Raw genomic sequence first — 54,661 nt, forward strand, 5'->3', positions numbered from 1 at the left:
ACGAGCTGGGCCCAGACGAACTCGGTCGCCCAGATCGCCATGCCGCCGAAGATGACCAGCCAGCCCGGACCGGGCAGCGGCAGCATGACGACACCGGCCGCGACGACCGCGAGGCCGATCACGAAGACGCCGACCTGCCAGCTCACGTGCAGCACTCTGCGTGACTTGACGAACTGCGGCGCCCTGGAGCCGAGTCCCCGCTCGGCCCGTTCCTCGTCTGCCTTCATCTCGTCCGCCTCGTCGATGGCCACCGCAACGTCGCCCGGCTCGTCACTCCCCGTATTCATACAGACAAACCCTACCGTAGTGAATCAGTCACTGGAATGGTCGCAGGTCTCACAGGAGTTCTCGGCCGGAAGAGTTACGTAAACACACGCAAAACCCTCAGAGGGGTTTACAACGGCACCGTAGGTGGCATGTCGATTTCGCCGACGTGCGAATCCCCGAGCGCACACTGAGCGAAAGGCCCTGGCGCTTATGAACACCACGGTCAGCTGCGAGCTGCACCTGCGCCTCGTTGTGTCGAGCGAGTCCTCCCTGCCTGTCCCCGCAGGCCTGCGGTACGACACGGCCGACCCCTACGCCGTGCACGCCACCTTCCACACCGGAGCCGAGGAGACCGTCGAGTGGGTGTTCGCCCGCGACCTCCTCGCCGAGGGTCTCCACCGTCCCACCGGCACCGGAGACGTCCGAGTCTGGCCGTCCCGCAGTCATGGTCAGGGCGTGGTCTGCATCGCCCTCAGCTCCCCTGAGGGAGAGGCTCTGCTCGAGGCCCCGGCGCGGGCCCTGGAGTCCTTCCTGAAGCGAACCGACGCCGCCGTGCCGCCCGGCACGGAACACCGGCACTTCGACCTGGATCAGGAGCTGTCGCACATCCTGGCGGAGAGCTAGGTCGCGCCCCTCGAAGCCGCCCGGCGCCGTCCACTCGGGGAGACGGCTCGGGCTCAGGACAACCGCATACGGCAGGCCCGCGCCGTCACCGTGAGCGCGCACGGTGATGGCGTCCGCCTGCGTGTGTACCCGGGCCGTCCGGGCGTGGGAGACTCGGGAACCCCCAGGGGTACGGGGGCGCCGTGCCGGCGGTTCGCCGGCGGGGCGGTACCCGGTGCGGTGGGCGCGGTTGTCGCTACTATCGGCCGGCATCGGCGGGCGCCCGCCCGACCTCCAGGCCAGGGAGCGAAACGTGCTGATCACCCACGACACCCGCTGCGCCCTAGACACCGTGGTGGATCTGGTGAACTCCGCGCCGGACGACGAGTCGGCGGTGGACGGACTGCCGGATGTCGCGGCACTCGCCGATTTCGTGCGAGGCCACAACGTCAGTGATGTCGGGATGCTGTCGGAGTTCGATCTGTCGGCGGTGCGCAAGGTCCGGAGCCGGTTCGCGGGGATCTTCGCCGCGCCGGACGCCCGGGCGGCGGCGGGGCAGATCAACGAGCTGGTCGCCGCGGCCGGCACCACCCCGCGCCTCACGGACCACGACGGTTACGACTGGCATGTGCACTACTTCGCTCCCGGCGCGTCCGTGGCGGACCACCTGGCCGCCGACTGCGGCATGGCGCTCGCCTTCTTCGTGGTGGCCGGGGAGCAGGAGCGGCTGCGGCGCTGCGAGGCCCCGGACTGCCGGCGTGCCTTCGTGGATCTGTCCCGCAACCGCTCGCGGCGCTACTGCGACAGCCGGACCTGCGGCAACCGGTTGCACGTGGCCGCCTACCGGGCACGGCGCAAGGAAGCGGCGGGCTGACGGCCGGGCGGGACGCGCGTGCTCACCAAACCGACGCCGGTCCCGGTGGGCGACGCCAGTCCCGGCGGGTGACGCCGGGACGGACGTGTACGGCTCACAGCAACAGCAGGTCGTGCAGCGCAGCCATGAGGATGAGAGACCCGATCACCGCAAGGAAGATCATCAGCGGTGGCTGGGAAAGGGCGAAGAGGCACCCGCGCGGCTCGTCCTTCGGCGGCGCGGCCTCGCTCTCTGACGTGTCCAGCATCTCGCGGGTGATGATGGCCCAGGCGGCACCCCGTTGGCGATCAGCACACTCGCCGAGTCCGGGTCTTCACCGTATTGCCCACCGACCGGTTCACCTTGGTTCCGGTTGTGAACGGTTTCAGGTCATATGCCGTGCTTCTTGAGGATGGCCTCGATGTCGCTGAAGTCGTCGGCGGAGCTCGTGCCGGCGGGCGGGGCGGCGGGCCGGGTCGCGGGGCTCTTCCCGGCGCCGAGCGAGGGGGCCGAGGCCGCAGGCGCCACCGCCTCGGGCCGGGCGCCGCGGGCCGCGGCGCGCTCGGCCCTGCGCTCGGCACGGGTGCCGCCGCGCCGGCGCTCGACGGCGCGGGTCCCGGCGAACAGCAGCCAGGCCGCGCCCAGCACACCGAAGCCGGCCCAGGCCGTGGGGCTGAAGGCGGTGTCGGAGAGCCAGCCGACGATCCCGATCATCACCAGGCCGATCGGCACGAGGGAGTAGGCCGCGATCCGCACGGCGGAGAGGTAGCGCTTGCGGTAGGCGGTGACCACCGCTATGCCCAGGCCCGCCGCGGAGACGGCGGAGCAGACGGTCTCGGCAATCATCCGGTCCTCCTGGCGGGTTCGGTCGGCTGGCGGGACGAGAGCGGCACGGAGTGTGCGCTTCGTCCGTTCCATCCTGCACCGTCCCGGTCCCGTGAGGCCATGCTCCGGCCCGACATCAGGGAGATCTCCGGGTCGCCTCCTCCGCAGGTCCGGTCCGCGTCCACCCCGGAGCCGGTCCGGGCGAGAGGCCTTGAGCCCACGCGCCGGGTCCCGGCGAGAGGCCCCCGAGCCGACGCGCCGGGTCCGGGCGCGAGAGACCCAGAGCCCACGGGTCGGGGCTCGACGAGAGGCCCAGAGCCCAGGCGCCGGGTCCGGACGGGAGACCCCGAGCCCACGGGGCAGGCCCGGACGGGAGACCCCGAGCCCACGGGGCAGGCCCGGACGGGAGACCCCGGAGGGCCGCGACGGCCGCCGGGGCGGCGTCCGATTCGGCCCCCGAGGGCTCGCCTGGAAGACTGGTGACCATGAGCGACTCCTCACCCCACCGCACCGAACCCCTCGTCCTCGACGTCTGGTGCGAACTCCAGTGCCCCGACTGCCTGAGCGCCCTGGACGACGTCCGCGCCCTGCGCGCCCGCTACGGGGACCGGCTGGAGCTGCGGCTGCGGCACTTCCCGCTGGAGAAGCACAAGCACGCCTTCGCCGCCGCCCAGGCCGCCGAGGAGGCCCTGGCGCAGGGGCAGGGCTGGCCGTATGTGGAAGCGGTGCTGGCGCGGGTGTCGGAGCTGGACCGTGCGGGAGAACCCCTCCTGGTGGAGGTGGCCCGCGAACTGGGTCTGGACGCCGAGGAGTTCGACACCGCACTGATCGACGGCCGGCACATCCTGATCGTCGACGCCGACCAGGCCGAGGGCAAGGCCATCGGCGTGACCGGCACCCCTACGTACGTCATCGGCGGCGAACGCCTCGACGGCGGCAAGAGCCAGGAGGGTCTGCGCGAGCGGATCACGGAGATCGCCGACCGGCTGCTGGCCGGGCAGGCGTGACCCGGCCCGGTCAGAGGAGCGGCTTGGTGAAGGCGGAGTCCGTCGTCTCGTAGCCCAGTGACTCGTACAGCCGCTCGGCCGGGGCGTTGCCGGCGAAGACGTTGAGCCCGAGGACCGGCCGGCCGGCGGCGATCGCCTGGCGTTCCGCCAGCAGCATGAGCGTGCGGCCGTGTCCCCGGCCCCGGTGTGCCGGGTCGGTCTCGACGTCGAAGACGAACGCCTTGCCCTCCTGCAGGGCCAGCCACAGCACGCCCACCCGCGTCCCCGCGTGCTCCAGGACGCTGAGACGCATGTTCTCCGTGGCCTGTCCCCGCGGCAGCAGCATCTCGTGGTCCCTGCGGGCCTTGTCGTACGCGGCCGCCTCGGGAACGCCCCGCTCGATCCACATCCGGGCGTAGTCGGCGGCCTCGTGCTCCTGCCAGGCGGCGAACTCGGCGGGGGTCATCGGCCGCGCCCGGCTGTCCGCGGGCAGTTCGGGCGGTGTATCGCCGAGGCGCTTCTCCATGCCGCGGTTGCGCAGGGTGTAGCCGAGGGCGCCGGCCAGCCGCAGCGCGGACTCCGCCGCCGCCGGGACCACGGCCTCCATCTGGGCGCAGCCCCAGCCGCGGGCGACCTCCTCCGCGGCCAGCGCGGCCACCGTCCCCCTGCCGCGCCGCCGGTCCGGCTCGGCTATCCGCAGCTCGATGACGCGCGCCACCGAGTCGCCGAGGTTCGCCGAGGTGCCGAGGCGGAGCACGCCCACGGGGCGGCCGTTCACACACACCTGGTACCGGCGTGAGCGTGTTCCGTCGGTGTTGCGCTGAAGCGGCTCGGCCGGCCGCAGGGTCGTCGTCATCACGGGTGTTCTACCCGCTCGGCGCCCCCGGGTCAGCCGAATTTCACGCCGGTCACGGATCCAGGTCGTGCCCGGACCGCTCGTCGAAGATCCGCATCGCCTTGAGGGTCGCCGGACCGGGGGCGCCGGGCAGTTCCCGGTCGTCGACCCGGTGCACGGCCTGGACGTCGCGCAGGCTGGAGGTGAGGAAGACCTCCTCGGCGCGGTCCAGCACGTCCAGCGGCAGATCGGTCTCCCTGGCGCCGGTCCACTCCACCACGAGGGCGCGGGTGATGCCGGGGAGGCAGCCGGAGGCGACCGGCGGGGTGTGGATCTCACCGTCCAGGACGACGAAGACGTTCGACCCGGTGCCCTCGCAGAGCTGTCCGACCGTGTTGGCGAACAGCGCCTCGGAGGCGCCGTGTTGGTGGGCGCGGGCGAGGGCGACGACGTTCTCGGCGTACGAGGTGGTCTTCAGGCCGGTGAGCGCGCCCCGCTCGTTGCGGGTCCAGGGCACCGTGATCACGGCGGTGGTCTCCGGGCGGCGGGCGGTGTCGCCGAGGGCGACCACCAGGGTCGGGCCGTGCTCGCCGCGGTCCGATCCGAGCGGTCCGTGGCCGCCGGTATAGGTGATGCGCAGCCGGCCGAGCGGCATCGGGGTGGCCTCGAGGACGGCCGCGCAGGCACGTCGGACCTCGTCGAGGTCGGGGTCGGGCAGGCCCAGGCCGCGGGCCGAGCGGGTCAGCCGGTCCAGGTGGCGGGTGAGCGCGAAGAGCCTGCCGTCGACGGCCTTCACCGTCTCGAAGACGCCGTCGCCGACGGTCAGCCCGTGGTCGAAGACGGACACCCGGGCGGAGTCGATGTCCCGCAGTGCGCCGTCGAGCCAGATCCTCATGTGAGAGCCCTTCCACTTTCCTGGTACAGCCCCGACGCTACCGCGAGCAGCCGGGACGCCTTCAGCTCGGTCTCCCGCCACTCCCCTTCGGGGTCGGATCCCCAGGTGATGCCGGCGCCGGTGCCGAAGCGCAGCACCGGCGTGCCGGGGGCGGAGCGGTCGATCCAGAAGGTGCGGATGCCGACGGCCAGCTCGCCGACGCCCCGGTCGGCGTCGACCCAGCCGATGCCGCCGCAGTACGGGCCGCGCGGGGCGGGCTCCAGCGCCTCGATGATGCCGAGCGCGCTGGACTTGGGGGCGCCGGTGACGGAGCCGGGCGGGAAGGCCGCGGCGAGCAGTTCCGGCCAGCCGGAGTCCGGGCGCAGTTCGCCGCGGACCGTGGAGACCAGGTGGACCAGGCCGGGGTGCTTCTCCACGGCGCACAGGTCGGGAACGCTCACGCTGCCGGTGGCGCAGACCCGTCCGATGTCGTTGCGGACCAGGTCCACGATCATCACGTTCTCGGCGTAGTCCTTCTCCAGCAGGTCCGCCTCGGTGCGGCCGGTGCCCTTGATGGGGCCGGACTCGACGGTCCGGCCGGCGCGGCGCAGGAACAGCTCCGGCGAGGCGGTGGCGATCTCGACGCCGTGCCCGGGCAGCCGGATCGTGCCCGCGTACGGCGCCGGGTTGCCGCGGGCCAGCAGGGCGGTCAGGGCGTCCACGTCGGCGCCGGGGTCGACGGGCGCGCTCAGCACCCGGCAGAGGTTGGCCTGGTAGACCTCGCCGGCGGCGATGTGCTCGCGGATACGGTGCACGGCCGCGGTGTACCCGGCGCGGTCCAGCGAGGAGGTCCACTCGGTCACCGCCGGGCCACGCCAGCCGCCCGGCACCGGGGCGGGCACCGGCTCCTGCCGGACCTCGGCGAAGCGGGCGCAGGTCAGACGGCCCTCGAAGTCCGCGCAGACCGCCCAGAAACCGGCCGAGTCCAGGGCGGCGGGATCATCGGTGACGTCGAGCAGACCGGTGGCGAGGCGGGTGCCGAAACGGGCCAGGGGAAGTGGGCCGGAAGGGTGGTGGAGCACGAGGTCGAGTCTAGGGCTGGTGTCCGAATCGCGGCCGGGAGATGTCCCCCTGGAGCCACCGTCCGCCGCATGCGCCGGACGCAGCGCAGCACGCTGCGCAAACGCGTTTTTGTACTGGCCCGGGAATCCGCTAGAGTTCAACACGTCGCCGGGCCGCGAGAGCGGACCGAAACGACAGGCGGACGTAGCTCAGTTGGTAGAGCGCAACCTTGCCAAGGTTGAGGTCGCGAGTTCGAGCCTCGTCGTCCGCTCGAAGGAAGAAGGGGTCATCCCGATCCCCTACACTCCTGGTGGAGTGGCCGAGAGGCGAGGCAACGGCCTGCAAAGCCGTCTACACGGGTTCAAATCCCGTCTCCACCTCCAAGGACGATTAGCTCAGCGGGAGAGCGCTTCCCTGACACGGAAGAGGTCACTGGTTCAATCCCAGTATCGTCCACTGGATCCGCCGGCTCGTACGGCAGGACCCGAACCCGCGCGATTAGCTCAGCGGGAGAGCGCTTCCCTGACACGGAAGAGGTCACTGGTTCAATCCCAGTATCGCGCACCGTCTGTGACTTCCGGGTCACAGCACGCGGACGATTAGCTCAGCGGGAGAGCGCTTCCCTGACACGGAAGAGGTCACTGGTTCAATCCCAGTATCGTCCACACAGCAAAAAGCCCCCGGCCGTCTCGTACGGCCGGGGGCTTCTTCGTGGTACCGGCCCGGATCAGCTGGAGAACAGCATGTGGCCGAAGCTCTTGTGGCGGTGGTGACCGCCGTAGTGGCCGCCGTGGTGGCCACCGCCGTGCGGGGCGCCCCAGGCGGGGGCGGACGGAGCCGGGTACGCCTGCGGGGCGGCCGGGGGCGGGGGCGCCGGCTGGGACCACTGGGACTCCAGGCGGGTCAGCGCCTCCAGCTCGCCGTAGTCGAGGTAGATGCCGCGGCAGCCGCTGCACTGCTCGATCTGGACGCCGTTGCGGTTGTAGGTGTGCATCGGCGCATGGCACTTCGGACACTGCATGGTCGGCTCAACTCCTCGCCTGTCGGTCCTGCTTCGTGTTTCCCCAGGACAGACTCCGTGCGGCCCCGGTCGGTTGCACCCTACGCCGGGAATCCGCGCGTCAACTGGCGGGGTACGGGACTCATTCGGGCACAGGCGTCGACCAGGGCCTGCTCCACCTCGTCCAGCGGGCGGCCGGCGTCGATCGCCTTGGCGAGGGCGCGGGCCGCGGTCTGCGCGGTGAGCGCGCGGGCGGGGATGTCCAGGGCGGGCCAGGGGTCGCCGTCCGCCGGTACGGCGGGGCCGCCGGCCTCGCGGTAGGCGGCCAGGAACCGGGTCCACTCGTCGGGCGGGAGCAGGCCGCAGGCGAACCACGCGGCGGGGCGGGCGAGGTCCCAGGCCGGGACGCCGAGGCCGAGGTCGTCCACGTCGATCAGCCGCCAGGGTCCGTCGGGTGCCGGGTGCCGTACGAGCTGGCCCAGGTGCAGGTCGCCGTGGCAGAGAGCCGGAGTGCCGGGCATGGGCTCCTCCGCGCGGGCCCAGGCGGGGAGGGCGGCCCAGGCGCGGAGGACGGGCGGCCCGGCCGGGTGGGGGGCGGTGCTCAGGGCCGTGCGCAGGCGGGCGAGGGCGTGGGCGGCCTTGGCGGGGCCGCGCATGGGCGGCGGGGGGATCCGGTCGCCGGGGGCCGTTCGGTGCAGGCGGGCGAGGAGGGTGGCGGCCGCTTCCCAGGGGGCGGCGTCGGGGTCGTCCGGGTCGACTGGGGTGCCGTACGGCCAGAGAGTGACGAGGCGGTCGTGCAGGGCGGTGGGGGTGGGGGTGAGCGGGGGCAGGAGGACGTCCGGGACGCGGGCGGCCGTGGCCAGGCGGAGGGTGAGGCCGGCGGGGTCGGTGCCCGGGGCGTGGGCCTTGGCGACGGTGCCGGCGTGCCGGACGACGGTGGCGTCGGGGCGGTCGGCGAGGGTTGTTCCCGGGCAGGCGCAGAGGGCTCCGCCGGGGAGCGGGTGGGGGTGAGCGGTGGCTATGGCCTTTGTGGTGAGGGCGGTCAGGAGGTTCACGGGGTCACTTCGGCCTCGGGGGTGGGGCGATGTCGAGTGAGCGTACGCCTGCGGCGGGCGGTGCTGTGACGGTGGACGGTGTCCTGGGCTCTGGCTCGGCGGGTTGGGTGCCGGTGCCGGTGCCCTGATGGTGGGCCGCGCCGGTGTCGGCCCGAGGGTGTTTCGCTCGCCCCGCGCTTGCGGGGTGCCGCTGCGCCCACCCGTGCCGCCCCAGGCGGCACGCATGCCCGCAGCTGGGTGGGGCGGGTGCCCACAGCTGGGCGGGCCAGGGCTCGCAGCTGGGCGGGCCAGGGCTCGCAGCTGGGCGGCACGCATGCCGCAGCGGGCGGGCCGAGTGCCCGCAGCTGGGCGGATCGGGTGCCCGCAGCATGGGCGGATCCAGTGCCCATAGCTGGGCGGGCCAGGGCTCGCAGCTGGGCGGCACGCATGCCGCAGCTGGGCGGGCCGGGGCTCGCAGCTGGGCGGCACGCATGCCGCAGCGGGGTGGGGCGAGTGCCCGCAGCTGGGCGGGCCGGGGCTCGCGACTGGGCGGGTCGGGTGCCCGTGGCCGGGTCGTGGAACGGCGTAATGCCGGCGCAGCTCCCCAGCTGCGCCGGCATTTGTGCCGTCCGCCGCACCCCCGTCCCCACGGGGTTTCATGGATTGATGTCCCCGCCCGGACCGCTCTTCCGGGCCTGGGGTCGCCGCTCAGCGCCCCAGCATCACACCCACGGACGACGCCTGTGTGGCCACCGTCTCCCAGCCGTCGAAGACGAGCAGGAGCAGGGCCGCCAGAGGGAGGGCCATGAGCGTCGCCACCAAGGGGTGGCGGCGGCCCGTGCGGCGAGGGGCGAACGTGGTGCGCCGTGGTGCCGTGTGGGCCATGGTCCCTCTCCTGACCGTGCCTGTCGTACTGACTCTTGTTCCAGCAGCGGCGGGTGTCTGACCTCGGGGGACGAGTGCTGCACCCGCCGCTTGACCTCAAATCTAGGCGCGCGCTGCCGGGCGGGCGTCATGCCCTCGTACCGATTGGCGGGCCTCCCGGAGGATGAGCGGCATCCGGCGGAGTACTCCCCTGGGTGGAGACATGGACCTGACTCTCGGGGTCTTCCCGGAGGGGGCGCCCGCTGTGTCCCCTGATGTCCGGACCTGCGGGCGCGGCACTTCGAGTGAGTTCGATCACTTCCTCCGTTTCCGGGCGGTCGGCGGCGGGTGTCCGGATCGTCCGGTGGCCGGCCCCGCCGGGCGCGGTCCGGTTCGGTCGCGAGTGCCGCGCAGCGGCCGCCGTGGCCTGCGCACGGTCGCGGTGCGTCTGGTCAACGTCCGCGTGCCGAGGCGCGGTTGGAGTTGGCACGGCCTCAATGGCACTGCGCGGGATGGCTTCCTGACCTTGTCTCACCTCGTCCGTGCGCGGTGGACAATCCCTCGGGCCGAGAGGGCGCGGCCTATGCGCGCGGGCGGCCGTGGAAACGTAAGCTGTGCCACGTCACAGGGACCGGGCAGCGGGGATGAACATGGCGATGATGCGCCTGAGGCGCGAGGACCCGCGCGTCGTCGGCTCGTTCAGGCTTCACCGACGGCTCGGCGCGGGCGGGATGGGCGTGGTCTACCTCGGCTCCGACAAGAAGGGCCAGCGGGTCGCGCTCAAGGTGATCCGGCCCGATCTCGCGGAGGACCAGGAGTTCCGGTCGCGCTTCGCCCGTGAGGTCTCGGCGGCCCGGCGGATCAGGGGCGGGTGCACGGCCCGGCTGGTGGCCGCGGACCTGGAGGCCGAGCGGCCCTGGTTCGCCACGCAGTACGTGCCCGGGCCCTCCCTGCACGACAAGGTCGCCGACGACGGCCCGCTCGGCGCGGCCGACACGGCGGCGATCGGCGCGGCCCTGTCCGAGGGACTGGTCGCCGTGCACGAGGCCGGCGTCGTGCACCGGGACCTGAAACCGTCCAACATCCTGCTGTCCCCGAAGGGACCGCGGATCATCGACTTCGGCATCGCCTGGGCCACCGGCGCCTCCACGCTCACCCACGTCGGCACGGCGGTCGGCTCGCCGGGCTTCCTCGCCCCGGAGCAGGTGCGCGGCGCCGCCGTGACCCCGGCGACCGACGTGTTCTCGCTGGGCGCGACGCTGGCCTACGCGTCGACCGGCGACTCACCGTTCGGGCAGGGCAGTTCCGAGGTGATGCTGTACCGCGTGGTGCACGAGGAGCCGCAGCTGAACGGTGTGCCGGACGCTCTCGCCCCGCTGGTCCGGGCCTGTCTCGCCAAGGACCCCGACCACCGGCCGAGCACGCTGCAACTGTCGCTCCGGCTCAAGGAGATCGCCGCCCGCGAGGCACAGGGCCTGGCCGACGTACGGCCGCCCGCGCCGCGCGTCGCGGAGGCGGACCTGCCGACCGGGCGGCTCGCCGACACCTACCCCGAGCAGCAGCGCGACCGGCGGCGCGCGGCTCCCGGCACTCCGGTGCCGCGTGGGAACACACCCGCCAGGGGCGGTGCGCCCGCCCGCGGCGGCAGCGTTTCGCGGGGCGGCGGGGTGGCTTCCCGCCCCGGCGCGGCCCGGTCCACCCCGGTCCCTCGCGGCGGCCCGCGCTCCGGCAGCGGCAGCCGGCCCGGCCCGCGCAGCGGCACCGGGCGGCCGGCCCCGCGCCCGACGGGAAGCCGGCTGCGGCCGGCCAATCCGCGGCTGCTGCGTCAGCGGCTGTTCGTGTTCGTCGTGGTGACGTTGCTGGTCGCGCTCGGCATCGCCGTCGCCCAGGGCTGCCAGGGTCCGGCGCGCGGTCTGGGCGACGACGGGCGGCGGCAGCACGTGGGGCTGCGGCTGGGTTCGCACCCGTCGGCCGAGGGGCGTCCGGTGTCCCCGGTTCAGGCCCCGGGGCGTCCCGAGGCCACCGCGTAGAACGCCACCGCGGCGGCCGCGCCGACGTTCAGGGAGTCGACGCCGTGGGACATCGGGATGCGGACCCATTCGTCGGCGGCGGCCAGGGCCTTCGTGGACAGGCCGTCGCCCTCGGCTCCGAGCATCAGGGCCACCCGGTCCATCCGGTGCGGGGCGGCCTCGTCGAGGGTGCGGGCCCTGTCGTCCGGGGTGAGCGCGAGGAGGGTGAAGCCGGCCTCACGGACCCCGTCCAGGCCCTTGGGCCAGGTCTCCAGGCGGGCGTAGGGCACGGAGAAGACCGCGCCCATCGAGACCTTGACGCTGCGCCGGTACAACGGGTCGGCGCAGTCGGGCGAGAGCAGCACCGCGTCCATGCCGAGGGCGGCCGCGGAGCGGAAGATCGCGCCGATGTTGGTGTGGTCGTTGACCGCCTCCATGACCACGACCCGCCGGGCGTCGCGCAGCAACTCCCCCGTCGTCGGCAGCGGCTTGCGCCGCATGGAGGCGAGGGCGCCGCGGTGCACGTGGTAGCCGGTGACCCGCTCGGCCAGGTCCGGGGTGACCGCGTACACCGGCGCCGGCATCGCGTCGATGACGTCCCGCATGACGTCGACCCACTTGGCCGAGAGCAGCATGGACCGCATCTCGTACCCGGCGTCCGCGGCCCTTCTGATGACCTTCTCGCCCTCGGCGATGAACAGGCCCTCGGCGGGCTCACGCCTGCGGCGCAGCTCGACGTCGGTCAGGCCCGTGTAGTCGCGCAGGCGGGGGTCGTCGGGGTCCTCGATGGTGATGAGCTCGGCCACGGGGTGATACTGCCTTGTCCTGGGGTGGGTCGGTTGCCGGCGGCTGGGAAGAGGGTGTGGTGCCCGGGTGCTGCTCCGGGTCGTGCGTGATCAGGCCGCCGGTTCGGGGCCCACGTTCACGACCTCGCCCACGACGATGACCGCCGGGGGCCTGACGTCCTCGGTGCGCACGGTCTCGGCGACCGTGGCGAGGGTGGCGTCGACGCGGCGCTGCGCGGCCGTCGTGCCCTCCTGGACGAGGGCCACGGGGGTCTTCGGCGACCTGCCGTGCGCGACGAGCGTGTCGGCGATCTTCCCGATCTTGTCGACGCCCATCAGGATCACCAGCGTGCCGGTCAGCCGGGCCAGCGAAGGCCAGTCGACCAGGGAACGCTCGTCGTCGGGGGCGACATGACCGCTGACCACGGTGAACTCATGGGCCACGCCCCGGTGGGTGACCGGGATGCCGGCCGCGCCGGGCACGGAGATGGAGCTGGAGATGCCGGGGACGACCGTGCACGGGATGCCGGCCTCCGCGAGCGCCTGGACCTCCTCCATGCCCCGGCCGAAGACGAACGGGTCGCCGCCCTTGAGGCGGACCACCGACCTGCCCTGCTTGGCGTGCTCGATCAGGGCGTTGTTGATGGCCTCCTGGGCCATGTAACGGCCGTACGGGATCTTCGCCGCGTCGATGACCTCGACGTGCGGCGGGAGTTCGGCGAGCAGGTCGCGCGGGCCGAGGCGGTCGGCGATGACCACGTCGGCCTCGGCGAGCAGACGGCGGCCGCGGACGGTTATCAGGTCCGGGTCGCCGGGGCCGCCGCCGACCAGGGCGACTCCGGGGGTGCGGGTGCGGTGGTGGGGGGCGACGAGGGTGCCGTCGCGCAGGCCCTCGACCACCGCGTCGCGGACGGCCGCCGTGTGCCGGGGGTCACGGCCGCGGGCGTCGGTGGTGAGGACGGCCACCGTGACGCCCTCGCTGTGTCCGGTCGCCGGGGTCCAGGCGGTCGCCCGGTCGGCGTCGTCGGAGCGGACGCACCAGACGCGGTGGCGCTCCGCCTCGGCGGACGCGGCGGCGTTGGTCTCGGGGTCGCTGGTGGCGATGAGGACGTACCAGGCCTGCGCGAGGTCGCCCTCGGCGTACGGCCGGCGCTGCCAGGTGATCTCGCCGCCGTCCGCCATGGCCTCGACGGAGGGCGTGGCCTCAGGGGAGACGAGGACGATGTCGGCGCCGGCCGCGATCAGCGCCGGGAGGCGGCGCTGGGCGACCTGGCCGCCGCCGAGGACGACCACGCGGCGGCCGGAGAGGCGGAGGCCTACGGGGTAGGCGGGGTGTTCGGCCATGAGGGACGGCTCCTCGTGCAGCTCTGCGATGGGCGCGCCGCGGCATTGGAGCGGCCCTGACGTGCGGATTTTAAGGCGTCGGAGCGAGCGGGGCACGGGCGGTCCGGCAGCTGAACACCGGACCGCCCGCCGCGGGGCCGCTACTTCTCCGTGACCCCCGCCGAGTCGAACGTGGCCACCTCGTGCATCGCCCGTGCGGTGCTCTGGACCAGGGGAAGGGCCAGCAGGGCGCCGGTGCCCTCGCCGAGACGGAGGTCGAGGTCGACCAGGGGACGCAGGCCCAGCTTGTTGAGCGCCGCCACATGGCCGGGCTCGGCGCTGCGGTGGCCGGCGATGCAGGCCGCGAGGACCTCGGGGGCGATCGCGCGGGCGACCAGGGCCGCGGCGCCGGCGCTGACGCCGTCCAGGATCACCGGCGTGCGCAGGGAGGCGCCGCCGAGGAGCAGGCCGACCATGGCCGCGTGCTCGAAACCGCCGAGGGCCGCGAGGACGCCGATCGGGTCGGCCGGGTCCGGCTGGTGCAGGTCGAGGGCGCGGCGGACGACCTCGGTCTTGCGGGCCAGCGTCTCGTCGTTGATGCCGGTGCCCCGGCCGGTGACCTCGGCCGGGTCGGCGCCGGTGTACACCGAGATCAGCGCGGCGGACGCGGTGGTGTTGGCGATGCCCATCTCACCGGTGAGCAGCGCCTTGTTGCCGGCCGCCACCAGGTCGCGGGCGGTCTCGATGCCGACCTCGATGGCGGCCTTGGCCTCCTCGCGGGTCATCGCCGGGCCGGTGGTCATGTCGGAGGTGCCGCCGCGGATCTTGCGGGGCAGCAGCCCGGGCGTGGCCGGCAGATCGGCGGCGACACCGACGTCCACGACGCACACCTCGGCGCCGACCTGGCCGGCGAAGGCGTTGCACACCGCTCCCCCGCCGAGGAAGTTGGCCACCATCTGCGCGGTGACCTCCTGCGGCCAGGGGGTCACGCCCTGGGCGTGCACTCCGTGGTCGCCGGCGAAGATCGCGACGGCCGCGGGCTCCGGGATCGGCGGCGGGCACTGCCGGGACAGCCCGGACAGCTGGGCGGAGATGATCTCCAGCATGCCGAGCGCGCCGGCCGGCTTGGTCATGCGCTTCTGGCGCTCCCAGGCCTCGCCGAGTGCCTTGGCGTCGAGCGGGCGGATCTGTGCGACGGTCTCGGCAAGCAGGTCGTGGGGTTCCTCTCCGGGCAGGGCGCGGCGGCCGTACGTCTCCTCGTGCACCACCCAGGACAGCGGGCGCCGCTTGGACCAGCCGGCCTGCATCAGCTCGGGTTCGTCCGGGAACTCGTCGACGTATCCGACGCACAGGTAGGCGATGACCTCGAGGTGCTCGGGCAGGCCGAGGGCACGGACCATCTCGCGCTCGTCGAAGAAGCTGACCCAGCCGACGCCGAGGCCTTCGGCGCGTGCGGCGAGCCACAGGTTCTCCACCGCGAGCGCGGCGGAGTACGGGGCCATCTGCGGCTGGGTGTGCCGGCCGAGGGTGTGGCGGCCGCCGCGGGTCGGGTCGGCGGTGACGACGATGTTCACCGGGGTGTCGAGGATGGCCTCGATCTTCAGTTCCTTGAACTGCTTGGCCCGGCCCTTGGGCAGCGACTTGGCGTAGGCGTCCCGCTGGCGCATGGCGAGTTCGTGCATGGCCCGCCGGGTGTCGGCGGAGCGGATCACGACGAAGTCCCAGGGCTGCGAGTGGCCCACGGAGGGCGCCGTGTGGGCCGCTTCCAGGACGCGCAGCAGCACCTCGTGCGGGATCGGGTCGCCGCGGAAGCCGTTGCGGATGTCGCGGCGTTCGCGCATCACCTTCAGGACGGCCTCGCGTTCGGCGTCGTCGTAGGCGGGCGCGGCCGGACCGGCCGACTGTCTCGGCTTCTCCACCGCGGCCGTGTCCTCCTCCTGGTCGGCGGCCCTGGTCCGCAGGTCCTCCGCGTGCTGTACGACACCGGGGGCGGCCTCGGTGTCCGGCTCGGCCGGTGCCACGGCGGGCTCGGCCTCGCGGGGCGCGGGCACGGTGGCCACCGGCTCCTGCTGCTCCTGGGCGGGCAGCACGATGGGGTGCGGCGGGGTCGGGGCCAGGTGCGGTGTGGTCGGAACCTGGCCGTCCACGGGCACGAACTGCCCGAGCGGCTGCTCGGGGTCCGGCCGCAGCGGAACGGCGGAGGGCAGGGGCTCGACGGGCGCGGCCGGGTCCGCCTCGGCGGCGGGCGCGGGCGTCACGGCCTCGGCGGCGGCCGGTGCGGGCGTGGCCTCGGCGGGCTGGTGCTGCGGGCCCGAGGGAACGCCGGGGCCGGTGGCCGGGGCGGGCGTGCCGTCGGCGGCGGTCCGGGCGGTGGCGTCCAGAGCGGCCTGGGGCTGGGGCTGGGGCTGCTGCGGGGCGGGCGCCGCGTCGCCGTCCTGCGGGGCGGGTGCGGTGAGCCGCGGGCCCTGCGCCTGCGGGACGACGGGCTCGGGTGCCTCGGTGGCCGGCGGGGCGGTCACGGCCTCCGGTGCCGGGGCGACGGGCTGGGCGGCCTGCACGGCTTCGGGGGCCTGGGCGGGCTCGGGGGCCTGCACCGCTTCAGGGGCCGTGGCCGGCTCGGGGACCTGCGCCGCTTCAGGGGCCGTGGCCGGCTCGGGGACCTGGGCCGCTTCGGCGGCCTGGGCCTGTTCGGGTGCCTGGGCCTGTTCGGGTGCCTGGGCCTGTTCGGGTGCCTGGGCCTGTTCGGGCCCCGGAAGCGGCTCCGGGTCGGGGGCCGGCAGCGGCTCCGGAGCGGGGGCCGGTGCTGCGGCCTCGGCCTGCGGGGACGCCGCGGCCGGAGTGTCGGCGGGCGCGGCCGGCTGAGCCTCGGCGGGTGCCTCGCCGTGGCCGGGCGCCTCGACGGGACCGGAGGCCTGCGCGGGCACGGTCCCGGCCTGCTGAATCGCCTCGGCCGGCTCGGTCATGTCCTGAGGCGTGACCGCGGCGACGTCCGCCGCCGGGGCCGCGTCCGGTGCCTGAACGGCGTCGGCGGCTTCCGGGACGGCGCCGGACGCCACGTCCACGGCGGGGGCGTCCCCGGCGGGCACGGCCTCGGCGGCGACCGGTGCGTCTTCTTCCGGCCGGCCGGGCTCGGCGGCCTCGCCGGACGCCTCGGGCTCGGGAGCGTGAACCGCCTCGGGGCCCTCGACCTGCGCCGGCGTGCCCAAAACGGCCTGGTCCGCGACGTGCGAGGCGTCCGGACCGGGGATCACCCGGCCGGGCTCGGCGCCCTGAGCCGCTTCCTCCGCCTCGGTCTCGGGTACGACTCCCCCGGCCTCCGCCACCGGCGGCGCCTCCACGGGCGGCGTGTCCGCGCTGCCGTCCGTACCGGGAACGGCCGCGGCCCGCGGTTCCTGACCGGCGTCGACCGGTACCGGACCGCCCTCGGCGGCCTGCCCCTGGTCCGCCGGAGCGGTGTACACCCCGTCGTGACCGTGCGCGGGCTGGACCCCGTCATGGCCGTGCACACCCTGGGCCGCGGCCGGAGCCTGCGCCGCCGCCTGGGTGGTGAGGCGGTCCAGCGTGGCCTGGGCGGCGCCGGAGGCGCCGGAGGCGTCGGCGGTGGGCTCGGGCTCGCCGGCCGGAGCAACCGTTTCCGCAGCCGGCGCCTGAGCGTCGGCCTGGGCCACGGCGGCGGGCGCGGCGCCCCAGGGGGCCGCGGTCTGCGGGGCAGCGCCGGACAGGGCCTGGACGCCGAGGTACTCGGGCCCGGTCGTGGCCGGTCCGGACTGCCGGGCCGGCGCTCCGGCGGGGCCGCGGTCGGCGAGGGAGCGGACCGGGCTGGCGGAGGCGTCGGGGATCGGCGGGCCGAGGTGCAGCGGCCGGCGCGGCTGCTGTGCCGCTGCCGCCGTCGCCTCGTGCGGGGCCGAGAGAATGGGGGAAGAGGGTGCGGACGCCGGGCCCGGGTCGGGCAGCCGGACGCCGCTGAGGTCGACGGAGCCGCTGTCCCGGCCGGCCGTCTCGTGCGGACCGGGTTCGTGGAAGGTCTCGACGACGGGTTCCGGCGCGGGCGGCGGAACCTCGTTGCCCCAGGCGCCCTGAGCACCCGGCAGCAGCAGGTCTTCGTCCTCGGCGGGAAGCTCGGAGAGGTAGGTGTACGCGCCGTGCGGGGGGACGCCCGGCTGCTCCACCATGCCTGCGCTCTCCGGCTCTCCCTCGGCCGGGACCTGGCCGGTGTCGGTCATGCGTACCCCTCGCCCATCGGTTTAGTGCTTCTCTACGACCAGCTCACCCGGAACGGCGCACCGACCGCCCCGTAGTGAAGAACGAGCGTGCGTGCCCAGCGGCACGAACGACCGCCCGGAAAAGGCGACAAAGCCATTCAGTGGCATTGTCCCGGTCGTTCAGCCGTCGCGACAGCATGATCCGCGACAGCCCGCTGTGGACTGCGCCACGTTGCGCGTCCTCGGGTTCTGCCGTACCACACCCACCCCAAAACGGGCGCGCTTTCCGGACATTGACGAACGAAGTTCCGGGTCACCGGTACGGCACAACGATCGGCCAGCCTACCGCGCGCGGTACGACAACAGGATCACCGGGCGCGATCGGGCGGGCCCGCCCGCCGGCCGGCCGCCGCCCCTCAACGAGGCGCTTCGCGCCGCTGGATTTCCCCGGTGAGCAGGAACGCGACGTTCCGCTCGGTCTCCCGCCAGGCCCTGGTGTCCAGTTCGACGGACTGCAGGAGGGCGCACTCGACCCGGTATCCGTGCTCGGTCAGTCCGCGGCCGACGAGTTCGGCCTCGTCACGGTTCGCGGCGTGGGTGACGATGCGCTGCGGCCGGCGGTCGGCGACCGCGGAGACCACGGCCGCTCCCCCGCCGCCCACGCGTACGACGTCGGGTTCGGGCAGGTTCTCGAGGACGTGCGGGGCGGTGCCCTGGACCAGTTGGAGCTGGACGCCGAAGCGGCGCGCGGCGGCCTCGGTCCGGGCGCAGGCCTCGGGCAGCCGGTCGACGGCGATGACGGCGGCCCCGGCGCGCGCGGCCTCCGTGGCGAACGCGCCGCTGCCGCAGCCGATGTCCCACACGAGGTCGCCGACGCGCGGTCCGAGGCGGGCGAGTTGGGCGGCCCGCAGCAACTGGGTCTCGCCCTCGCCCAGACCGCCGTGCGCGCCGTACTCCTCGTCCGGCTGCACCCAGCCGCGCGGCCCGGTGGCCGGGTCGCGGCCGGAGATCCAGCCGCCGTCCTCGGCCGCCGCCGCCCGGCCGCCGACGACGATGACGACGTTGGGGTCGCGCCAGGTGTGGTCGGCGGCCTTGTCGGAGGTGACGACGGTGACCTGTTCGCGTGCGGTGCCCAGTTCCTCGCAGATGACGAAGGTCCGGTGGACCCCCTCCATCAGGAGGCCGAGTTCGGCGGGTCCGGCGCCCGGTGAGGTGAGGACGGCGACCTTGGTGTGGGCGCGGCACACGTTGACGGCGCGGCGCAGGGTGCGCCGGTGGGCGACGACCACCTGGGCGTCGTCCCAGGGCATGCCGGCACGCGCGAAGGCGGCGGCCACGGAGGAGACGGCGGGGACGACCTCGACCTCGAGTCCGAACTCCGGTGCGCGCAGGGTCCGTACGACGCCGAAGAAGCCGGGGTCGCCGTCGGCGAGCACGACCGCGGTGCCGCGGTGCGCGGCGATGCGGCGGGCGGCCAGGGCGACGCTGCCGAGGCGGACGCGTTCAGCGGCGGGCGGGATGTCGGGGAGCGCCAGGTGGTGGACCGCGCCCGCCACGAGCGTGGCGGCGCCGAGGGCGGCGCGTGCCGCCTCGGTCGGCGGCGAGCCGTCCCAGCCGATCACCGTGACCCGGTCGGCCATCGTCGTCAGTCTCCGTTTTCGCAGGTCGTCTGGGGTACGGGCCCTGGGTGGGCACCGCGAGCGTACCCGGTGAAGCCGGCGGACGCGCGGTGGGGGCGGTGCGGTGCGCGGTTGTGTGCGGCCCCGGTGGTGTCAGTTCCAGTCGGAGTAGGAGCTGAAACCACCGGTGTCGGCGAACTGCTCGTCGCCGCCTTCGAGGTCCTCCGGCAGCAGGCTCCAGACGATGAAGTCGGTACGGGTGTCGGTCCAGGTGCCGTCCGCGGTGCGGACGTGGACTATGCAGGCGTTGCGCAGCACGCCCTCGCTGATGCAGCCGATCTTCTGGGCGACCTGCTGGGAGGCGGTGTTGTCGGCGGCGGTGCGCAGCTCGATGCGCTCGAACTTCTGGTCGCCGAAGAGCCAGTGGGCGGTGGCGAGCGTGGCCTCGGACGCATAGCCCTCGCCGCGGGCCCAGGGCGCGATGATGTACGACAGCTCGGTGGCGCGGATGTGCCAGTTGGTCCTGGTCAGCTGGATGATGCCGACCAGGCGCTGGGTGAGGAACTCGGTGACCGCGAGGTCCAGGCCCCGGCCCGCGGCGCGTTCGGCGGGCGCGTACGCGGTGATCCAGTGCCGGGCGCCGTCCTCGGTGAACGGCTGCGGCACGTCGGTCCAGGCGGCGATCTGCTCGTCGTTCATCATCTCGGCCATCGCGGGCACGTCGTCCTCGTCGAGGGGCCGCAGCACCAACCGCTCCGTGCTGATGGAGACGTTGGGGAAGGTGCTACTCATGCGCCGCTCCGTAACCTTCGGAAAAACCTGCAGGGGCTGCTGAACTGCCCAGCATGCAGCATGAAAGCACCGAAACGCACAACGGGGCCCACTCCATGTAAGGAAGCGGACCCCGTGCGTGGCGATATGGGCTCAGAAGGACGGGATGACCGAGCCCTGGTACTGGTCCTCGATGAACTTCTTCACCTCGGGCGAGGTCAGCAGCTTGGCGAGCTTCTTGACCCGGGGGTCCTTCTCGTCGCCCTCCTTGACCGCGAGGAAGTTGCCGTACGGGCTGTTCTTCGCGGACTCCAGGACCAGGGCCTCCTTGGCGGGCTTGATGCCGGAGGAGATGGCGTAGTTGCCGTTGATCACCGCCGCGTCCACGTCGTCCAGGGAGCGCGCGGTCTGGGCCGCCTCGACCTCCTTGAACTGAAGCTTCTTCGGGTTCTTGGTGATGTCCCGCGGGGTGGCCTCGGTGCCCACGCCGTCCTTGAGGGTGATCAGCCCGTTGGCGGCGAGCAGCTTCAGGGCGCGGGCCTCGTTCACGGCGTCGTTCGGGACGGCGATGGTCGCACCGCTCTTCAGCGCGTCGGCCTTCTTGACCTTGTGGGAGTAGAGGCCGAGCGGCTCCAGGTGCACCGTGACGACGGGCGCGATGTGGGTGCCGCGCTTCTTGTTGAAGTCGTCGAGGTACGGCTGGTTCTGGAAGTAGTTGGCGTCCACCGAGCCGTCCTCGGTCGCCGTGTTCGGCGTGATGTAGTCGGTGAACTCCTTGACCTCGAGGTCGAGGCCCGCCTTCTTCGCCAGGTTCTTCTCGACGAAGTTCAGGATCTCGGCGTGCGGGGTCGGGCTCGCGGCGACGACCAGCGGTCCGCTGTAGTCGGAGGAGCCGGCGGAGCCCTTGTCGGAGCCGCAGGCGCTGAGCCCGAGGGTGAGGGCTCCGGCGGCGAGGACGGCGGTGGTGAGCTTGGCGGTGTTACGCACGAAAAGTGCCTTTCCTTAAGGGTGGTGCGGCCCCGTGATGGGTGCACGGGGAGTTCTGGGGGCGGGGCGGTGGCGCTCAGGCGACCTCGGTGACGTCGGCGGCCGCGGGCTCCTTGGCCTTGAGCAGGCGGAGCTTCGGCGCGGGGCCGGAGCGGGCGCCGCGGTGGTGCAGCGCGCGGGCCGCGTAGTCGCCGGCGAACTGGATGAGGGAGATGACGACGGCGAGGATCGCCACGATCATCCACATCAGGCCGGTCTCGAAGCGCTGGTAGCCGTAGCGGACGGCGAGGTCGCCGAGACCGCCGGCGCCGACGGTGCCGGCCATGGCGGAGTAGCCGATGAGGGCGACGAGGGTGGTGGTCGCGGAGGCGATCAGCGACGGCAGGGCCTCCGGCACGAGGACCTTGCGGACGATGGTGAGGGTGTTGCCGCCCATCGACTGCACGGCCTCGACGAGCCCGCCGTCCACTTCGCGGACGGCCGTCTCGACGAGGCGCGCGAAGAACGGGATGGCGCCGATGGCCAGCGGCACGATGGCCGCGTCACGGCCGATGCTGGTCCCGGTGACCCAGCGGGTGAAGCTGGTCAGGGCGACCATGAGGATGATGAACGGCATGGAGCGGGTGATGTTCACGACCTGCCCGAGGACCTTGTTCACCACGACGTTCTGCAGCAGGCCGCCGCGCTCGCTGAGCACGAGCAGGATGCCCAGCGGAAGACCGGCGGCGACGGCGATGAGCGTGGACCACCCGACCATGTAGGCGGTGTTCCAGCACTCCGGTTCCAGCAGCGGCCACATCTCGGACCAGGTCACTTCGCACCCTCCTTCACCAGCGCGGGCTGCTGGCCCTCGTGTTCGACGACGTCGATCTGCAGGCCCTGCTCGCGCAGGAAGCCGACCGGCACCACGTTGTCCTCGTAGCGGCCGGGCAGCTCGATGCGCATGCGGCCGATCTGGAGTCCGCCGACGGTGTCGATGGCGGCACCGAGGATCGAGATGTCGATGTTGTAGGTGCGCGAGAGCTGGGAGATGACCGGCTGGGTGGCGGCCTCGCCGTGGAAGGTGACGTCCAGGACGGTCCGGTCGGTGCCGGTGGCCTCGCCCCCGACCGGGAAGAGGGCGGAGGCCAGCTCGGAGCCCGGGGTGGCCAGCAGCTCGCTGACCGTGCCGGACTCCACGATCCGGCCCTTCTCCATGAGGGCGGCGGAGTCGCAGATCTGCTTCACCACGTCCATCTCGTGGGTGATGAGCAGGACGGTCAGGCCGAGCTGCCGGTTCAGGTCGCGCAGCAGCTGCAGGATCGAGCGGGTGGTCTCCGGGTCGAGGGCGCTGGTGGCCTCGTCGGAGAGCAGCACCTTGGGGTCGCCGGCCAGGGCGCGGGCGATGCCGACGCGCTGCTTCTGGCCGCCGGAGAGCTGGGCGGGGTGGGCCTTCGCCTTGTCGGCGAGGCCGACCAGGTCCAGCAGTTCCAGGGCCTTGCGGGAGCGCTCCTTGCCGGACTTGCCGAGGATCTCCAGCGGCAGTTCGACGTTGTCCTGCACGGTCCGCGAGGAGAGCAGGTTGAAGTGCTGGAAGACCATGCCGATCCGGCTGCGCGCCCGCCGCAGTTCCCGGCCGGCCCGCGGACCGTGGCCGGCGAGGGCGGTGAGGTCCTGTCCGGCGACGGTCACGGTGCCGGAGGTGGGCCGCTCCAGCAGGTTGACGCAGCGGATGAGCGAGGACTTGCCGGCGCCGGACTGGCCGATGACGCCGTAGACCTCGCCCTCGCGGACGTGGAGATCGACGCCGTCGAGGGCGGTGACCTCGCGGCCGCGGGAGCGGTAGACCTTGGTCAGGCCCGATGTGGTGATCACAGGGATTCCGTCACTGTCGAGTGCGCGGGCGTGGGTGTGCCCGGGCACGGGTGCATGCATTGCATTCGGTCAGGGACGCGGCACGGTTCTCGCTGTGGCGATGGAACCGGGGAGAACATCGTGTGCGCTGGGCGGCGTCAGTCCGCGCGGCGGCGGGGACAGGCCACGGCTCTCGCTTCGGGGCGCGAGGCTCGGGTGGTGCGGGGGCCCTCTAGAAGGCGCACATTCGACACATACAGCGAGCACCGGGCGGCATGGTCGCCTCGGTCGCAGGGGTGCGGCTGCTCGTCGTGGTCATGCGATCAGTAAACCAGACCGACGGTGCTGACCGGCGACCGTCGTCCGCATAGTGGACAGCGGTGGACAGTGACAGGACACGCTCAGCCGCGGACGGAGATCTCCACTCCCTCGTCGGTGACCAGTGCGGACAAGGCCGAGAGGTCCCTGACCACCAGGTCGGCCCGCAGTTCCGCGGCCTGGTGGGTTGTGGTCAACGCCACGGTGGTCATACCGGCCGCGCGGCCCGCCTGGAGCCCGGCGGGGGCGTCCTCGAAGACCACGCAGTGGGCCGGGTCCACGCCGAGCTGCCGGGCCGCGAGCAGGTAGGGCTCCGGGTCGGGCTTGCCGCGGGTGATGTCGTCGGCGGCGACGAACGTCTTGGGCAGGATGCCGACGGCGTCCAGCCGGGCCTCGGCGAGCCGCCGGGTGGCGGAGGTCACGACGGCCCAGCGGTCGGCGGGCAGCGAGTCCAGGAAGTCCCGCGTCCCGGGCAGCAGCCGAACCCCTCCGCCGGGCACGTCCTCGACCTCGAGCTGCTCGACCCGCGCGACCGCCTCCGGGACCAGGCGGGCGGGCAGCAGGTCGGCGACTATCTCCGCCGCGGGCCGCCCGTGCAGCTCCACCCGCCGGAACTCCTCGGCCGTGATCCCGTACTCCCGCGCCCAGCGCGTCCAGCAGCGCTCGACGGATTCGAGCGAGGAGACCAGGGTGCCGTCGTTGTCGAACAGGAGGGCTTGTGCGTGGATCGTCATGGTCTAGACCCTACGGCGTACAGCGGGGTCGGCGGCGGCGGGCCGTTTCCGCCGTAATAGGGTCACCGCATGCTCAATGCCCTGACGCTGGTGACCGGGCTCACCGCGCTGCTGCTCGCCGCCTGGTGCGGCTGGGCCGCCTACCGGGACCAGCCGACCAAGGACTGGCACTTCATCGGCATGGCCGTGGTGTCCCTGCTGGCCGTGGTCCAGCTGGTCGTCGGGGTCGTCCGGCTGGCGCGGGGCGAGAAGCCGGAGCAGGGCACGGCGATCTTCGTGGCGTATCTGCTGGGCGCGTTCGCCTGTGTGCCGGCGGCGGGCTTCATGTCGCTGGCGGAGCGGACCCGCTGGGGATCCGTGACGGTGGCCGCCGGCGGTGTGGTCCTCGCCGTGCTGGAGGTGCGGCTCTATGACATCTGGGGAGCCTGAGATGACGGCGGTTCAGGAGAAGCCGGCTGGGCTGATCAGCGGGCCGGGGATGCTGCTGGTGTGGTTCTACGGCGTGATGGTGGTCGGGGCCGTGTCGCGCTCGGTGTACCAGATCGCGACGGACTTCGGCCGGGCACCGCTGGCCTACTCGCTGTCGGCGGTCGCCGGCCTGGTGTACGGGTTCATCACGTACTCGCTGGTCCGGGGCGGGGAGACGGCCCGCAGGGCGGCACTGGTGTGCTGTGCCGCCGAGCTCGCGGGTGTGCTGATCGTGGGTACCTGGACCCTGGCCGACCCCTCCGCCTTCCCGGACGCGACCGTCTGGTCCGACTATGGCATGGGGTACGTCTTCATCCCGGTGCTGCTGCCGCTGTCGGCGATGTACTGGCTGCGCAGGTCGCGCGAGCGCGTCACGCGGTAGCCGCGTACGTGCCCGCCCGCTTCTCCAGGACGATCAGCTCCACTCCGTCGGCGCCCGTGGACCGGCCCACCGTCTCGTAGCCGACCCGGCGGTACAGCCGGAGGTTGCCCTCGCTGCGGTGGCCGGTGTGCAGGCGGAACCGGGTGGCGCCGCGCTGCTCGGACAGTGCCGTCTCGGCCGCGCGCAGCAGCCGCGCGCCGATGCCGTGGCCCTGGAGCCGCGGGTGGACGCAGAGCTTGCCGATGGAGGCGGCGCCGTCCTCGGTCACCTTGCCGCGCACCGAGCCGACCACCTCCTCGCCGAGCCGTGCGACGAACACGCAGTCGGCGACGACCTCCTGACGGACGGAGTCCAGGCTCTGCACGAGCGGGTCGATGCGGTAGTTGCCGTACAGCGCCGCCTCGCTCTGGAAGCACAGGTACTGGAGCCTGAAGATCTGCTCCGCGTCCTGCTCGGTCGCCACCGAGATGGTCACGCTCATGCCCATGTGCGCATGCCTCCCGCTCACCTGATCACCGGTCGTCCCCCACTCCTATCCCCGCGCTTCGCGGGCCGCAACCTCCGGCGCGAGCAATCGCCGCAGACATCCCAGACATCTGGAGCGTTCCGGTCCGAGACTGCCTTGTGAGATACCCAACTCCCCGGCGATCTCCCGGTATGTCGGGTCGTTCGGCGAGAGCAGCGCCTCCAGCAACCGGGGGCAGCGTCCGGGCAGTGCGCGGACCGCTTCGCGCAGGGCGCGGTACCGGGCGGCGGTGAGGGCGAGCTGTTCCGGTCCGGGGCGGGCGTCGTCGGCCGGTTCGGCTCCGTACGGCCGCTCTCGCCGGGCGGTACGGCGGCCCCGGCGGGCCTCGGCGCGAACGGCGCCGCGCAGCCAGCCGTGCGGGTCCGGCGGCGGCCCTTCGGCCGCCAGGCGCTCCAGCAGCCGCAGCCAGACGGCCTGTTCCAGGTCGGCCGGCTCGCTCCCGGCCGCCTGCGCCTCGGCGGACGCCTCGGCGGTGAGCAGGGGGCCGAGGGCGGCCACCAGGTCGTGCGTCATACGCGGAACGACGCGCCGCCCCGGTGCCGGGTTCCGGGACGGCGCACGCTCACCCCGAAAGGGTGCGTGACGGCCGGGGCGTTGACGGGGGCCGCGGGGTCAGCGGGCCAGGAAGTCGGCCCGGGCGAGCAGGCCGGTGTCGGCGTTGTCGGTGAAGACGCCGTCGATACCGGTGGCGAAGTACGTGGCGAAGACGCCGAAGGCGTCACCGTAGGCGTCCGCCGCGCCGCCCTTGCGGTACTCGGCCGGGAGGAAGGGGTTCTCGTTGCGCATGGTGTACGGGTGCAGGATCAGGCCGACCTTGTGCGCGTCGGCGACCAGCGTGCTCGGCTCGGCGAGGGTGCCGTCCGCCTTCCTCGGGATGACCAGGTCGAGGGTGGGGCCGATGCCCTGGGCGTAACCGGCCATCTCCCGCAGGCCCTTGGGCGCGATGAGGTCGGCGACCGTGCGCGGGTCGCCCGTGTCGACGAAGTCGTAGGGGCGGCTGTTCGCCGAGGAGAGCAGCACGACGAGCGGGTTGTCGACGAGCCGGTTCAGCCGCTGGATGCTGGTCGGCTCGAAGGACTGCAGGATCACCGGCGCGTTCCGGCCGTCCTTGCCGTACTTGCGCAGCAGCTTCGCCACCCGCTCCTCCAGGCCGAGGCCCAGCTTGCGGAAGTAGGTGGGGTGCTTGGTCTCCGGGTAGATCCAGACCTGCCTGCCCCGCCTGCGGGTCTGCTCGTCCTGCCACTTCAGGACCTCTTCGAAGGTGGGGATCTCCCAGCGGCCGTCGTAGAGGGTGTTGTGCGGCCGGTTGGCCGGGATGCGCTCGACGGCGCGCAGCGTCTTCAGCTCGGCCAGGGTGAAGTCCTCGGTGAACCAGCCGGTGGTGGAGACGCCGTCCAGCACCTTGGTGGTCCTGCGGCTCGCGAACTCGGGGTGCGAGGCGACGTCCGTGGTGCCGCCGATCTCGGGCTCGTGCCGGCAGACGAGATGGCCGTCCCGGGTGGGCACCAGATCACCGGCCTCCACGATGTCCGCGCCGAGGTCGAGGGCCAGCTCGTAGGAGCCGAAGGTGTGCTCGGGGCGGTAGCCGCTGGCCCCCCGGTGGCCGATGATCGTCGGGACCGGCAGGCCCTTCAGTCCGCGCCCGCCGTGTGCGGCCGTCCCGGCGCCGGCCGCCCGGGCGGCGCCGGGCAGTCCGAGGACCGCCCCGCCCGCGCCGAGCACCGCCGCGCCGAGCACGGCCCGCCGTCCGGTGGTCCGCTGCCGCTCGTCCGCCCGGTCGCCGTCCATGCGGTCCATGCGCCCTCCTGCCGTTCGCTGCGTGTCTGTCCCCGGCGTTCCGGTTCCGGGGTGCCGGTGCGCGCCGATCGTAGGGGTGCCGGTGTGACGTACGGGAGACCCTTGTCCGAACAAGCGGGTGACGACCGATGTCCGGCGGGCGGCGGGATGTGACGGTGCGTCGGCATCGCCGGGGGCGGAGCGGGTAGCCGGACGGCACGGGCTCCGCGCGATGTCCGTCACATCGCCCACCCGGACGCCACACCTGTGTTCCGGCGCTTCACCGCAGGTAAACCAGTGTCAACAGTGCGTAAGACCTCGGTGAACCGGGGCTCCCCGATGTGCGCTTCCCCCGGAGCCGCGAGTAATGTCCTCACCTGCACAGACACATATCGTTCACCTCGACATCGGAGGACCCGTTGTCCCGCTTCGCGCTCATCAAGGCAGTGCTCGGACCGATCATGCGTCTGATGTTCCGCCCCCAGGTGGAGGGCGTGGAGCACATCCCGGGGGACGGACCGGTCATCCTGGCCGGTAATCATCTGACCTTCATCGACTCGATGATCCTGCCCCTGGTCTGCGACCGTCAGGTCGTCTTCATCGGCAAGGACGAGTACGTCACCGGCAAGAGCCTCAAGGGCCGGCTCATGGCGTGGTTCTTCACCGGCGTCGGCATGATCCCGGTGGACCGCGACGGCGGCCGCGGCGGTGTGGCGGCCCTGATGACCGGGCGCCGCGTCCTCGAGGAGGGCAGGATCTTCGGCATCTACCCCGAGGGCACCCGCTCCCCCGACGGCCGCCTCTACCGTGGCCGCACCGGCATCGCCCGGCTCACCCTGATGACGGGCGCCCCGGTGGTCCCGTTCGCGATGATCGGCACGGACAAGCTCCAGCCGGGCGGGTCGGGCATCCCGCGGCCCGGCCGGGTGACCGTCCGCTTCGGCGAGGCGATGGAGTTCTCCCGGTACGAGGGGATGGACCGGGACCGCTACGTGCTGCGGGCGGTGACCGACTCGGTGATGGCCGAGGTCATGCGACTGTCGGGTCAGGAGTATGTGGACATGTACGCGACCAAGGCGAAGGCGGCCTGAGCCTCCGGCGGTTCGGCGCGTCGTCGCCTCCGGGGTGCTGGTGCATCCCGGCTGCGGGTGGTTCGTGGCTGGTCGCGCAGTTCCCCGCGCCCCTTTGGGGCGCCTTGCTCACTCCGGGTCTTCCAGTTTCTGTTCCTTCAGCAGGAACCACGCCGCTGCCGCTGTGGCCAGCAGGACCGCTGCTCCCGCTCCCGATGCGAGGTGGAGGCCGTGGACGAAGGAGTCGCGGGCGGCGTCCAGCATGTGCTGGGCGGGGAGGGCCGGCATGTTCTTCGCCGCCTCCGCGGCGCCGCCCAGTGACTCGTGGGCCTGGGACGGGGTGCCCGCCGGGCCGGTGAAGCCGCGGTAGGCGCCGGTCACGATGGAGCCCAGCAGGGCGATGCCCAGCGCCGCGCCGAGTTCGTACGCCGTCTCCGAGACCGCGGACGCCGCGCCCGCCTCGTCCTTCGGGACGCCGGCGAGGATGACGTCGGCGGTCACGGTGAAGGAGAAGCCCGCGCCCACACCCACGACGAGCAGCGCGGCGCCGAGCAGCGGGTAGCCCGTGGACCGGCTCAGCGTCGTCAGCACGGCCAGGGCCGCACCGACCGCCGCCAGGCCGCCGGAGACCACCACCCGTACCGAGAAGCGGCGGGCCGCCCGGCCCGCGACCAGGCCGGCCGCCACCGCGCCCACGGCCGCGGGCAGTTCGGCCAGGCCCGCCTCGAACGGGCGCCTGCCCTGGACGAGTTGCAGGTACTGGGAGAGGAAGAAGACCAGGCCGGACATGCCCAGCACGGTCAGCAGGTCGGCGAGGACCGCACCGCTGAAGCCCCGGCGCCGGAACAGGCGCATGTCCAGCAGCGGGACCGGCATGGTGAGCTGGCGGCGTACGAAGCCGTGGAGCGCGGCCGCGCCGAGCAGGCCCGCGGCGGCCGCGACCGGGGTCGGGCCGTGCGCGGCGGCGTCCTTGACCGCGTACACGACGCCGATCATGCCGACGAGGGACAGCACGACACTGCTCAGGTCCCAGGGCCCGGGGGCGGGGTTGCGGGACTCGGGCAGCGTGCGGATGCCGACCAGGACCAGCACCGCCATGACCGGCAGGTTGATCAGGAACACCGAGCCCCACCAGAAGTGCTCCAGCAGGAAGCCGCCCGCGATGGGGCCGACGGCCGTGCCGGCGGAGGCGGTGGCGCCCCAGATGCCGATGGCGAGGCTGCGCTCGCGCGGGTCGTGGAAGAGGTTGCGGATCAGGGCGAGGGTGGCGGGCATCAGGGTGGCGCCCGCTACGCCGAGCAGCGCCCTCGCCAGGATCATCAGTTCGGGTGTGGTCGCGTAGGAGTTCAGTACGGATATCGCGCCGAACGCCGTGGCGCCGGCGAGCAGGATGCGCTTGCGGCCGATGCGGTCGCCGAGGCTGCCCATGGAGACCAGCAGTCCGGCGATGACGAAGGAGTAGACGTCCCCGATCCACAGCAGCTGGGTGCCGGAGGGGCGCAGGTCCTCGCTGATGTAGGGGGTGGCGAGGCCTAGGACGGTGGCGTCGACGGCCACCAGCAGCACGGCCAGGACGAGGACCGAGAGCGCGAGCCAGCGGTCCGGGCGCCTCACCGCCCCGGTCGTGCCGGCCGGCTGCAGGGTGCTGGTCATGATTCCTCTCTCCGCGGTGCGTTCGCACGTCGTGCGCCGCCGAGCAGCAGCTCGACGACCATGTGGCTGAAGTCCTTGCCGGCCACCCGGCCCTCCGCGACCGCCCAGGCGCCGGAGGCCAGCAGGCCGTACAGCGCCTCGGTGAGCCAGGCCGGGGTGAGGTCGATGCGGAACTCGCCGCTCTCCTGGCCGCGCCGGAACAGGTCCGTGAGGCGTTCGTCGAGGCGGGTCCAGCCCTGGTTCTGCTCCTCGCCCTCGAAGAGCTGGTTCTCGGTGTAGAGGAAGGCGAGCAGGGCGGCCGCGGGCTCGATGGCGCGGACCAGGCGGCGGACCGCCTCGCCCGCCGGGCCCTCGTCCAGGCGGGCCGCGTCCAGGGCGGCCTCGCACTCCGCGATGCCGAGCGCCTCCAGGGCCCGGACGAGGGCGTCGCGTCCCGCGAAGTGGCGGTGCAGGGTGGCCCGGCTGATCCCGGCGGCCCTGGCCACCTCGTCCATGGTCGCGGTGGACTTGCGGGTCAGCAGGGCGGCCGCGCTGCGCAGCACCTGGTCACGATCGAGGGCCATGAGACAAGGATAGCCCAAGTGAGACATTGTTGTCTCATCGTGGGCACGTGTGACTCATGACCGCTGGTCGGAGCCGGTTCGGGGCGGGTGTCGGTCAGTGCCAGGGGAGCTGTCCGCGCCGCTCCCAGTAGGCGCGCGGGTCCTCCACCAGCGTGGCGAGCCGGGTGAGCTGCTCGAGGTCGAGGTCCACGACTGCGGCGTGCAGGTTGGAGGCGAGCTGGTTGAGTGTCGCGGCGCCGGAGAGGACGACCCCGGCCCAGGGCTGCCGCAGGATCACGGCGAGGGCCACCGCGTCGCACCCGAGGCCGGTCTCCTCGGTCACCGACCTCAGCGTGTCCGGGGCGTGCGGCGCGGCGAGCCGGCCGTTGGCCATGCCCTCCTTGACGATCACGGTCAGCCCGGCGTCGTGCGCCTCGGCCAGCGCGGGTCCGGCCGAGGTCTCGAGGGCGTTGTACGTCGACTGGACGGTGCGGAAGAGGGGCTCGCCCTCGACCGTCACCTCGAGCGCGGCGCGGATGGCGTCGGCCTGGGCGGGGCCGCTGGTGGAGAAGCCGACGGTGAGTCCGCCGGCGGCGGCCTCGGCGAGTCGGGCGTGGAGTTCCTTGTCGGTGAGGGCCGGGCTGTCCGGGGTCACCGAGTGGATCTGATAGAGGTCCAGCCGGCCGCCGAGCAGTTCGCCGGTCTCGGCGCGCTGCCGCTCGTAGGTCGCCAGACCGTGGTCCTTCACCTCGTGCCGTTCGGCGTCGGTGGACCAGCCGGCGGTGTAGGTGTAGCCCCACTTGCTGCCGACGACCACGTCGTCGATCTCGGAGCGGGCGGCCAGCCAGCCGGCGAGGAACTCCTCGGAGCGGCCGTAGGAGCGGGCCACGTCGAAGTAGCGCACACCCTGCGCGTAGGCGGCGTCGAGGAGTTCGTGGGTGCGCTCGCGCAGTGCCTCGACGCTGCGGTTCTCCCCGAGGTCCTGCTCACGGCCCAGGTTGATGTAGCCGGGGCGGCCCACCGCGGCCAGGCCGAGGCCGATGTGGCTGGTCGGCGTGGTCGCTGTCGCGAGGCGGGCGAAAGGCATCGCAGGCTCCGTTCGGTCGGCTCCGGTACGGCTTCGACGACCAACGTAACCCGCGATGACCTCTTGGTCCGCCCGGCAACTCGGCCGGATCGCCGCTCAGGTGAGGGCGGGGTGCCCTACGACCCGGCGCGCGGCCGCCCGTACGCCTTGCGGGGCTCCACCGCCCACGCGTGCTGCGCCGCGACGTCCGTCTTGAGCTCGGCGAGCTGGACGGCGACCGCGCTGGGCGCCGTACCGCCGCGGCCGCTGCGGGAGGCGAGGGCGCCGGGGACGTCGAGGACCGAGCGGACCTCGGGGGTGAGGTGGGCGGAGATCTTCGCGAACTGCTCGTCCGTGAGCTCGTCCAGCTCCTTGCCCTCGGCCTCGGCGACCTTCACGCACTCCCCCGCGACCTCGTGGGCCACGCGGAACGGCACGCCCTGCTTGACCAGCCACTCGGCGATGTCGGTGGCGAGCGAGAAGCCGGCCGGGGCCAGTTCCTCCATGCGCTCGCGGTTGACCGTGAGGGTGGCCATCATGCCGGTGAAGGCCGGGAGCAGGACCTCGAGCTGGTCGCAGGAGTCGAAGACCGGCTCCTTGTCCTCCTGGAGGTCGCGGTTGTAGGCGAGGGGCAAGGCCTTCAGCGTCGCCATGAGACCCGTCAGGTTGCCGATCAGCCGGCCCGACTTGCCGCGCGCCAGCTCGGCGATGTCCGGGTTCTTCTTCTGCGGCATGATCGACGAGCCGGTGGAGAACGCGTCGTGCAGGGTCACGAAGGAGAACTCCTTCGTGTTCCAGATGATGATCTCCTCGGCGATCCGGGACAGGTTGACCCCGATCATCGCGGTGACGAAGGCGAACTCCGCCACGAAGTCGCGGGAGGCCGTGCCGTCGATCGAGTTGCCGGCGCTGCCGCGCTCGAAGCCGAGGTCCTTCGCCACCGCCTCCGGGTCCAGGCCCAGCGAGGAGCCCGCCAGGGCGCCGGAGCCGTACGGCGAGACGGCCGTGCGCTCGTCCCACTGGCGCAGCCGCTCGGCGTCCCGGGACAGGGACTGCACATGCGCGAGCACGTGATGGGCGAAGAGCACCGGCTGGGCGTGCTGAAGGTGGGTGCGGCCGGGCATCGCCACGTCCGGGTGGGCCTCGGCGAGGCCGACCAGCGCGTCCTGGAGTTCGGCGATCAGGCCGCCGATGATCCGGGCGTGGTCCCGCAGGTACATCCGGAACAGCGTCGCGACCTGGTCGTTCCTGGAGCGGCCGGCGCGCAGTTTGCCGCCGAGGTCGGGGCCGAGGCGCTCCAGCAGGCCGCGCTCGAGGGCGGTGTGGACGTCCTCGTCGGCGATGGTGCCGACGAAGGAGCCGTCCGCCACGTCCGCCTCCAGCCGGTCGAGACCGGCGATCATGCGCGTCAGCTCGTCCTCGGTGAGGAGCCCCGCCTGGTGCAGCACCCGCGCGTGGGCGCGGGAGCCGGCGATGTCGTAGGGCGCGAGCCGCCAGTCGAAGTGGACGGACGCGGACAGCTTCGCCAGGGCCTCGGCGGGACCGTCGGCGAAACGGCCGCCCCAGAGCCGTACGTCACCGCTGTTGCTGCTCACTTGCGTTGCTCCTCGGAAGTCGTCTCTGTGCGACCGCCTCCCCACCCTTGCAGGCGAGGAGGCGGCTGTCAGGCGATGCGTGCGAGGTGACCCCTACGGGGTCCCCCGCCCTGGATCAGGCCAGGTCGCGCTTGGCGGCGATCTTGGACGACAGGCTGTAGATGTCGATGAAGCCCTTGGCCGCGGCCTGGTCGAAGGTGTCGCCGGTGTCGTAGGTGGCGAGGTTGAAGTCGTACAGCGACGACTCCGAGCGCCGGCCGGTGACGACGGCGCGGCCGCCGTGCAGGGTCAGCCGGATGTCACCGGAGACGTGCTGGTTGGCCTCGTTGATGAAGCCGTCCAGGGCGCGCTTGAGCGGGGAGAACCACTGGCCGTCGTAGACCAGCTCGCCCCAGCGCTGCTCGACCTGCCGCTTGTAGCGGGCCAGCTCGCGCTCGACGGTGACGTTCTCCAGCTCCTGATGGGCGGTGATCAGGGCGATCGCGCCGGGGGCCTCGTACACCTCGCGGGACTTGATGCCGACCAGGCGGTCCTCGACCATGTCGATCCGGCCGATGCCCTGGGCGCCGGCCCGCTCGTTGAGCTGCTGGATGGCCTGGAGCACGCTGACGGGCTTGCCGTCGATGGCGACCGGGACGCCCTCCTTGAAGGTGATGACCACCTCGTCGGCCTCACGCTGGACGGCCGGGTTGGAGGTGTACTCGTAGATGTCCTCGATCGGGGCGTTCCAGATGTCCTCCAGGAAGCCCGTCTCGACGGCGCGCCCGAAGACGTTCTGGTCGATGGAGTACGGGGACTTCTTGGTGGTGGCGATCGGGAGCTGCTTGGCCTCGCAGAAGGCGATCGCCTTGTCCCGGGTCATCGCGTAGTCGCGGACCGGGGCGATGCACTTCAGGTCGGGGGCGAGGGCGACGATGCCGGCCTCGAAGCGGACCTGGTCGTTGCCCTTGCCGGTGCAGCCGTGGGCGACCGTGGTGGCGCCGTGCTTCTTGGCGGCGGCGACCAGGTGCTTGACGATCGTCGGCCGGGACAGGGCGGAGACCAGCGGGTAGCGGTCCATGTAGAGGGCGTTGGCCTTGATCGCCGGGAGGCAGTACTCGTCGGCGAACTCGTCCTTGGCATCGGCGACCTCGGCCTCGACGGCACCGCACGCGAGGGCGCGCTTGCGGATGACGTCCAGGTCCTCGCCGCCCTGGCCGACGTCGACCGCAACGGCGATGACCTCGGCGCCCGTCTCCTCGGCGATCCAGCCGATGGCGACGGAGGTGTCCAGACCGCCTGAGTAGGCGAGTACGACGCGCTCGGTCACGGGGTTTCTCCTCACAGTGCATTCGCTGATATGCATGAGTATGCAGAACTCCGCATGATTCGTCAATCGCCGCTCCGGCGAGCCGGGACGCCCGACGGGAGCGACGGTGCGGCGAACGCCCGCACGCTCGCCGCCCCCGGCACCATCACCTGCCCCGACGTCGCTCCGAAGCTGCCCGCCGTACCGGCGTCCGCCATCGCCATCGACCGCATCGCCATCGCCATCGGCCGCACCTCCACCGAACCCACCGGCCGGGGTGGCCGCGGCCGGGCGAAAGCCCGTACCACGTAAGGAAATTAGTTAGACAAGCGAAGGAATCGCGTCGATAATCGACGGACATGGGAAAGACCTACGAACGCATAGACGGCAGGCTCCGGACGTTCATCGAGGAGCAGCCCCTCTTCTTCACGGCCACCGCTCCCCTCTCCGGCGACGGCACGATCAACCTCTCCCCCAAGGGGCTGCGCGGCTCCTTCGCGGTGCTGGACGAACTCACCGTCGCCTACCTCGACTTCGCCGGTTCCAACGCCGAGACGATCGCGCACCTGCGGGAGAACGGCCGCATCACCCTCATGTGGTGCGCCTTCCAGGGACCGCCGAACATCGTCCGGGTGCACGGCCGGGGCGAGCCGGTCTTCCGCGACGACCCGCGCTTCGCCGGTCTGCTCGCCCGCTTCCCGGACATCGACCCGAGCACGCACGGACTGCGCGCCATCGTCGTCGTGGACGCGGAGCTGATCCGGGACACCTGCGGCTACGCCGTTCCCCACATGGCGTACGAGGAGGACCGCGATCTGCACGGGAAGCGGTTCGCGCGGGAGGACGACGCCTCGCTGAGCGCGTACTTCACCAAGAAGGAGCACGTGGCGACGAGCCTGGACGGACTACCCGGGCTGCCGTTGCCGCTCCCCCCGTCTAGCGTCTGAGCCATGCGCCAAGGTGTCGTCCTCGCCCTCGTGTCCGCGTCCGTCTGCGTGCTCGGTCTCTCCCCCGGCCACGGCCCGGAGCCGCTGCCCGCGCGGATGGCGGACACCGGCGGCGGCACCCAACTGATCACCGCGTCGGCACCGGGCACCGGCTCGACGTCGGGGACGGTGACGTGGTGGGACCTGCGGGACGGGCAGTGGACGCAGGCCGGTTCCGCTCCCGCCCGGTTCGGGGCGAACGGGCTGGTGGAGGGCGGCACGCGTGAGCAGGGCACGAACACCACGCCGACCGGGCTGTACGGCATCCCGTTCGGCTTCGGCATCAAGGCCGCCCCGGCCGGTACCCGCGTCGAGTACCGGCCGGTGACGGCCGCTTCCTGGTGGTGCCAGGACAACGACTCCACGTCGTACAACCGCTGGGCCGAGCCGCTGCCCGCCGACTGCCGGGCCTCGCAGTCCGAGAAACTGAGCTCCTACGATCCCCAGTACGGGTACGCGCTCGTCATCGGCTTCAACTACGACCGGCCGGTGCGCGGGCGCGGCGCCGGGATCTTCCTGCACGTGAACGGCAAGGGCGCGACGGCGGGTTGCGTGTCCGTGCCCGAGGACGCCATGCGGAAGATCCTGAGCTGGGCGGATCCGGCGCGCGAGCCGCACGTCGCGATCGGGACGGAGGACGGCTCCACCGCCGTCACGCGGTACTGAGCCGCACCGTGAAGGTCGTCGATCCCGGCTCGCTCTCCAGCTCGACGCTGCCGTCGTGCGCCTCCACCACGGCCGCCACGATCGACAGCCCGAGCCCCGCGCCGCCGCCGGAGGCGTCCGCGCGGCGGCGGTGTTCGGCGCGGGTGAACCGTTCGAAGACGCCCGGCTGTACGTCCTCGGGTACGCCGGGGCCGTCGTCGTGGACCGAGAGGCGGGCCGTGCCGTCCCCGGCCGTCAGGGTCACCGTCACCTCGGTGCCGTCGGGGGTGTGCAGCCGGGCGTTGGCCAGCAGGTTGGCCAGCACCTGGTGAAGCCGGTGGGCGTCGCCCGTCACCGTCACCGGTTCCTCGGGCAGGTCCAGTGTCCAGCGGTGGCCGGGCCCCGCGGCCCGGGCGTCCGTCACCGAGTCCAGCACCAGCCGGGTCAGGTCGACCGGGCGGCGCTCCAGGGGGCGGCCTGCGTCGAGGCGGGCCAGCAGGAGCAGGTCGTCGACCATCTCGCCCATGCGGGAGGACTCGGCGGCGATGCGCTCCAGGGCCCGGTGCACCTCCGCCGGCACCGGGCCGGGGTGCAGCAGGGCCAGTTCGGCGTGGCCGCGGACCGAGGCGACCGGGGTGCGCAGCTCGTGGCTGGCGTCGGCGGCGAAGCGGCGCAGCCGCTCCTCGCTGGCGTGCCGTTTGGTCAGGGCGCCCTCGACATGGCCCAGCATGCGGTCGAAGGCGGCCGCCACCTGGCCCACCTCGCTGCGCGGGTCGGAGACCGGGGCGCGGGGCGGCAGGGCGACCTCGCCGCTGGCGAGCGGGAGTTCGCTGACCCGGGTGGCGGTGGCGGCGACCCGGCTGAGCGGGCGCAGCGACCAGCGGACCCAGAGCGCCCCGGCCACGCCGGTGATCACGAGGGCGAGGCCGAAGACGACACCCGCCACCCGTTCCAGGCGGTGGACGGTCGCCTCGACGGGCTCCAGCGGGAGGCCGACGATCAGGACGTCCCCGTCCCGGCCCGGGGAGGCGGTCACCCGGTAGTCGTGCAGGGCGGACAGCTCGATGGTGTGGGGGCGGCCGTCGGCCGGTACCCGGGCCAGCCGCCGCTGGTCCTCGGCCGTCAGATCGACGTTCAGGTCGGCGGACGGGTCGCCGGAGCGGATGAGGCCCTTGTGGGTGACCTGGCCGTTCAGCAGGCGCGCGCCGAAGGTGCCGGTGGCCTGGCGACGGGTGTCGAGGGGCTCGTCGCCGTCGTGGTCCGTGCGCGGCGCGTTGTGCTCCATGCTCTCCGGGAACCGGGTGCCGACCTGGACGAGCTGTTCGTCCAGGCGCTGGGTCAGGAAGCCGTTGAGCTCGACGACCGCGGCGAGTCCCACGGCGGCGCAGCTCACCGCGAGCAGGACCACGAGGCCGACGGTGAGCCGGGCGCGCAGCGTGTGGGGGCGGGGCAGCCGGCGTACGGCCCTCACCGGGTCACCGGCTTCAGTACGTAGCCGGCCCCGCGCACCGTGTGGATCATGGGTTCGCGGCCCGCGTCCACCTTTTTGCGCAGGTAGGAGATGTACAGCTCGACCACATGGGCCCGGCCGCCGAAGTCGTAGGACCACACCCGGTCGAGGATCTGGGCCTTGCTGAGCACCCGGCGCGGGTTGCGCATGAGGAAGCGCAGCAGCTCGAACTCGGTCGGGGAGAGTTCGACCAGCTCACCGGTCCGGGTCACCTCGCGGGCCTCCTCGTCCATGACCAGGTCGCCCACGACCAGCCGGGGCCCGTCCTCCAGCTGGCGGGCCATGCCGGCCCGGCGCAGCAGGCCGCGCAGCCGGGCGACGACCTCTTCGAGGCTGAAGGGCTTGGTGACGTAGTCGTCGCCGCCCGCGGTGATGCCCGCGATACGGTCCTCGACCGCGTCGCGGGCGGTGAGGAACAGCACGCAGACCTCGGGCTTGACCTCGTGCAGACGGCGCAGCACGGCGAAGCCGTCGGTGTCGGGCAGCATCACGTCGAGGACGACGGCGTCGGGCAGCAGTTCCCGTGCGGCGCTGACCGCGGCGGCGCCGTCGCCGGCCGCGCGCACCTCCCAGCCCTCGTAGCGCAGGGCGCCGGTCAGCACCTCCGCGAGGTCGGGATCGTCGTCGACGACGAGGACGCGCAGCGGGGTGCCGTCGGGCCGGGTGAGGGCGGGGCGGCCGGAGCGAGTGGTGTTCATGGCGTCTACCAGCATCACCCCTCGGGGGGCCGGCTGTCCGCCCTGTCCCCTCTGAGTTTCCTCTGAGCGTGCGGGCAGCTCCCTGAGATTCCTCTGAGAAAGCCCTCCCGGACCCCTGCGAAGCGGGTTTTTCAGAGGTGCCTCAGAACTTCGGCCCGCACAGTGGCATGGCTGACGGACGAAGGGAACGGCACTGATGACCACCGTGGATACGAGGCGGGCGGCCCCGCCCCTGCCGGGGACCGCGCGGCGTTCCCCGGCGGGCTGGGTGCTCGCCGCGCTGTGGGCAGGGGTGGCGGCCGTGATCGCGCTCTGGTGGGCGGACACCGGGTCCGTGGTCGGCACGGCCGGCTGGCTGACCGGGGCAGGGCGGATCGCCGGGCTGCTGTGCGGGTACGCCTGCGCGGTGCTGGTCGGGCTGATGGCCCGGGTGCCGCTGCTGGAGGTGCGGATCGGCTCGGACCGGGTGGCGCGCTGGCACGCGATGGCCGGCCGCTACACGATCTGCCTGCTGCTCGCACACGTGGTGTTCATCCTCGCCGGGTACGCGGCACAGGACCGGGCCTCACTGTGGCACGAGACGGTGACGGTGCTCCTGGACTACCCGGACATGCTGAAGGCGACCGCCGGCACGGTGATCCTCCTCGCGGTCGGCGTCACCTCGGCACGGGCCGCGCGGCGCCGCACCAGTTACGAGTTCTGGTACTACGTCCACCTGCTGACGTACGCGGCCGTGTTCCTGGCCTTCTTCCACCAGCTCGCGCTGGGCGACCAGTTCAACGGCCGGCCGATGGCGACCGCCCTCTGGTACGCGCTGTACCTCTGGGTGGCGGCCCTGGTGGTGTGGTTCCGGATCCTCGCCCCGGTGCGGCTCAACCGGCGGCACCGGCTGCGGGTGGACTCGGTGTACCAGGAGGCGCCGGGCGTGTACTCGGTCGTCGTGCGCGGCCGGCGCCTGGACGAACTCGGTGCGCGGCCGGGGCAGTTCTTCCGCTGGCGGTTCCTGGGCCAGGGCATGGGCTGGACGTCCACGCCGTACTCGCTGTCGGCGCCGCCGCGCCCGGACCTGCTGCGGATCACGGTCAAGGCGCTCGGCGACCACAGCGCGGCCGTGCCGCTGCTGCGGCCGGGCACCCGGGTGTGGGCGGAGGGCCCGTACGGCTCCCTGACCGCCGACCGGGCCACCTCGCACCGCTCCCTGCTGATCGCCGCCGGCGTCGGCATCACCCCGCTGCGGGCGCTGTTCGAGACGCTGCCCGGCGAGGTCACCCTGCTGTACCGGGCCCGCGGTGCCGAGGACCTGGCGCTCGGCGGCGAACTGGAGGCGATCGCCCGCCGGCGCGGCGCCCGGGTGCTGTACGCGCTCAACGGGCCGCACGGACAGCGCCCGGACCTCACGGCCGAGTCGCTGCGGGCGGCCCTCCCGGACCTGGCCGGGCGCGACGTCTACATATGCGGCCCGCACGGTTTCGCGCAGGACGTGTACCGGGCGCTGCGGGCGGCCCGGGTGCCGGACCGCCGTATCCACCACGAGTCGTTCGAGCTGTGAGGTCTCCTTCCGTGCACGCGCTGAACAAGAACCGCCCCTTCCGCCGCGTCGTGCTGGCGAGCGCGGCCACCGTCTCCGGGATGGTGCTGCTGCTGTCGCTGAAGCCGCACGCGGCCCCGGCGCTCGCCGCCGGCACCCCCGCGCCCGCCCCGACGAGCAGCAGCGCCGGCGCCTCCCCGGGGACCACGAAGGCGCCCGCCACCGGGACGAGAACGGTCACCGGTGACTCCGTCCAGACCCGCTGGGGCCCCGTCCAGGTGCGCGTGACGATCAAGAGCGGCAAGCTCACCGAGGTCACCGCGGTCGTCTACCCGACGGAGAATCCGCGCGACCAGGAGATCAACAGCTACGCCATCCCGCAGTTGCGGCGCGAGGCGCTGGACGCGCAGAGCGCGCGGATCGACTCGGTCTCGGGAGCCACGTACACCAGCGACGGTTACCGCCAGTCGCTCCAGTCCGCGCTGGACTCGGCGGGTCTCTGAACACTCGGCGCGCGGGGCGCGTATCTCTGGGCCAAGGGTCAAGTCCCCACGGAGGAACCGTGACCACCACGCTCGCAGGCGGACGTGCCGCCCGCCGCCAGACGATGCGCCGCATCCGCCCGCGCCGCTCCCCGGCCGTTCCGCTGCTGATCGCGGTCTGGGCGGGCGCGGCCGCCGTGCTGTGGCTCTGGTGGCACAACACCCCGGCCATCGCGGACAACGACGGCAGGATCCTGAACGCGGGCCGCATCACCGGTCTGCTGGCCGGCTATCTGATGGCGCTGGTCGTGCTCCAGATGGCGCGGGTACCGGCGCTGGAACGCCGGGTCGGCTCCGACCGGGTGGCCCGCTGGCACGCGATGAGCGGCCGTTACACGCTCTGCCTCATCGTGGCGCACGTGTTCCTCACCATGTGGGGCTACGCGCTGCAGGCGGGCAAGTCGCTCGGTGACGTGGTGCAGCAGACCGTCGACTCCGTCAACCAGCTCCCCGACATGGGCAAGGCCGCCATCGGCACGGGTCTGTTCGTGCTGATCGGGGTCAGCTCGGTGGGCGGGATCCGCCGCCGGCTGCCGTACGACGCCTGGTACCACGTGCATCTGCTGACGTACGCGGCGGTGTTCCTGACGTTCTGGCACCAGATCAGCACCGGCAACGACTTCGCCGTCGAGCCGGTCGCCAAGACCTTCTGGTACGGGCTGTACGGCGCCGTCACGGCGCTGGCGCTCTGGTACCGCGTCATCACCCCGGTCCGGCTGAACGTCCGTCACCGGATGCGTGTGGAGGCCGTGATCGAGGAGACGCCGGGCATCGTGTCGGTGCTGATCGGCGGGCGGAAGCTGCACCGGATGGGCGCGGAGGCGGGGCAGTTCTTCCGCTGGCGGTTCCTGGCCCCGGGGATGCGGTTCAGCTCGCACCCGTACTCGCTGTCGGCGGCGCCCCGGCCCGACATGCTGCGGATCACTGTGAAGGCGATCGGCGACCACAGCTCCCGGCTGCGCGAGCTGGCGCCCGGCACCCGGGTGTGGGCGGAGGGCCCGTACGGGGCGCTCACCGCGCAGCGGCGCAGCCGGGGCAAGGTGCTGCTGGTGGCGGGCGGGGTCGGCATCACGCCGATGCGGGCGCTGTTCGAGACGCTGCCCGGGGCGGCCGGTGACATCACCCTGCTCTACCGGGCCAACACCACCCAGGACCTGGCACTGTGGGACGAGCTGGCCGCGATCGCCGAGGAGCGGGGCGCCCGCCTGATGTACGCGGTCAACAGTCCGGACGGTGAGCGGCCGGACATCTCCGCGGAGAACCTCCAGCGGAAGATCCCGGACGTCGAACGCCACGATGTCTTCATGTGCGGGCCGCCCGGGTTCGCGCAGTCCGTGTACGAGGCACTGCGCGGCGCGGGAGTCCCCGCGCGCCGTATCCACCACGAGTCGTTCGAGATGTGAGCGGGAGCTGCGAAGCGATGAGGAAGAGCCACCCCATTCGGCGCGTCGTGCTGGCCACCGCGGCCACCGTGTCCGGAGTCGTGCTGCTGCTGTCGCTGAAGCCCGCGTCGGACCCGGCCGCGGCGCCGGGCGCCGGCGCCGCCGCGCAGGCGGGCGGGGCCGCGCAGCAGGCGCCGCAGGGCGGGCAGCAGGGCGGTGGCGCGGCGGCGGGCACCGTCACCGGTGACGCGGCGCAGACCCAGTACGGGGCCGTGCAGGTGCGGCTGACCGTCGCGGACGGGAAGATCACCAAGGCGGAGGCGGTGCAGGCGCCCAAGGGCGGGGTCAGCGACCAGAAGACCGCGCTCGCCGTGCCGAAGCTCAACCAGGAGGCCGTGGCCGCCGGCAACGCCGACATCGACGCGGTGTCCGGGGCGACCTATACCAGCGCGGGGTACAAGAAGTCGCTGCAGTCGGCGCTGGACAAGGTGAAGGCCTCGTCCTCCGGGGCCGGTGCGGGCGCTGGTAGCGGTTCGGGTGCCGGCTCCTCGGGTGCTTCGGGGTCCGCGCAGGCGCGGACCGTCACCGGCCGGGTCGCGCAGACGCAGTACGGCCCGGTGCAGGTCAGGATCACCGTCGCCGGCGGGAAGATCACCGAGGCGGAGGCGGTGCAGGCGCCCAAGGGCGGGGTCAGCGACCAGAAGACCGCGCTCGCCGTGCCGAAGCTCAACCAGGAGGCCGTGGCCGCCGGCAACGCCGGCATCGACGCGGTGTCCGGGGCGACCTACACCAGCACCGGCTACAAGCAGTCGCTGCAGTCGGCGCTCGACCAGGCCGGTGGCTGACCCGATGACCGAGCCGGCCGACGCCCCCGCCGCGACGCGGCACGCGGAGGAGGTCATGGGCACCGTCTTCTCCTTCGACGTCCGCGGCGGGCGGACCGACGCGGTGCGCGAGGCGCTGGCCGGGGCGGTCGCGGTACTGCACCGGGCCGACGCGCTGTTCTCCACCTACCGCGAGGACAGCGAGCTGTCCCGGCTGGCCCGGGGCGAGCTGACCGTGGCGCGGTGCGCGCCCGAGGTGGCCGAGGTGCTGGCGCTGGCGGCCGAGGCGGAGCGGGTCAGCGAGGGCTGGTTCAGCCCCCGGTACCGGGGCGACCTGGACCCGACCGGAATCGTGAAGGGCTGGGCGGCCGAACGGGCCGCCCGGCTGCTGGCGGCGGTGGACGGGGTGTGCGGGGTCAGCGTGAACGGCGGCGGCGACGTCCAGATGCTGGGCGCGCCGGAGCCGCATCGGCCGTGGCGGGTGGGAGTGGCCGACCCGCTCCGGCCGGGCGGCCTGGCCGCGGTGATCTCGGCGGCGGGCGTGGACGAGCTGTCCGTGGCCACGTCCGGCACGGCGGAGCGGGGCGCGCACATCATGGATCCGCGCACCGGCCGCCCGGCGGTCACCGACCTGGTCTCGGTGACGGTGGTGGGACCCAGGCTGACCTGGGTGGACTGCTGGGCCACGGCCGCGTTCGCGATGGGCTCGCGGGCGGGGCTGGCGTGGCTGGAGTCGCTGCCCGGCGTGGAGGCCCTGCTGATCACGGCCGGGGACGAGGTGCGCTGCACCGGGGGTCTGGCGGACCGGCTGGGCTGAAAGTTCAATTTTTGTCTTTTTACCTCCGAATGCCATCCGGCTCCGGCCCTGGGCCGTATCCCCTGTGAAGCAAGTTTCAGGAGGAACGCATGGCCATCTTCAGCAATCTCATGCCGGCCAACGGCCATGACAACGGCGACGACTCGTCGTTCGACGGCGGCTCGCGGAACGGCTTCGGCCACGACCACGGCGACGGTCACGACTTCGGCGACCGTCACGGACATGGTCACGGCCACGGTGAAGGCCACGGGCACGGCCATGGCCACGGCGGCCACGGCGGCCACGGCGGCCACTGATCGCATCCCGAGGCGGGGCGGACCGGTGACCGGAGGACCCGGTCCGCCCCGCCGCCGATTTCCGAGGAACGCATGCCATGGCGCACCTCCTGCGGCGTCTGCTGTCGGTGGGCGAGACCTCCGACGCCGTGGTCGCCGCCGCGCCCCCGGTGCCCCTGCGCGAGGTGTTCCGGCGGTTCTGGCCGTACACCCGGGGCGGCCGGCGCTGGCTCGTTCCCCTGGCCCTCTTCAGCCTGGCCGGGCCGGCCGTGGACGCGGCCGAGATCTGGCTCTTCAAGATCGTCGTGGACGATGTGCTCGTCCCCCGCGACCTGCGCCCCTTCCTCTGGATCGCGCCGGTCTATCTGGGGCTCATCCTCTGCTCCGGGATCCTGGGCTTCGGCGACAGCGTGACGTCCACCTGGGTCAGCGAACGCTTCCTGCTCTCCCTGCGCTCCGACGTCTTCCGGCACGTGCAGGGGCTGTCGCTCGGCTTCTTCGAGCGCCGGCGGCTGGGCGACGTGCTGTCCCGGGTCACCGGTGACGTCGACGCCGTCGAGACGTTCCTGCTCTCCGGGGTCGCGGACGTCCTCTACTACGTGATCCGCCTGGGCGTCTTCCTCGGACTGCTCTTCTACCTGCGCTGGGACCTGACCCTGCTCGCCCTCGCCATCGTGCCGCTGTTCTGGGCTGCCGCCCGGCACTTCTCGCGGCTGATCAAGGCGGCGTCGCGGGAGCGCAGGCGGCGCAGCGGCTCGATCAGCGCGATCGCCGAGGAGTCACTGGGCAATGTCGCCCTGGTGCAGGCGTACAACCGGCAGGGGTGGGAGGAGCGCCGGTTCGAGAAGGAGAACCTCGGCAGGTTCCGGGCGGCGATGACGTCGGCCCGGATCCGTGCCGTCTACGGACCCGTCGTGGAGATCATCGAAGTGGCCGGCGGTATCGCGGTGATGGGCCTCGGCACCTGGAAACTGGCCCAGGGACAGCTCACGCTGGGCGGCCTGCTGGTCTTCCTGGCCCTGATCGGCAAGCTCTACGGCCCGGTCCGCGGCCTGTCCCACCTGGGCACCACCTTCTACGCGGCCTCCGCCTCGGCCGAGCGGATCATCGAACTGCTGGACCAGCGGCCGCAGGTCGTCGAGGCCGCGCACCCCCGGCGCACCGGCCGGGCGCGCGGCGAGGTGGAGTTCGACGGCGTCTGCTTCCGCTACCCCGGGACCGGGTCCTGGGCCCTGTCGGACGTGTCCTTCGAGGCGGCGCCCGGTGAGACGCTGGCGCTGGTCGGGGCCAGCGGGGCCGGCAAGTCGACGATCGCCAAGCTGCAACTGCGCTTCTACGACCCCGACCGGGGAGCGGTCCGCCTCGACGGCAGGGACCTGCGGGAGCTCAGCCTGACCGACGTGCGGGACAGCGTCGCCGTGGTGCTGCAGGAGACGCTCGTCTTCCACGGCACCGTGCGGGAGAACATCGCCTACGGCCGCCCGGAGGCGACGGACGCGGAGATCGTCGCGGCGGCGCGCGCGGCGGACGCGCACGAGTTCGTCGAACTGCTCCCGGAGGGGTACGACACGCTGGTCGGCCAGCGGGGCCGGACACTGTCCGGCGGACAGTGCCAGCGGCTGGCCATCGCCCGGGCGATGATCCGGGACGCGCCCGTGCTGGTGCTGGACGAGCCGACCACCGGCCTCGACGTCCGCTCGGGACGGCGGATCATGGACCCGCTGCGCCGGCTCATGGCCGGGCGGACGACCGTGGTGATCTCGCACAACCTGCTGACCGTCCAGGACGCCACCCGCATCGTGGTCCTGGACCACGGCCGGGTCGTCGAGCAGGGCGCCCACGACGAACTGCTCGGCCGCGACGGCGCCTACGCGCGGCTGCACCGGCTGAACGCCCTGAACGGCGTGCCGTCCCCGGGACGGGTGCACTCATGAGCGCCCCCGGCGCCCGGGCCGCCCGGGAAGCGGCCCCGGCCGTGACACCGGCCCCGGCCCTGGCACCGGGCACGCGGCCGGTCCCCGGCTACGAGATCCTGGGCCATCTGACCCGCACCCGCTGGCTGGACGTCCACGACGCCTGGAGCGAGGAGCGGGACTGCCGGTGCGTGATCAAGGTGCTGCGTCCGGACCGGCGGGGCGAGGCCGGGCTGGGCGAGCGGCTGCTGCGGGAGGGACGGTGGCTGCGGGAGTTCAGCCATCCGCATCTGGTCCGCGGCTACGAGACCTTCGAGTCGCCCGAGCCGCTCGTGGTCCTGGAGACGCTGACCGGGGAGACGCTGTCCCACCTGGTGCGCCGGCTGCGGCACCGGGCGTCCGCCGCCGACGTGGCGCTCCTCGGGGTCCAGCTGTGCTCCGCCGTCCACTACCTCCACCGCCGTGGCCTGCTGCACCTGGACCTCAAGCCGTCCAACGTGGTGGTGGACCGCGGGTACGCGAAGGTGCTGGACCTGAGTGTCGCGCGGCCTCCCGGCCCGGCCCCCGCGGGCGTGGGCACGCTCCGCTACCTGGCCCCGGAGCAGGCCCGCGGGGGCCCGCTCACGACCGCCGCCGACGTGTGGGGCATCGGCGTCACCCTGTTCGAAGTGGCCTGCGGCGAGCCGCCGTTCGGCCGCGACGACGGGACCGGGGCCCCGGACGGACGGTGCTGCCCCCAACTGGAGCGGACGGCCCCGCCCGTCGCCTCCCGCCGGCGCCTGCCGCCCGCCCTCGCCGCCGCCGTCGACGCCTGCCTGCGTCCCGGTCCGCCGGCCCGGCCCGCGCTCACCGACCTGTCCGCGGCCCTCGGTTCCGCCCGGCCCGGCGCCCGCGGCTGAGGCCGGCGCTCAGGGCGGTACGGGCGCCCGGGTTCACGCCTCGCCGGTGCGGACCTGGCCGGTCTGCAGCGGGGCCGTGGCGAGGACGGTGCCGTCCGGGGCGGTCAGGCGGGCGCCCGACACCGCTCCCGGATCGACGGAAGCCGCCACGCCCCAGGCGCCGCGCCCCTCGTGCACCGGGAAATCGCCGAGCCGGACCGTCGTGCCGTCGGAGCGCTCCAGGAGACAGGTGACCTTGCCGTCGTACACGGCGCCGGGGGCCGTCAGGTCGACGGACATGAACACCCAGCCGGGGCTCCCGGGGTGGGCGTAGACCTCGCCGGCGGGCCGGGCACCGGACCCGGCCGAGGTCAGATCGCCGACCAGCATGGTCTCGGTCCCGGCGGGCGCCGCGGGCGCGGCCGTGACCTCCTCGATGGCGGTGCCGATCCCCCAGCCGGCGAACCCGAAGGCGACGGCGAACGCGACCGCCACCGACGCGAGCCGCAGCCGGACCCGCCCGGCACGGCCGCGCGGCCCCTCACGGAGGGACGCCCGCACGGGCGGGCGCCGCTCGTACGCCGTGACGTCCTGGGTCAGGGCGCGCGCCACCCGGGTCTCGAAGCCCAGCGGCGGTTCACGGTCCGGCAGCAGGCCGATCAGCCGGTCGCCGACCAGGGTCAGGTGCTCGACGTACTCGCGGCACTCCGCGCAGCCGTCCAGATGCGCGACGGCCGCGGCGCGCTCGCGGCCGTCGAGCACGCCCAGCGCCAGCTCGGCACCGAGCTCCCGCAGTCGCCCGCAGGTCACCTCACTGGACATGGTCGCCTCGCTTCGGAGCCGCGAGGGTGGTCCGCAGTTTGCCCATGGCCGCCCTGATCCGCGTCTTGGCGGTGCCCAGCGGGATCTTCTCCCGGTCGGCGATCTGCTGGGCCGTCATTCCGTAGACACCCGCCATCACCAGGGCACGCGCCTGTTCCCGCGGCAGCCGCGCCAGGGCGGCCCGGAGCTGGGACGAGGCCTCGTCGGCCAGCGCCCACCGCTCGGGGGTCTCGGTGACGACGCCCAGGAGCGCCTCGAGGTCCTCGGGCGCCACCGCCTGCGTCCGCCGGGCGCGGACGGCGTCGATGGCGAGGTTGTGCGCGATGGTCGTCAGCCAGGTCGTGACCGACCCGCGGCGCGAGTCGTAGATCTGGGCGTGCCGCCACGCGCGCTCGAACGTCTGCTGGGCGATGTCCTCGGCGAGCTGCGGATCACCGGTGACGGCCATCGCGACACCGAAGACCCTGTGCTGGAACCTCCGTACGAAGGCGACGGCGAGTTCCTGGTCACCGGTGGACAGCCCGGACAGCAGAGCCTCGTCCGGAAGGCGGTCCACCGGTGTCCCGTAACCCGACACACCTCTGTATACGGTCGGCCGACGCCTGGGGATTGCGCCCCGGCTCCGGAAGATCACACGGCCATTGTCCGCCGGTCGGCCGGGACCCGCACGCGGGTCACACCCCGTTCTGCGCCAGCCGCAGCAGATGGTCCGCGAGCGCCTGGCCGCCGTCCGGATTCCGGCTGATCAGCAGCAGTGTGTCGTCGCCCGCGATGGTGCCGAGGATGTCGTGCAGCTCGGCCTGGTCGATCGCCGAGGCGAGGAACTGGGCCGCGCCCGGCGGGGTGCGCAGCACCACGAGGTTGGCTGAGGCCTCGGCGGAGATCAGCAGCTCCTGGGAGAGCCGCCGCATCCGCTCCTCCTTCGCCGACTCCCCCAGCGGGGCGCGCGGAGTACGGAAACCGCCCTCGCTGGGCACCGCGTAGATCAGGTCGCCGTCGTTGTTGCGGATCTTCACCGCGTTCAGCTCGTCGAGGTCCCGGGAGAGCGTCGCCTGGGTGACGCTCAGCCCGTCGTCGGCGAGCAGCTTGGCGAGCTGGCTCTGGGACCGCACCGGCTGCCGGTTGAGGATGTCCACGATCCGGCGGTGGCGGGCGGTGCGGGTCTGCGGGACGGCGGGTCCGGCACCCGCCGCCTGCTCGTGGTCCTGCGCCTGGCTCATCGTCGTCTCATTCCCCGGATCGTCCGTCCCCGTCGGCTGCGTCGAGGATGCCGGGCAGTGCCCGCAGCAAGGCGCCCGTCTCGTCGTCGCGCAGGTTCAGCGGTGGCATGAGCCGTACGACGTCGGGAGCGGGCGCGTTCACCAGGAACCCGGCCTCCTGGGCCGCCTGCTGCACCTGTGGCGCGTGCGGCCCGGTGAGCACGATACCCAGGAGCAGGCCCGAGCCCCGGACACAATCGATCAGCGGGTGGCCCAGGGCCTCGATTCCGTCCCGCAGTTTCTCGCTCTGCCGCTTGACGTTCTCCAGCAGTCCCTCGTCCGCGATGGTGTCCAGGACGGCGAGTCCGGCGGCGCAGGCGACCGGGTTCCCGCCGAAGGTGGTGCCGTGCTGACCGGGCTGGAGCAGTTCGGCGGCGCGCCCGAAGGCCACGGTGGCGCCGAGCGGCAGCCCGCCGCCGAGTCCCTTGGCGAGCGTGACGACGTCCGGCAGGACGCCTTCGTGGGCCTGGTACTCGAACCAGTTGCCGGTCCGCCCGACGCCGGTCTGCACCTCGTCCAGCACCAGCAGCGCGCCGGTGGCGGCGGTGATGGCGCGGGCCGCCTTGAGGTAGCCGGCCGGGGGCACCACGACCCCGTTCTCGCCCTGGATCGGCTCGATGACGACGAGGGCCGTCTCCTCCGTCACCGCGGCGGCCAGCGCCTGCGCGTCGCCGTACGGCACGTGGGTGACGTCGCCGGGCAGCGGCAGGAAGGGCTGCTGCTTGCCGGGCTGGCCGGTGAGCGCGAGGGCGCCCATCGTCCGGCCGTGGAAGCCGCCCTGCGTGGCGACCATGTGGGTCCGCCCGGCCAGTCGGCCGATCTTGAAGGCGCCCTCGTTGGCCTCGGCCCCCGAGTTGCAGAAGTAGACCTTGCCGTCCCGGCCGAAGAGCTGCAGCAGGCGCTCGGCGAGGGCCACCGGCGGCTCGGCGACGAACAGGTTGGAGACGTGGCCGAGGGAGCCGATCTGCCGGCTGACGGCCTCCACCACGGCGGGGTGGGCGTGGCCGAGCGCGTTTACCGCGATACCGCCGACGAAGTCTAGGTACTGCTTGCCGTCGGCGTCCCACAGCCGGGCGCCCGCGCCGCGCACGAGGGGCAGCCGGGGGGTGCCGTAGTTGTTCATGAGCGCGCCCTGCCACCGCGCGGTGAGCTCCTGGTTGCCCGTCACGACTGCTCCCCCTCGGTCTCGTCGGGCACGACCATCGTGCCGATGCCCTCGTCGGTGAAAATCTCCAGCAGGATCGAGTGCTGCACCCGGCCGTCGATGACGCGGGCGGTGCGCACGCCGCCCCGCACCGCGTGCAGGCAGCCCTGCATCTTCGGGACCATGCCCGCGGACAGCTCCGGCAGCAGTTTCTCGAGCTGGGAGGCGGTGAGGCGGCTGATCACCTCGTCGGAGTTCGGCCAGTCCTCGTAGAGGCCCTCGACGTCCGTGAGGACCATGAGGGTCTCGGCCCCCAGTGCCGCAGCGAGTGCCGCAGCCGCCGTATCAGCATTGACGTTGTAGACATGTCCGTCGTCCTGTGACCTGGCGATCGAGGACACGACCGGGATGCGGCCGTCGGCGAGCAGTGCCTCGATGGCGCCGGTGTCGATCTCGGTGATCTCGCCGACCCGCCCGATGTCGACCAGCTCGCCGTCGATCTCGGGCTGGTGCTTGATGGCGGTGATGGTGTGGGCGTCCTCGCCGGTCAGGCCGACGGCGAGGGGGCCGTGCTGGTTGAGCAGGCCGACCAGCTCGCGCTGCACCTGCCCGGCGAGCACCATCCGTACGACGTCCATGGCGTCCTCGGTGGTGACCCGGAGGCCGGCCTTGAACTCGCTGACGATGCCGTGCCGGTCCAGGGCGGCGCTGATCTGCGGACCGCCGCCGTGCACCACGACCGGCTTGAGGCCGGCGTGCCGCAGGAAGACGACGTCCTGGGCGAAGGCGGCCTTCAGGTCCTCGTCCACCATGGCGTTGCCGCCGAACTTGATGACGACGGTCTTGCCGTGGTGCCGGGTCAGCCAGGGCAGGGCCTCGATGAGGATCTGGGCCTTGGGCAGTGCCGTGTGTTTCCGCGTCGTGGTCATGAGGAGTAGGCGCTGTTCTCGTGGACGTAGTCGGCGGTCAGGTCGTTGGTCCAGATGGTCGCGCTCTCGCCGCCCGCGGCGAGGTCGGCGACGATGTGCACCTCGCGGTAGCGCATGTCGACCAGCTCGCGGTCCTCGCCCACCGAACCGTCCTTGCAGACCCAGACGCCGTTGATGGCGACGTTCAGCCGGTCCGGTTCGAAGGAGGCCTTCGTGGTGCCGATGGCGGACAGGACGCGGCCCCAGTTGGGGTCCTCGCCGTGGATCGCGCACTTGAGCAGGTTGTTGCGGGCGATGGAGCGGCCGACCTCGACGGCGTCGTCCTCCGTCTCGGCGTTGATCACCTCGACCTTGATGTCCTTGGCCGCGCCCTCGGCGTCGCCGATGAGCTGCCGGCCGAGGTCGTCGCAGACCTGCCGGACGGCCTCGGCGAACTCGTCGTACCCCGGGGTGATGCCGGAGGAGCCGGAGGCGAGCAGCAGCACGGTGTCGTTGGTGGACATGCAGCCGTCGGAGTCGACGCGGTCGAACGTGACCCGGGTCGCGGCGCGCAGGGCCTTGTCCAGCACCTCGCCGCCGAGGTCGGCGTCGGTGGTGAGGACGACCAGCATGGTGGCGAGGCCCGGCGCGAGCATGCCCGCGCCCTTGGCCATGCCGCCGACGGTCCATCCTCCCCCAGACTCCGTCCGGGGGGACCCCCAGGTGACCACGGACGTCTTGTGGACGGTGTCGGTGGTCTTGATGGCGATGGCGGCCTTCTCGCCGCCGTGCTCGCTCAGCGCGCCGGCGGCCGTCTCCACCCCCTTCAGGAGCTTGTCCATCGGGAGCAGCACGCCGATCAGTCCGGTGGAGCAGACGGCGACCTCGATGGCACCCCGGCCGAGCACCTCGGCCGCCTTCTCGGCGGTGGCGTGGGTGTCCTGGAAGCCCTTGGGGCCCGTACAGGCGTTGGCGCCGCCGGAGTTCAGCACCACGGCCGACACCTGGCCGCTCTTGAGGACCTGCTCGGACCACAGCACCGGGGCGGCCTTCACACGGTTGGAGGTGAAGACGCCGGCGGCGGTACGGCGGGGCCCCTCGTTGACCACGAGGGCCAGATCCGGATTGCCGTTCCCCTTGATCCCGGCGGCGATGCCCGCCGCCGTGAATCCCTTGGCTGCCGTGACGCTCACGGTGCGACTCCGATCGTGGAAAGTCCCGTGGTCTCGGGGAGAGCCAGGGCGATGTTCATGCTCTGCAGGGCGCCGCCCGCGGTGCCCTTCGTCAGGTTGTCGATGGCGCTGATCGCGATGACCCGGCCCGCGGCGGCGTCGTACGCGACCTGCACCTGCACGGCGTTGGAGCCGTACACGGACGCCGTGGCCGGCCACTGCCCCTCGGGGAGCAGATGGACGAAGGGCTCGTCGGCGTAGGCCTTCTCGTAGGCGGCGCGGACCGACTGAGCCGTCACCCCGGCGACGGCCCTGGCGCTGCACGTGGCGAGGATGCCGCGCGGCATCGGCGCGAGGGTCGGGGTGAAGGAGACCGAGATCCGCTCCCCCGCCACCCCGCTGAGGTTCTGGATCATCTCGGGGGTGTGCCGGTGGCCGCCGCCGACGCCGTACGGCGTCATGGAGCCCATGACCTCGCTGCCGAGCAGGTGCGGCTTGGCCGCCTTGCCCGCGCCGGAGGTGCCGGACGCGGCGACGACCACGGCCTCGGACTCGGCGAGGTGGGCCGCGTAGGCCGGGTACAGGGCGAGGGAGACGGCGGTCGGGTAGCAACCGGGTACCGCGATGCGCTTGGACCCCTCCAGCGCGGCGCGGGCACCCGGCAGTTCGGGGAGGCCGTAGGGCCAGGTGCCGGCGTGCGGGGAGCCGTAGAACCGCTCCCAGTCGGCCGGGTCCTTCAGCCGGAAGTCGGCGCCCATGTCGACCACGAGGACGTCCGGGCCGAGCCGCTCGGCGACGGCGGCGGACTGCCCGTGGGGCAGGGCCAGGAAGACGACGTCGTGCCCGGCGAGGTTCTCCGGCGTGGTCTCGGCCAGCACCCGGTCGGCCAGCGGCAGCAGGTGCGGCTGGAGCGCGCCGAGCCGCCGGCCGGCGTTGGAGCTTCCGGTCAGGGCACCGATCTCGACCTCGGGGTGCGCGAGGAGCAGCCGCAGGACCTCACCGCCCGCGTATCCGCTCGCTCCGGCCACCGCCGCACGTACCGCCATGTCCACCCTCCTCTGGATGGCATGACTATACGTATCGCTGCACGTTTATGCAATCGTCTTTCGTGTTCCAGGGATCGTCACCGGACGCGAGGAGCCGCCCTCGGCGGGACGCACCGCCAGGCGAGGGCCGCCGCGGACAGGTAGGCGAGGGCGCCGATGGCCATGGCGGTGCGCAGGCCGGTGCCGTAGTCGGGGCTGGTGGCCAGCAGGCTGCCGCCCAGGGCGACCCCGGTGGCGCTGCCGATCTGGCGGGTGGTGTTGAAGAGGGCGGAGGCGGCGCCCGCGTAGGCCGGGGGCGCGGCGCCCATCACGGTGGCGGTCGAGCCGGTGAGCGCGAAGGACGTGCCGAAACCGGTGGCCATCATCGGGGCCACCAGCAGCCGGTAGGCCGGGTCGGGTCCGGCCGCGGCCCAGCCGGCCAGTCCGAGGGCGCCCAGGAGCATGCCGGTGACCACCAGCGGGCGGTCGCCGGTGCGGCGGGTCAGCCGGGCGGACAGCACGGAGGCGAACATCGTCATCGCCACCGCGGGGAAGAGGGCCAGCCCGGTCCGCAGGGCGCTGAAGCCGCGCTGGTGCTGGAAGTACAGGCTGGCGGTGAAGATCATGCCGTAGAAGCCGAAGTTGAACAGCAGTCCGAGGGCGGCACCGCCGCTCATCGCGCGGGAGCGCAGCAGCCCCAGCGGCAGGGCGGGAGAGCGGGCGAGCCGCTCGCGCAACGCGAACGCCGCGACGGCGAGCACGGCCAGGGCCAGCCCGGCGAGCACGGCGGGGTCGCTCCAGCCGCGCCGTCCCGCCTCGTTCAGCGCGGCGGTGAGCAGGGCCACCGCCGCCACCACGGCGCACTGCGCCGGCCAGTCCAGGGCCCGGTCCGGGTGCCGCGGTGACGGCGCGACGAACCGCGACGTGAGCACCAGGCAGACCAGGCCGACCGGCAGGTTGATCAGGAAGACCCAGCGCCAGCCCGCCGTGGACACCAGCAGCCCGCCCAGCAGCGGCCCGGCGGAGGCCGCGATGCCGGCCATCGACCCCCAGAGCCCGAAGGCGCGTGAGCGGGCCGCCGGCACCGGATAGGCCTCCTGGAGCAGCGCGAGGGAGCCGGGCACGATCAGGGCCGCGCCGAGTCCCTCCACCAGCCGGGCCGCGACCAGGAAGGGGGCGTCCGGCGCGAACGCGCACGCCGCCGAGGCCGCCGTGAACACGCCGACGCCCGCGCGGAAGACGCGCCGGTTGCCCAGCCGGTCGCCCAGCGCGCCCCCGGTCATCAGGAATCCGGCGAAGACCAGGGTGTACCCGTCCGTGATCCACTGGATGCCGGTGAGCGAGGCGCGCAGTTCCCGGCCCACCACGGGCACGGCCACGTTGATGATCGTGACGTCCAGGATGACCATGAAGTACCCGGCGCACACGGCCAGCAGCGGTGCCGAGGAGCGCGGCGCTGCCGCCGGGCCCGGGGCGCCGGGCTCACCGCCACCGGCGGAGTCCGCGAAGGGCATGTCGCCGACCCCGTCCTGTCCGCAGTCCCTGAGCGGTGAGCATGCTAGGCGGCGGCGGCAGGCGGTCCGGGGAACCCGGGCCGCCGGGCGGCCCGCGTACACCGGACGGGCCAACCGGACGCGGCCGGACGCGGCCCCGGCCCGGCCCGCGGCTGCCGCGGGTTCCTCACCGCCGCCCGCCGAACTCCCAGTCGTGGACCTCCACGGCCGCGTACTCGCCCGCGGACAGGACGGTGCGGGCGGCGTCCGGGTCCTGTGCCCGGACCAGCGCGGCCGTACCCAGCCAGGTGGCACCGTCGTCGGACAGCAGCGGCCCGAACGCGATCAGGTCGTCCCGGCCGGGCGGCACCGCGGGCCCGGTGGCCGGCCCGGGGCCGAGCCCGAGCACCAGGTACCGGTTGCCGCCGGCCGGGCCACCGGGGAAGTCCCACATGGTGCGCCCCAGCAGGTTGCGCCACCGGCGCAGCAGTACGTCCCGGTACACGCCGGCCTGGTGGTTCGGCTCGTCGAAGGCGAACGCGCGAGCGGCGGCGGGATCGGGCAGGCCGACGATGTGCACGCTGCCGGTGGGCGTCTCGCCGTCGGCGGCGAAGGTCGGGCCGCGCGCGATCAGCTCCTTCGCGTACCGGTCCATGTAGGACCAGTGCTCCTCCAGCAGTTCGTCGCGCA

At 73.1% G+C, this 54,661-nt stretch carries 55 protein-coding genes and 5 tRNA genes (2 of these 60 only partly in view); 23 read left to right on the forward strand and 37 right to left on the reverse strand.

Going from position 1 to position 54,661, the window contains the following annotated elements; all coding sequences use genetic code 11:
- On the reverse strand, window positions 1-287 hold the 5' portion of the coding sequence (locus ABZ478_RS09805; RefSeq protein ID WP_359546972.1) for a TIGR02611 family protein. 175 nt of this gene lie to the left of the window's left edge; the window shows 287 of its 462 coding nt (coding positions 1-287); it begins with the start codon at window positions 285-287; its stop codon lies beyond the left edge, outside the window.
- 190 nt (window positions 288-477) lie between these two features.
- Here ABZ478_RS09805 and ABZ478_RS09810 point away from each other — a divergent pair, with 190 nt between their 5' ends.
- Window positions 478-891 carry an SsgA family sporulation/cell division regulator gene (locus ABZ478_RS09810; RefSeq protein WP_004002642.1) on the forward strand — a complete coding sequence of 138 codons (414 nt, stop codon included), beginning with the start codon at window positions 478-480 and terminating at the stop codon, window positions 889-891.
- A 292-nt stretch (window positions 892-1,183) separates the two neighbouring features.
- Window positions 1,184-1,744: a CGNR zinc finger domain-containing protein gene (locus ABZ478_RS09815; protein ID WP_359546974.1), complete on the forward strand. Its 561-nt coding sequence runs from the start codon at window positions 1,184-1,186 to the stop codon at window positions 1,742-1,744.
- Between the two features lie 94 nt (window positions 1,745-1,838).
- Here the strand turns inward: ABZ478_RS09815 and ABZ478_RS09820 are convergent, their stop codons facing one another.
- Complete coding sequence (locus ABZ478_RS09820; protein WP_359546976.1) at window positions 1,839-1,991, reverse strand: hypothetical protein; 153 nt, start codon at window positions 1,989-1,991, stop codon at window positions 1,839-1,841.
- Window positions 1,992-2,113: 122 nt separating this feature from the next.
- Window positions 2,114-2,569 carry a hypothetical protein gene (locus ABZ478_RS09825; RefSeq protein WP_359546978.1) on the reverse strand — a complete coding sequence of 152 codons (456 nt, stop codon included), beginning with the start codon at window positions 2,567-2,569 and terminating at the stop codon, window positions 2,114-2,116.
- Between the two features lie 464 nt (window positions 2,570-3,033).
- Between ABZ478_RS09825 and ABZ478_RS09830 the strand changes: the two genes are divergently transcribed.
- Window positions 3,034-3,555, forward strand: a complete 522-nt coding sequence (locus ABZ478_RS09830) for a DsbA family protein (protein WP_359546980.1) — start codon at window positions 3,034-3,036, stop codon at window positions 3,553-3,555.
- 10 nt (window positions 3,556-3,565) lie between these two features.
- On the opposite strand, the gene ABZ478_RS09835 is transcribed toward ABZ478_RS09830, so the two are convergent.
- Genes ABZ478_RS09835 through ABZ478_RS09845 form a run of 3 tightly spaced genes read right to left on the reverse strand, consistent with a single transcriptional unit; the run spans window position 3,566 to window position 6,325 of the window.
- Complete coding sequence (locus tag ABZ478_RS09835; protein ID WP_359546982.1) at window positions 3,566-4,390, reverse strand: GNAT family N-acetyltransferase; 825 nt, start codon at window positions 4,388-4,390, stop codon at window positions 3,566-3,568.
- A gap of 52 nt (window positions 4,391-4,442) precedes the next feature.
- Complete coding sequence (locus ABZ478_RS09840) at window positions 4,443-5,264, reverse strand: aminodeoxychorismate lyase (protein WP_358932246.1); 822 nt, start codon at window positions 5,262-5,264, stop codon at window positions 4,443-4,445.
- On the reverse strand, window positions 5,261-6,325 hold the full coding sequence (locus ABZ478_RS09845; protein WP_359546984.1) for a chorismate-binding protein: 1,065 nt from the start codon (window positions 6,323-6,325) through the stop codon (window positions 5,261-5,263). Before ABZ478_RS09845 ends, ABZ478_RS09840 begins: the two co-directional genes overlap by 4 nt.
- A gap of 178 nt (window positions 6,326-6,503) precedes the next feature.
- On the opposite strand from ABZ478_RS09845, the gene ABZ478_RS09850 reads away from it, so the two are divergent.
- The 5 genes from ABZ478_RS09850 to ABZ478_RS09870 all read left to right on the forward strand — a co-directional run bounded on the left by ABZ478_RS09850 (window position 6,504) and on the right by ABZ478_RS09870 (window position 6,970).
- A tRNA-Gly gene (locus ABZ478_RS09850) sits at window positions 6,504-6,576 on the forward strand.
- A 38-nt stretch (window positions 6,577-6,614) separates the two neighbouring features.
- Window positions 6,615-6,688: transfer RNA gene (locus ABZ478_RS09855), tRNA-Cys, on the forward strand.
- A gap of 1 nt (window position 6,689) precedes the next feature.
- Window positions 6,690-6,761: transfer RNA gene (locus ABZ478_RS09860), tRNA-Val, on the forward strand.
- A 36-nt stretch (window positions 6,762-6,797) separates the two neighbouring features.
- Window positions 6,798-6,869, forward strand: a tRNA-Val gene (locus tag ABZ478_RS09865).
- Between the two features lie 29 nt (window positions 6,870-6,898).
- Window positions 6,899-6,970 (forward strand) — tRNA-Val (locus ABZ478_RS09870).
- A 62-nt stretch (window positions 6,971-7,032) separates the two neighbouring features.
- On the opposite strand, the gene ABZ478_RS09875 is transcribed toward ABZ478_RS09870, so the two are convergent.
- From ABZ478_RS09875 to ABZ478_RS09885, 3 genes are all read right to left on the reverse strand, one after another.
- The gene (locus tag ABZ478_RS09875; protein ID WP_359546986.1) at window positions 7,033-7,326 is read right to left on the reverse strand and encodes a zf-TFIIB domain-containing protein; all 294 of its coding nucleotides are present in this window, start codon (window positions 7,324-7,326) and stop codon (window positions 7,033-7,035) included.
- A gap of 80 nt (window positions 7,327-7,406) precedes the next feature.
- Window positions 7,407-8,327 carry an aminoglycoside phosphotransferase family protein gene (locus tag ABZ478_RS09880; RefSeq protein ID WP_359547505.1) on the reverse strand — a complete coding sequence of 307 codons (921 nt, stop codon included), beginning with the start codon at window positions 8,325-8,327 and terminating at the stop codon, window positions 7,407-7,409.
- 720 nt (window positions 8,328-9,047) lie between these two features.
- Window positions 9,048-9,224 (reverse strand): hypothetical protein, encoded by a 177-nt coding sequence (locus ABZ478_RS09885; RefSeq protein ID WP_185091440.1) that lies wholly within the window; start codon window positions 9,222-9,224, stop codon window positions 9,048-9,050.
- 623 nt (window positions 9,225-9,847) lie between these two features.
- Between ABZ478_RS09885 and ABZ478_RS09890 the strand changes: the two genes are divergently transcribed.
- Window positions 9,848-11,233 (forward strand): protein kinase, encoded by a 1,386-nt coding sequence (locus ABZ478_RS09890; RefSeq protein ID WP_359547508.1) that lies wholly within the window; start codon window positions 9,848-9,850, stop codon window positions 11,231-11,233.
- On the opposite strand, the gene ABZ478_RS09895 is transcribed toward ABZ478_RS09890, so the two are convergent.
- From ABZ478_RS09895 to ABZ478_RS09935, 9 genes are all read right to left on the reverse strand, one after another.
- On the reverse strand, window positions 11,200-12,018 hold the full coding sequence (locus ABZ478_RS09895) for an RNA methyltransferase (RefSeq protein WP_359546988.1): 819 nt from the start codon (window positions 12,016-12,018) through the stop codon (window positions 11,200-11,202). The genes ABZ478_RS09890 and ABZ478_RS09895 overlap by 34 nt on opposite strands.
- Window positions 12,019-12,108: 90 nt before the next feature.
- A complete protein-coding gene (gene cobA, locus ABZ478_RS09900; RefSeq protein ID WP_359546990.1) occupies window positions 12,109-13,341 on the reverse strand; it encodes a uroporphyrinogen-III C-methyltransferase in 1,233 nt (410 codons plus the stop codon).
- 140 nt (window positions 13,342-13,481) lie between these two features.
- Window positions 13,482-17,543: a nicotinate-nucleotide--dimethylbenzimidazole phosphoribosyltransferase gene (gene cobT / locus ABZ478_RS09905; protein ID WP_359546992.1), complete on the reverse strand. Its 4,062-nt coding sequence runs from the start codon at window positions 17,541-17,543 to the stop codon at window positions 13,482-13,484.
- Between the two features lie 395 nt (window positions 17,544-17,938).
- Window positions 17,939-19,162 (reverse strand): precorrin-6y C5,15-methyltransferase (decarboxylating) subunit CbiE, encoded by a 1,224-nt coding sequence (cbiE, locus tag ABZ478_RS09910; protein ID WP_359546994.1) that lies wholly within the window; start codon window positions 19,160-19,162, stop codon window positions 17,939-17,941.
- 132 nt (window positions 19,163-19,294) lie between these two features.
- A complete protein-coding gene (locus ABZ478_RS09915) occupies window positions 19,295-19,933 on the reverse strand; it encodes a GNAT family N-acetyltransferase (RefSeq protein ID WP_359546996.1) in 639 nt (212 codons plus the stop codon).
- A gap of 132 nt (window positions 19,934-20,065) precedes the next feature.
- The gene (locus ABZ478_RS09920) at window positions 20,066-20,899 is read right to left on the reverse strand and encodes a MetQ/NlpA family ABC transporter substrate-binding protein (RefSeq protein ID WP_359546998.1); all 834 of its coding nucleotides are present in this window, start codon (window positions 20,897-20,899) and stop codon (window positions 20,066-20,068) included.
- A 76-nt stretch (window positions 20,900-20,975) separates the two neighbouring features.
- Entirely contained in the window at window positions 20,976-21,713 is a 738-nt protein-coding gene (locus ABZ478_RS09925) for a methionine ABC transporter permease (RefSeq protein WP_359547000.1), read from the reverse strand.
- Window positions 21,710-22,753, reverse strand: coding sequence for an ATP-binding cassette domain-containing protein (locus ABZ478_RS09930; RefSeq protein ID WP_359547001.1), 1,044 nt, complete (start codon window positions 22,751-22,753; stop codon window positions 21,710-21,712). The genes ABZ478_RS09925 and ABZ478_RS09930 overlap by 4 nt, the downstream gene beginning before the upstream one ends.
- 380 nt (window positions 22,754-23,133) lie before the next feature.
- Window positions 23,134-23,784, reverse strand: a complete 651-nt coding sequence (locus tag ABZ478_RS09935) for an HAD family hydrolase (RefSeq protein WP_359547003.1) — start codon at window positions 23,782-23,784, stop codon at window positions 23,134-23,136.
- Between the two features lie 69 nt (window positions 23,785-23,853).
- On the opposite strand from ABZ478_RS09935, the gene ABZ478_RS09940 reads away from it, so the two are divergent.
- Window positions 23,854-24,213, forward strand: coding sequence for a hypothetical protein (locus ABZ478_RS09940; RefSeq protein WP_359547005.1), 360 nt, complete (start codon window positions 23,854-23,856; stop codon window positions 24,211-24,213).
- A gap of 1 nt (window position 24,214) precedes the next feature.
- Window positions 24,215-24,634 carry a hypothetical protein gene (locus ABZ478_RS09945; protein ID WP_359547007.1) on the forward strand — a complete coding sequence of 140 codons (420 nt, stop codon included), beginning with the start codon at window positions 24,215-24,217 and terminating at the stop codon, window positions 24,632-24,634.
- On the opposite strand, the gene ABZ478_RS09950 is transcribed toward ABZ478_RS09945, so the two are convergent.
- From ABZ478_RS09950 to ABZ478_RS09960, 3 genes are all read right to left on the reverse strand, one after another.
- Complete coding sequence (locus ABZ478_RS09950) at window positions 24,624-25,121, reverse strand: GNAT family N-acetyltransferase (protein ID WP_359547008.1); 498 nt, start codon at window positions 25,119-25,121, stop codon at window positions 24,624-24,626. The two genes, ABZ478_RS09945 and ABZ478_RS09950, sit on opposite strands and share 11 nt — an antisense overlap.
- A 45-nt stretch (window positions 25,122-25,166) precedes the next feature.
- Window positions 25,167-25,673 (reverse strand): sigma-70 family RNA polymerase sigma factor, encoded by a 507-nt coding sequence (locus ABZ478_RS09955; RefSeq protein WP_359547010.1) that lies wholly within the window; start codon window positions 25,671-25,673, stop codon window positions 25,167-25,169.
- Window positions 25,674-25,772: 99 nt separating this feature from the next.
- The gene (locus ABZ478_RS09960) at window positions 25,773-26,948 is read right to left on the reverse strand and encodes a glycerophosphodiester phosphodiesterase (protein WP_359547511.1); all 1,176 of its coding nucleotides are present in this window, start codon (window positions 26,946-26,948) and stop codon (window positions 25,773-25,775) included.
- Between the two features lie 407 nt (window positions 26,949-27,355).
- Between ABZ478_RS09960 and ABZ478_RS09965 the strand changes: the two genes are divergently transcribed.
- A complete protein-coding gene (locus ABZ478_RS09965) occupies window positions 27,356-28,027 on the forward strand; it encodes a lysophospholipid acyltransferase family protein (RefSeq protein WP_359547012.1) in 672 nt (223 codons plus the stop codon).
- 108 nt (window positions 28,028-28,135) lie between these two features.
- On the opposite strand, the gene ABZ478_RS09970 is transcribed toward ABZ478_RS09965, so the two are convergent.
- The 5 genes from ABZ478_RS09970 to ABZ478_RS09990 all read right to left on the reverse strand — a co-directional run bounded on the left by ABZ478_RS09970 (window position 28,136) and on the right by ABZ478_RS09990 (window position 34,171).
- Window positions 28,136-29,659: an MFS transporter gene (locus ABZ478_RS09970; RefSeq protein ID WP_359547014.1), complete on the reverse strand. Its 1,524-nt coding sequence runs from the start codon at window positions 29,657-29,659 to the stop codon at window positions 28,136-28,138.
- Window positions 29,656-30,222 carry a helix-turn-helix domain-containing protein gene (locus ABZ478_RS09975; RefSeq protein ID WP_359547016.1) on the reverse strand — a complete coding sequence of 189 codons (567 nt, stop codon included), beginning with the start codon at window positions 30,220-30,222 and terminating at the stop codon, window positions 29,656-29,658. The genes ABZ478_RS09970 and ABZ478_RS09975 overlap by 4 nt, the downstream gene beginning before the upstream one ends.
- 94 nt (window positions 30,223-30,316) lie before the next feature.
- Window positions 30,317-31,288 carry an aldo/keto reductase gene (locus tag ABZ478_RS09980; RefSeq protein ID WP_359547018.1) on the reverse strand — a complete coding sequence of 324 codons (972 nt, stop codon included), beginning with the start codon at window positions 31,286-31,288 and terminating at the stop codon, window positions 30,317-30,319.
- Between the two features lie 116 nt (window positions 31,289-31,404).
- On the reverse strand, window positions 31,405-32,862 hold the full coding sequence (gene argH / locus ABZ478_RS09985) for an argininosuccinate lyase (protein WP_359547020.1): 1,458 nt from the start codon (window positions 32,860-32,862) through the stop codon (window positions 31,405-31,407).
- A gap of 115 nt (window positions 32,863-32,977) precedes the next feature.
- Window positions 32,978-34,171, reverse strand: coding sequence for an argininosuccinate synthase (locus ABZ478_RS09990; RefSeq protein WP_359547022.1), 1,194 nt, complete (start codon window positions 34,169-34,171; stop codon window positions 32,978-32,980).
- A 54-nt stretch (window positions 34,172-34,225) separates the two neighbouring features.
- Between ABZ478_RS09990 and ABZ478_RS09995 the strand changes: the two genes are divergently transcribed.
- The 3 genes from ABZ478_RS09995 to ABZ478_RS10005 are packed head-to-tail and all read left to right on the forward strand — an operon-like array spanning window position 34,226 to window position 35,802.
- The gene (locus ABZ478_RS09995) at window positions 34,226-34,462 is read left to right on the forward strand and encodes a hypothetical protein (RefSeq protein WP_359547024.1); all 237 of its coding nucleotides are present in this window, start codon (window positions 34,226-34,228) and stop codon (window positions 34,460-34,462) included.
- Window positions 34,463-34,509: 47 nt separating this feature from the next.
- Entirely contained in the window at window positions 34,510-35,097 is a 588-nt protein-coding gene (locus ABZ478_RS10000; protein ID WP_359547026.1) for a pyridoxamine 5'-phosphate oxidase family protein, read from the forward strand.
- A gap of 3 nt (window positions 35,098-35,100) precedes the next feature.
- Window positions 35,101-35,802: a L,D-transpeptidase family protein gene (locus ABZ478_RS10005; RefSeq protein WP_359547028.1), complete on the forward strand. Its 702-nt coding sequence runs from the start codon at window positions 35,101-35,103 to the stop codon at window positions 35,800-35,802.
- Here ABZ478_RS10005 and ABZ478_RS10010 read toward each other — a convergent pair.
- Together ABZ478_RS10010 and ABZ478_RS10015 are read right to left on the reverse strand one after the other, a co-directional pair.
- Window positions 35,789-37,252, reverse strand: a complete 1,464-nt coding sequence (locus ABZ478_RS10010; RefSeq protein WP_359547031.1) for a HAMP domain-containing sensor histidine kinase — start codon at window positions 37,250-37,252, stop codon at window positions 35,789-35,791. The genes ABZ478_RS10005 and ABZ478_RS10010 overlap by 14 nt on opposite strands.
- Window positions 37,249-37,989, reverse strand: a complete 741-nt coding sequence (locus ABZ478_RS10015) for a response regulator transcription factor (protein ID WP_358932197.1) — start codon at window positions 37,987-37,989, stop codon at window positions 37,249-37,251. Before ABZ478_RS10015 ends, ABZ478_RS10010 begins: the two co-directional genes overlap by 4 nt.
- A gap of 196 nt (window positions 37,990-38,185) precedes the next feature.
- Here ABZ478_RS10015 and ABZ478_RS10020 point away from each other — a divergent pair, with 196 nt between their 5' ends.
- From ABZ478_RS10020 to ABZ478_RS10055, 8 genes are all read left to right on the forward strand, one after another.
- Window positions 38,186-39,538, forward strand: coding sequence for a ferric reductase-like transmembrane domain-containing protein (locus tag ABZ478_RS10020; protein WP_359547034.1), 1,353 nt, complete (start codon window positions 38,186-38,188; stop codon window positions 39,536-39,538).
- Between the two features lie 11 nt (window positions 39,539-39,549).
- Window positions 39,550-40,020 carry an FMN-binding protein gene (locus tag ABZ478_RS10025; protein ID WP_359547037.1) on the forward strand — a complete coding sequence of 157 codons (471 nt, stop codon included), beginning with the start codon at window positions 39,550-39,552 and terminating at the stop codon, window positions 40,018-40,020.
- A gap of 59 nt (window positions 40,021-40,079) precedes the next feature.
- Window positions 40,080-41,462, forward strand: coding sequence for a ferredoxin reductase family protein (locus ABZ478_RS10030; protein ID WP_359547038.1), 1,383 nt, complete (start codon window positions 40,080-40,082; stop codon window positions 41,460-41,462).
- A gap of 17 nt (window positions 41,463-41,479) precedes the next feature.
- Window positions 41,480-42,286: an FMN-binding protein gene (locus ABZ478_RS10035; protein ID WP_359547041.1), complete on the forward strand. Its 807-nt coding sequence runs from the start codon at window positions 41,480-41,482 to the stop codon at window positions 42,284-42,286.
- 4 nt (window positions 42,287-42,290) lie between these two features.
- Window positions 42,291-43,082, forward strand: a complete 792-nt coding sequence (locus ABZ478_RS10040) for an FAD:protein FMN transferase (protein ID WP_359547044.1) — start codon at window positions 42,291-42,293, stop codon at window positions 43,080-43,082.
- An 89-nt stretch (window positions 43,083-43,171) separates the two neighbouring features.
- Window positions 43,172-43,378, forward strand: a complete 207-nt coding sequence (locus ABZ478_RS10045; protein WP_359547046.1) for a hypothetical protein — start codon at window positions 43,172-43,174, stop codon at window positions 43,376-43,378.
- 77 nt (window positions 43,379-43,455) lie between these two features.
- Window positions 43,456-45,291, forward strand: coding sequence for an ABC transporter ATP-binding protein (locus tag ABZ478_RS10050; protein ID WP_359547048.1), 1,836 nt, complete (start codon window positions 43,456-43,458; stop codon window positions 45,289-45,291).
- Window positions 45,288-46,169 carry a serine/threonine-protein kinase gene (locus tag ABZ478_RS10055; protein ID WP_359547049.1) on the forward strand — a complete coding sequence of 294 codons (882 nt, stop codon included), beginning with the start codon at window positions 45,288-45,290 and terminating at the stop codon, window positions 46,167-46,169. Before ABZ478_RS10050 ends, ABZ478_RS10055 begins: the two co-directional genes overlap by 4 nt.
- Before the next feature lie 33 nt (window positions 46,170-46,202).
- Here the strand turns inward: ABZ478_RS10055 and ABZ478_RS10060 are convergent, their stop codons facing one another.
- From ABZ478_RS10060 to ABZ478_RS10100, 9 genes are all read right to left on the reverse strand, one after another.
- The gene (locus ABZ478_RS10060; RefSeq protein WP_359547051.1) at window positions 46,203-46,970 is read right to left on the reverse strand and encodes a zf-HC2 domain-containing protein; all 768 of its coding nucleotides are present in this window, start codon (window positions 46,968-46,970) and stop codon (window positions 46,203-46,205) included.
- A complete protein-coding gene (locus ABZ478_RS10065) occupies window positions 46,960-47,547 on the reverse strand; it encodes an RNA polymerase sigma factor (RefSeq protein WP_358932179.1) in 588 nt (195 codons plus the stop codon). The genes ABZ478_RS10060 and ABZ478_RS10065 overlap by 11 nt, the downstream gene beginning before the upstream one ends.
- Before the next feature lie 97 nt (window positions 47,548-47,644).
- Complete coding sequence (locus tag ABZ478_RS10070) at window positions 47,645-48,190, reverse strand: arginine repressor (protein WP_358932177.1); 546 nt, start codon at window positions 48,188-48,190, stop codon at window positions 47,645-47,647.
- A 7-nt stretch (window positions 48,191-48,197) separates the two neighbouring features.
- Entirely contained in the window at window positions 48,198-49,397 is a 1,200-nt protein-coding gene (locus ABZ478_RS10075) for an acetylornithine transaminase (RefSeq protein ID WP_359547053.1), read from the reverse strand.
- Window positions 49,394-50,302, reverse strand: coding sequence for an acetylglutamate kinase (gene argB, locus ABZ478_RS10080; RefSeq protein ID WP_359547056.1), 909 nt, complete (start codon window positions 50,300-50,302; stop codon window positions 49,394-49,396). The genes ABZ478_RS10075 and argB overlap by 4 nt, the downstream gene beginning before the upstream one ends.
- Window positions 50,299-51,474 (reverse strand): bifunctional glutamate N-acetyltransferase/amino-acid acetyltransferase ArgJ, encoded by a 1,176-nt coding sequence (argJ, locus tag ABZ478_RS10085; protein WP_359547059.1) that lies wholly within the window; start codon window positions 51,472-51,474, stop codon window positions 50,299-50,301. The genes argB and argJ overlap by 4 nt, the downstream gene beginning before the upstream one ends.
- Window positions 51,471-52,499 (reverse strand): N-acetyl-gamma-glutamyl-phosphate reductase, encoded by a 1,029-nt coding sequence (gene argC / locus ABZ478_RS10090; RefSeq protein ID WP_359547062.1) that lies wholly within the window; start codon window positions 52,497-52,499, stop codon window positions 51,471-51,473. The genes argJ and argC overlap by 4 nt, the downstream gene beginning before the upstream one ends.
- Before the next feature lie 77 nt (window positions 52,500-52,576).
- Window positions 52,577-53,992, reverse strand: a complete 1,416-nt coding sequence (locus ABZ478_RS10095) for an MFS transporter (protein WP_359547064.1) — start codon at window positions 53,990-53,992, stop codon at window positions 52,577-52,579.
- 166 nt (window positions 53,993-54,158) lie between these two features.
- On the reverse strand, window positions 54,159-54,661 hold the 3' portion of the coding sequence (locus tag ABZ478_RS10100) for a YciI family protein (protein WP_359547067.1). It continues 46 nt past the right edge of the window; only the last 503 of its 549 coding nucleotides appear in the window; its start codon lies beyond the right edge, outside the window — the gene reads right to left on this strand; the stop codon is at window positions 54,159-54,161.

Origin of the sequence: Streptomyces sp. NPDC005706, from assembly GCF_040631045.1 — a bacterium.
Classification (GTDB): Bacteria; Actinomycetota; Actinomycetes; order Streptomycetales; family Streptomycetaceae; genus Streptomyces.

Excerpts from the sequence above, each read along its gene's own strand:
- ABZ478_RS09810 (WP_004002642.1), top strand. The coding sequence starts at position 478 with ATGAACACCACGGTCAGCTGCGAGCTGCACCTGCGCCTCGTTGTGTCG.
- ABZ478_RS09820 (WP_359546976.1), bottom strand. The coding sequence starts at position 1,991 with ATGCTGGACACGTCAGAGAGCGAGGCCGCGCCGCCGAAGGACGAGCCG.
- ABZ478_RS09825 (WP_359546978.1), bottom strand. The coding sequence starts at position 2,569 with ATGATTGCCGAGACCGTCTGCTCCGCCGTCTCCGCGGCGGGCCTGGGC.
- ABZ478_RS09830 (WP_359546980.1), top strand. The coding sequence starts at position 3,034 with ATGAGCGACTCCTCACCCCACCGCACCGAACCCCTCGTCCTCGACGTC.
- ABZ478_RS09835 (WP_359546982.1), bottom strand. The coding sequence starts at position 4,390 with ATGACGACGACCCTGCGGCCGGCCGAGCCGCTTCAGCGCAACACCGAC.
- ABZ478_RS09840 (WP_358932246.1), bottom strand. The coding sequence starts at position 5,264 with ATGAGGATCTGGCTCGACGGCGCACTGCGGGACATCGACTCCGCCCGG.
- ABZ478_RS09875 (WP_359546986.1), bottom strand. The coding sequence starts at position 7,326 with ATGCAGTGTCCGAAGTGCCATGCGCCGATGCACACCTACAACCGCAAC.
- ABZ478_RS09885 (WP_185091440.1), bottom strand. The coding sequence starts at position 9,224 with ATGGCCCACACGGCACCACGGCGCACCACGTTCGCCCCTCGCCGCACG.
- ABZ478_RS09890 (WP_359547508.1), top strand. The coding sequence starts at position 9,848 with ATGAACATGGCGATGATGCGCCTGAGGCGCGAGGACCCGCGCGTCGTC.
- cobA (WP_359546990.1), bottom strand. The coding sequence starts at position 13,341 with ATGGCCGAACACCCCGCCTACCCCGTAGGCCTCCGCCTCTCCGGCCGC.
- cobT (WP_359546992.1), bottom strand. The coding sequence starts at position 17,543 with ATGACCGACACCGGCCAGGTCCCGGCCGAGGGAGAGCCGGAGAGCGCA.
- cbiE (WP_359546994.1), bottom strand. The coding sequence starts at position 19,162 with ATGGCCGACCGGGTCACGGTGATCGGCTGGGACGGCTCGCCGCCGACC.
- ABZ478_RS09915 (WP_359546996.1), bottom strand. The coding sequence starts at position 19,933 with ATGAGTAGCACCTTCCCCAACGTCTCCATCAGCACGGAGCGGTTGGTG.
- ABZ478_RS09935 (WP_359547003.1), bottom strand. The coding sequence starts at position 23,784 with ATGACGATCCACGCACAAGCCCTCCTGTTCGACAACGACGGCACCCTG.
- ABZ478_RS09940 (WP_359547005.1), top strand. The coding sequence starts at position 23,854 with ATGCTCAATGCCCTGACGCTGGTGACCGGGCTCACCGCGCTGCTGCTC.
- ABZ478_RS09945 (WP_359547007.1), top strand. The coding sequence starts at position 24,215 with ATGACGGCGGTTCAGGAGAAGCCGGCTGGGCTGATCAGCGGGCCGGGG.
- ABZ478_RS09950 (WP_359547008.1), bottom strand. The coding sequence starts at position 25,121 with ATGGGCATGAGCGTGACCATCTCGGTGGCGACCGAGCAGGACGCGGAG.
- ABZ478_RS09955 (WP_359547010.1), bottom strand. The coding sequence starts at position 25,673 with ATGACGCACGACCTGGTGGCCGCCCTCGGCCCCCTGCTCACCGCCGAG.
- ABZ478_RS09960 (WP_359547511.1), bottom strand. The coding sequence starts at position 26,948 with ATGGACGGCGACCGGGCGGACGAGCGGCAGCGGACCACCGGACGGCGG.
- ABZ478_RS09970 (WP_359547014.1), bottom strand. The coding sequence starts at position 29,659 with ATGACCAGCACCCTGCAGCCGGCCGGCACGACCGGGGCGGTGAGGCGC.
- ABZ478_RS09975 (WP_359547016.1), bottom strand. The coding sequence starts at position 30,222 with ATGGCCCTCGATCGTGACCAGGTGCTGCGCAGCGCGGCCGCCCTGCTG.
- ABZ478_RS09980 (WP_359547018.1), bottom strand. The coding sequence starts at position 31,288 with ATGCCTTTCGCCCGCCTCGCGACAGCGACCACGCCGACCAGCCACATC.
- ABZ478_RS09995 (WP_359547024.1), top strand. The coding sequence starts at position 34,226 with ATGATTCGTCAATCGCCGCTCCGGCGAGCCGGGACGCCCGACGGGAGC.
- ABZ478_RS10000 (WP_359547026.1), top strand. The coding sequence starts at position 34,510 with ATGGGAAAGACCTACGAACGCATAGACGGCAGGCTCCGGACGTTCATC.
- ABZ478_RS10005 (WP_359547028.1), top strand. The coding sequence starts at position 35,101 with ATGCGCCAAGGTGTCGTCCTCGCCCTCGTGTCCGCGTCCGTCTGCGTG.
- ABZ478_RS10015 (WP_358932197.1), bottom strand. The coding sequence starts at position 37,989 with ATGAACACCACTCGCTCCGGCCGCCCCGCCCTCACCCGGCCCGACGGC.
- ABZ478_RS10020 (WP_359547034.1), top strand. The coding sequence starts at position 38,186 with ATGACCACCGTGGATACGAGGCGGGCGGCCCCGCCCCTGCCGGGGACC.
- ABZ478_RS10035 (WP_359547041.1), top strand. The coding sequence starts at position 41,480 with ATGAGGAAGAGCCACCCCATTCGGCGCGTCGTGCTGGCCACCGCGGCC.
- ABZ478_RS10040 (WP_359547044.1), top strand. The coding sequence starts at position 42,291 with ATGACCGAGCCGGCCGACGCCCCCGCCGCGACGCGGCACGCGGAGGAG.
- ABZ478_RS10045 (WP_359547046.1), top strand. The coding sequence starts at position 43,172 with ATGGCCATCTTCAGCAATCTCATGCCGGCCAACGGCCATGACAACGGC.
- ABZ478_RS10050 (WP_359547048.1), top strand. The coding sequence starts at position 43,456 with ATGGCGCACCTCCTGCGGCGTCTGCTGTCGGTGGGCGAGACCTCCGAC.
- ABZ478_RS10055 (WP_359547049.1), top strand. The coding sequence starts at position 45,288 with ATGAGCGCCCCCGGCGCCCGGGCCGCCCGGGAAGCGGCCCCGGCCGTG.
- ABZ478_RS10060 (WP_359547051.1), bottom strand. The coding sequence starts at position 46,970 with ATGTCCAGTGAGGTGACCTGCGGGCGACTGCGGGAGCTCGGTGCCGAG.
- ABZ478_RS10070 (WP_358932177.1), bottom strand. The coding sequence starts at position 48,190 with ATGAGCCAGGCGCAGGACCACGAGCAGGCGGCGGGTGCCGGACCCGCC.
- argB (WP_359547056.1), bottom strand. The coding sequence starts at position 50,302 with ATGACCACGACGCGGAAACACACGGCACTGCCCAAGGCCCAGATCCTC.
- argC (WP_359547062.1), bottom strand. The coding sequence starts at position 52,499 with ATGGCGGTACGTGCGGCGGTGGCCGGAGCGAGCGGATACGCGGGCGGT.
- ABZ478_RS10095 (WP_359547064.1), bottom strand. The coding sequence starts at position 53,992 with ATGCCCTTCGCGGACTCCGCCGGTGGCGGTGAGCCCGGCGCCCCGGGC.